This is a genomic window from Leptothoe sp. LEGE 181152 (assembly GCF_032906605.1).
In the GTDB taxonomy this organism is placed as follows: domain Bacteria; phylum Cyanobacteriota; class Cyanobacteriia; order Phormidesmidales; family Phormidesmidaceae; genus Leptothoe; species Leptothoe turfae.
This window is the reverse complement of sequence record NZ_JASATU010000027.1, coordinates 1-57,552: the sequence shown is the minus strand read 5'-3', so window position 1 is coordinate 57,552 and position 57,552 is coordinate 1. Positions and strand designations below refer to the sequence as shown.

Here is a 57,552-nt window from a genome sequence, read left to right as displayed (position 1 = left end):
AGCTGTCTCGCCTGGGCTTCTGCAGTTTTTAGCAGGGCTAAGATTTCTGTGCCATCAATGGCCAATGGCTGATTCTGTTGCCATTTCATTTGTTGCCATTTTAGTAAGCTCTCTGCCAGGTTTACATGGGCGTAGACCGTCTGTCTTCCGGGCCTAAGGATGCTGAGCTGCGTCTTAGCGGTGTCATAGGACGTTTGCAATGCTGTTGGCTCCAGCGCTGTTTGTAACTCGCGCTGCTGATCTGTGGATAACCCTTTAGCCTCAGACAACCAGTCATAAATATCAGCATTAACCTTGAAACTCAGCTGATTGAGAAGCGCTTGCAATGCTAATGGACGATTACTCGTCTCATTGATCACCTGGTCATAGATGAATAGGGTGTTTGAGAAATTTTTATACGCTTTCTGATGGTCAATGGTAGGTTGACTAATATCTTTAAAAAATTGGTGACGATAAAAATTGCCCAAGCTTAATGTCGCAGCGGCTGTAATATCTGTTCGATTTAACTCTCGACCAATGTTTAAACTCTCTTTAAGCAAAGATTGCACTGAGCGTGTTTGTTGTTCGTTAGAAGAGTCGCTCTTATGGAGAGAGATTTCTGAGGCACCTGTCATCGATAAAACATCGGCTAGCTGACGCAATGCGATCGCCTTCTCGCTCCCGTCTGAGGTTGGTTGCTCCCGCAAAGATTTTGCCACATCCACCAGGATCCTCTTGACCTGCTGAAATAGGCCCAGGGTTTGGAGCGAACGGGCCTGTTTAATCTGGCTTAGAGCTGCCCGGTTGGGTTGATCGAGCTGGGTATAGAGTTGGGCTGCTTGTTCCCAACTGGTGGCCGCTGCCGCAGCTTGGCCCCTAGCCAGTTGCAACTGTCCCTGCACGTCTAAAGCCTGGGCTTGAATAGCCGCTTGATGGTCAGCATTGGACACCTCGATACGCTCAAACGCCATTTTCAGGGCGTCAGTAGCCAGCTGCCAATTACCCAGCTGTTGATGGGTTAGAGAGAGGTTACTCAGGGCAATGGCTTGGTTGATCGAGTCGCCCTGTTGACTGACCGTTTCTAGAACAGTGGCCGCAGCGTTATAGCAGCCTGATTCGTAGAAGGTTTGAGCCTGGGACAGGGATAAATCACTGTCGGGAATAGTGCAGTTGATGACTCCCTGTTCGCTGTTCCCATTAACTGTTATTTGGGCGGCGGTGCGTCCTGTGCCTAGGGTTAGCCATAGGATCAAACAACCAATGAGTACGTATCGCAGATTTGCCATGGCCATCGCTTCTCAACTCATTACAACAGGTCTGAGGAACACGCTCTAATAGCCTCTATAAAAAAGAGTAGCTAATGGAAAAATAAACACCGCTTTCTTGCAAACTATCATTACCATCTGAAACTGAGATTAAAGGAATGCCCCAATCTAAACGGGCGCTCACGTTAGGCTGTTGCCAGAGAAAGCCTGTGCCGATACCCACCAGGGTATTGGGGTCGGGATTTTCTCCATCTACATTCCAGCCATGGCCAAAATCCACAAATGGAGTGATTTGTAAGACACCCTCTACTTTGGCGATGCGTAGAATGGGAAATCGGGCTTCGGCAGAGGCTTGGACGCCTCGATCCGTTAACAGTTCTTCTTGACGATAGCCGCGTACGGTCGCCTGTCCTCCTAAGCCAAACTCTTCTGATGACAGCAGATTATCATCGGTGAGCTGAACACTCCCCCGCAATAAAACAAGGGAATTCTCCCCCAGACGTCGTACCCATTGGCCTTGGCCTTGCCAGGAGAAAAAAGAATTGTCGGGAAGCTCTGGATCGCTATTGAGGGTGCCATCGAGAAAGTTACCGAGACCAAGGTTAAATTGCGATCGCAACGAAACCACCTGCTTGGTGTTCCGCTGGGTCCAGGTTTGGGCAAACCGTAGGGCCGAGGTTACCGTACGCCCCTCATCATCGGCACCGTCTGATAAGGGAAATGGGCCAATATCATCAATGCCTAGCTCAGTCTGGCTAAACTGCCGCCATAGGCTCAACTCCAAGTCAAATTGGTGCTCAGGGGTTTCAATAATGGGATGCCGCAGGGCGAGGCTATAGTTACTCGACTCTGAGCTAATCTCCAGCACTTCAAATGGAGATTCGACTACCTCATTAAAGGATGTCGTTGCGGCGGCGGTGAGGGTGGTGTTGTAAGGGCTGATGGGCAGGCTATAGCTACCATTTAATTCGTTGCTGCCATCCGTATTGGAATAGCCCAGAGCAAGGGCATCGCCTAACCCTAGCAGATTGGTTTCTTGAAAGCTGATTCCTCTCCGAAAGCTGCCCACACTCGGGGAGCGATTATTATTGAAGTTGACCGTGAACGAGGAGCTATCGGTTTCGGCGACTTCCACCACGAGCAAATTGGTGCCGGGGGTTGTCCCGGCCTGTAGATCGGCGCGAATGGTTTCAATCAGTGGGTTGAGCTGTAATAACTGTAGACCTGCCAATAGGTTGGCTACGTTTAGGGGCGGGCGGGCGGCGATGCCCAACCGGCTACTAATGTAGGCTGATTGAAGACGTTCATTACCAGTAACTCGAATATCTTCTAACCGGCCTTCAACGGCTTGAATGGTGACAATGCCATTGATAAACGGAGTATCTGCCGGAATGATGGCTCCAGAAGTAGCGTAGTCATTATCCAAATACAACTGAGTCACAGCTGAGCGGGCAAGTAATATCTGAGAAAAGGTGAGCTGTCGTCCGCCCTGGCAATCAACCGATGCGTCGATTGCTGGAATGGTTGCATCTTCTGCAAAGGCTACTTCAATGGCATCATTTAGCTCATCCTTTTCAAAAACGGTGCTGTCTCTTACCTGAAAACCTTTGACACAAAGTGTTTCAGTACTACCCGAGAACGTGTCATCTGGTGGAGATGTGTCAATTCTGGGCAATAGCTCCCCTGGTAGCGGCAGTGGGGCAGCAGGCTCTAGATCACGAAATGGTTCGGTGTCGCGAGGGATGACATCTTGATCTCGCAGGGTGGGTGGATTGGTGGGTGATGGATTTTGGGTCAGTACCTCGGGGTTTGAGAGTCGTGCGTTAGTAGGCGATATTTGGCCCCAAGCAGGGGTACCTATGCATGGCACTATGGCGAGGGCAATGAAGGCTAGTCGAAAACTGTTTAAATCTTTGTGTATTACAAACGTTCTATTTGTGCCGAGGGTACGTGTTTGATAGATGAGCATGGCACATATATTGTTCAGATATTGTTCAGAGAATATGGAGAATATAGGGAAGAGCTAAGCAAACAAGGGTTCTATGAATCAATGTCTGCTGCGCAGAGGCTGGCAGTCGGTATACCAGATGCGTAAGGTGATGGTTCTGTGGGTGGAGTGGTGACGAAGAAAATCTGACCATTGGCTTGGGTGATCCAGCCTTGAGCTTCGCGTAGAGGTGTGGGTGAGGATGACTCCATGGGAGCGGTGGAGATGGTTGATGATGGGAGATCTGTTTCTGGTGAAGTGACCCAGGGAACAGTATCGAGATGTGCGGACAGTGGATCGCTAGGGCTAGTCGGAAGACCCCCTCGACCTGTAACCACAAACTCACTTTGGTCTGTACTACTAGCATTAGCACGACAGTCTGCTGCAATTTGATCAGACGCATCGGAGAAGTTAAGCGGAAGCTCATTAATGCCTTCCGCAGGGTTAAATCCAGACGGATCTTGGGCAAAGCCGGTGGAGATAATGTCGTTTTCAGCGGTGAGTGAGTCTCGCACAAAAATGTTGTCTAGCGTTTGAGCAAACGTTGAGGTAATGGTGACGGCTCCCGTAACAATATCCTGGTTATTGGCTCCGGTCGCATCAATAATATCGGTGAAAATGTTGACGAATCCCAGGGGGGCATTAATCCCCCCTGAGCCTTCTAAAATGAGCGATCTGATCTGGGTCTGGCTTAACCCAGTATCGATATTGATGATACTGCCGGCTGGAGGGCTACCCAGCAGCTGAATGTTCGCTAAACTAATATTGCCGATTGCCGTTAATGAGATATTACGGGCCTCCACCACTACATCGCTCAGCGATAGGGGCTGAGCACCTGATGTAATTGCGACAGCCCCCTCAGGAGACTGTAATGTTAACGGGGAATCAAACGGATCGGTACCATTCACTGCCACATTGAGGATGCCCTCACCGGATGACCTGCCAATGGTGATGGTGTTGGGGGCAGTGGTATTGATCTGCTCAATTTCGGTTGGATCAATAGTGAATAGACCAGGGGGGGCATTTGACCCAATCGTAATTGCTTGATCTCTCTGGTAAGGCTGTAGTGATAAATTGCCATTTACAGAGAATCCAGGGCCGATGTTAATATCCCTGGCGATCATGGTGAGATCCCCTGGAACATTGGTTTCTCCTAAGCTGGCCGTACCATTTTCTTGAATAAGAACGTTATTGCCTGTGAGGTTGAGCAGGCCAAATCGATTGTTCTCACTGTCAAGGATAATATTGTTGTTGGCAATTAGGGTTGTGGTGTTTGCGATCGCAATATCCCCACTATCCGTAATCGAACCACTTGAAGTCACCTCTAGAGTCCCGCTGACAGTCGACGGACCCAGATCCGTATCTGAACTTTCTTGAATGGTGACGTTATTACCCGTGAGTTCTAGGGTGCCAAATTGATTATTAGGGCCATCAAGGATGATGTCATTTGCGCCAGCGTTGAGAGTAAGTGTATCTGTAATTGTACTTCCAGAAATCTGTAGTGTCCCTTCACTATAAATGCCAGCCCCCGCTGTTGTGGCTGCATTATTCTCCACACGACTGTTACCCAAAACCAACCGATTACCACGGCCAACCCGAAGTCCTCCGCCTAGATCAGCATTGCCATTGGTTATTCTAAGATTTTGAATCGTGGCTGTATTGCCGCTGCCCTGGATGTCAAATACCCGACTCTCATTGTTACCACTAACCTCAAGGTTAGGAGCACCTGCTCCATCAATGGTCAGATTACGATCCAGGGTTAACTGCCCAGAACCGAGGATGATTGTCCCATTACTTAAGGTAGATGTGAATTCAATTGTCCCGCCATCTTCGACAATCGTAATCGCTTCTCTTAAAGAAACATCGCCAACGGTAAAGTTGTTATCATTCTCGTCAGCCAAAATATCTACGGTTATATTGTTGAACAATGAATTCTTTAAATTAAACGTAGCCACATCGCTAGTATTCAGAATATTGCTGGTAACCGCATAATTCCCTGTAATTGCATTTGCTGAGGCCGTGACACTCGCTTGTCCAACGTTGTTCAGGATAGCCGTAGGGTTGCTAAGGATGGCCGTAGCTCCAGTTTCAGGTGCTGTAAATACAACAATGCCATTTTCAACAGGCTCACCAAAAGCACTGGTTACGGTTACAGTTAGAGGATTGGCAAATACCCGATCAATATTGGTGGTCTGTGGGGTGCTTGCAGTATTAGCGGTAATGGTAAACCCTTGGGATTCGAAGGCACCAATGTCGCGGGTATTATTAACAACGGCAATACCACGCTGATCAGTGCCCGTCCCACTGCCGCTATCAATGGCTACGCTACCGGGTAGCAAGGCATGGGTTTGGGTCGGACCACCATAATCTCCCAGGGGAGCTAAACGTACGCCGACGTCAATGAGGTTATTACCACCATTGGTAAAGGTGCCGTTAATGTTACCACCGTTGTTGCCAGTGACAATAGAATTGCGACCCGTTGCCTGACCCCCAAAAATATTGGAAATGCCGCTGCCTGAACTAGCGATATTTTCTGTGACGGTGCTCTGATTCAGGTTAAGGCTACTGTTCGAGCCGAGGGAAAAACCCCCACCGCCTCCCCCAGCACTATTATTACTAAAAGTACTGTTATTAACAGTTAGCTCAAAGCCACCCGGTGCAAAGTTGATATCCACTCCACCCCCATTGCCTGTGGCTGCATTATTGGCAATGGTGCTGTTTTCAAAACCAACATCCGCAGCTCCGACCAGGGAAATCCCCCCACCGACACCGGTAGCCGTGTTATTGGCAACCGTACTATTGGCCAGGGTAAAGTTACCATTGCCGCCAACTTGAATACCGCCACCGCTGCCTGCTTGGACACGACCATTAGTAATAGTAAGGTCAGAGACCCTAACCGTTCCACCATTAACTTGCAGGACTCTATGGACATTGGCACCATTCAACGTGGTGCTTCCTGCTCCAGCACCTGATAGTGTGACATTCCGATTGAGAGTCACTGGTTGCCCTTCTTGGTAATTACCCGCTGCCAGGTTAACGGTGCCATCTATTGCTGCAACATTTACCCCATTTTGCACAATGCCTGGGTTAGTGACATTAACGTTGACGGTGCTACCATCGCCTGTCAGGGTTTGGTTTGCACCCAAGAGAATGGGCGCATTGAGATTAATGGCTAAGCGACCATCTCCATTCTCATCATCTAAGGTGAGAGTATTGGCATTGGTTTGGTCATTACTGTTAACAACAGCATTGATGTTGATGGTGTCAGATGCGCTGATTGTCGCATTGCCGCCTGCTAGGGTCGATACAATGGTATTGGCTCCTTCAGCATTCACAGTGAACGTAGGCGGGTCAAACAGAGCATGGCCACCGCCAGCCGCATCTACAGTTACCCCAAGGGTGAGACTTTTATCAGCATAAACTGCCAAGTCTCCCCCTGTGACCGTGCCAGAAATATCAATCAAACCCGAGGATAAATCAACAGTATCAGCGGACAACAGTACCTGTCCCCCCTGTTGTCCAGATACGCCGATCGTGGCCTGATCTGCCAGACTCACGTGATTGCCGATCACTTCCACAGTGCCACTCGGAGTTGTTAAGGAGCCACTGTTGAGTACGTTATCTCCAAACAGGGTAAGGCGTTCACCGGCATCAACGGTTAAATCTCCCTGGTTATCAATATCTCCTTGGGGTTGATGATTAAACTGTACCCCCAATGGTGTGCTAAAGGTGAGCAGTTCATTATTTAAGGGTGTTGCCCTAAACTCTCCTCCATTGGCTAACGGCAGACTTGCTGCTGTACTCGCGGTGAATGAGCCATGGATATCCAACTCTGCCCCTGGACCAAAAACAATGCCATTGGGATTTAAGAAAAACAGATTTGCAGGACCGTCAACCCCCAGCAGTCCATCAATATTAGAAGTATTGGTCCCAGTGACTCGGCTGAGAATGTTGTCAATACTCTCGGGATTGGCAAAATATACCCGCTGCCCCGCATCAATATTAAACTCGCTGAAGCTATGGAATAGATTGCTGCCACGTTCTGCACCGCCATCAATGCGGTCTGCCACTGCTCCGTTGATGGTCACACCGGGAATCACCGTCGAGCTTTCCGCACCTAAACTGGTATCGGGTATGAGTTGGGCCTGCCCCCGAGGCATTTGTCCTAAGATCGCAACAGTAGATACCAAGGCACCCATGGCTATTCCAGCCCGCTGAGCTGCTGGAATCCAAGACGTTCTATTCAAATCACCCATGGGCTTATTGTCTGAATATTTTTCTCAGACACTCGTAAATTCAGGAGACTGGTTAGGAGGCTGGCTAGTCTAGAATATGACCAGCCTATGTATTTTCCCTGAAAACCTTTAGCAGATGGATACGTGATTTACAAATTGATAGAACCGGTAACCCCGTTTAGGTGTTTTCTCACATAAGGGTGCACTGTTTTCGGGACAGATAGGTTTTCGGGGCAGATAGGTGCGATCGCACTAGCGCTAACGTATCAAGTCACGATCATGGACCTGCGCAAAATCAATCCTGGGTCCAACGGGAACAATACCACTGGGATTTAGCTCAGGCAGACCTGCATAGTAGAGTTGTTTCCCATGCTCGATATTGCACCAGTCTCCCTCTAACTGATATAGCTCGCGGCAATAGATCCGCAAAACGTCAGAGGCAGCTAGAAGGTCTGACGTAACCGATTGAGTAACACCTTTAACAGCTCTAGCTCTGATGGATTAAAGGATACAAAGTGCTGTTTCATATCGGCAATGTGAGCCGGAAATACCTGGTCGAATAGGGCCTCGCCGTCAGGAGTGAGTTGGACGATAACACTACGCCGGTTCTCGGGAGGTGTCTTACGGGTGACGAGTCCTTTCTTGATCAGGCGATCAACCACACCTGTCAGAGTCCCTTTTGTAATCAGGGTTTTTTCACCGATAGCGCCCATACTCATGCCTTGGGCATGGCCTAAGGTGGCAATGACGTCGAACTGTGATGGGGTGAGGTTGTGTTTTCTGACAAAGCCCTCGGAGTAATTGGCAAAGGCTTGATATGCCCTAACTAACTCCCTAATGGTTCCAAGAAAGGGTTCTTTAGCGGCGACCTGGGGAGAGTAAGGAGTTGGCATAGGTGATGAGTCAGACAGTTTGAGTTAGTCTTATTTTAGCGAGATGGGGAGTAATCTTAGTAACTATTGTGTATTGTTGCAGCAGCAGTTAGCCTCAATGCTGTCAAATTATCTGCATAGGATAAATGCTGTTATTTCTAGAAAACAGAACAGCTTTACGAACTTAGGCGTTTACGCTTAAACAATCCACCCATCCACCGTCTCAACCAGGATCTTTATTTTTACGCAATCCCCTTAAACTAACTGTCTCAATCAAGGGACAAATATCCCCCGGAGCCGGTTGTGGCCGAGTCGATGCCCAGCGATCGCGATAGTCTTCCAACTCAGCTTTAAACTCTGTCATCTGTCGAATTTGAGTCTCCAACTGATCAATTTTATCCTGCAAAAGAGATTGCACTAAGCCACAAGGGGTATCCCCTCTCTCATGCAAATTCAATACCTCGCCAATCTCTTCTAGGGAGAAACCAATGGCCTGGGCTTTCTTGATAAACTGCACCTGATGCACAGCATCAGGAGAGTAATAGCGATAGCCGTTATCACCACGATCTGATGTCAATAAACCCAGGTTTTCGTAATAACGTAGTGCACCGACAGCAAGACCTGTCTGCTTTGCGACCTCACCGATTCTTAACCGGACAGCCATGGCCAATGTTCCTAACGAATTAATCCGATCATAAACCCTACAGTTAAATATAGAGTTCTCGATATGGAGTGTTGTGGGCTTGATCCGTTATCTGACTAGAGGCTTTATCCTAAAGTGAATAGTCCGATGTTGACCCTAGGAAAAACCAAACGAACTGCTAATGGCCCATGCTAGTTACACAATCACAACAGTTAGTACCTTAGCGATTGGTCTACCGAGGGTGCCGCCAGTCATGGCTCATAATGGTGTGATCCATGGTCAACCGCAAGAGACGACTCCAGCAGAGCCAGTCACCGCTGAGCCAGAGTCAGTGGGCTCTAGTGGTTCTGCTTCAGAAAGTCATGCCGAGGATATGACAGGGGAGCCAATTACAGAATCTGAAGAAGCTGATGCACCACAGTCCCTCTACACAACGTTCTCGCTGACTAGTTTGCCTATTGGTCCTGGCGAAGTTCTATTGGGTTTGATCTTGATTTTCCCCTGGTTACTCATCACACTCAGAAAGCAGCTACATCGTGCGACTCGTTCATGAAGGCCTACCAAATTCGTCAGCTCCATCGTGCTCTTGTGCCGTTTATGGTGCTGCCATTGCTGATTACTCTCACAACCGGCACTGCCTTTCAGTTTGCTGCTGTGGCTAACCGTGCTGAGGATTTTCTATGGCTGCTAGATTTGCATCGTGGCAAGTTTGGCACCATTAACCTGGAAGTTATCTACCCCATTCTGAATGCCGTAGGGTTACTCACCCTAATCATTACCGGGTTGTTTATGTGGATGAATACGCTCAGTCGACAGCGACCCCAGGCTTAGGCGGCTGGAGCTTCTAGCTGAAGGGCTTTAAATACATCTAAAAACGCATAAACCGCTGGCGATAATAGGGCATCTTTAGGCCATGACACGCCTAGGGGGCGAAAAACTTTGAAGGGTAGCTGCATGACCCGCACATTTTTAGGAATTGGGTGGGCTGATAGTTTGTGCAAAATACCAATGCCTAAGCCCTGGTTGACCATGCCCACAATCGTGCTGTCAGTGCGCACGCGATACTCTGCCTCAATGGGAGGTAACACCTGCTTTAGGACTCGATTGATGCGATGGGTGCAGCTGCCATGGACTGAGGTAATCAAAGGATATTTATTTAGATGATCCCAGGTGAGCTGAGGGGACTCAATGGAATAGCTCGATGGCACCAGACCGATGCAGGGATCATTGATCACTGGCAAGGTTTCAAAGTCATTCTCCGGCAGCAGTTCGGCTACGGAGATATCAGCTTTTCCTTCACTTAAAGCTTGCTGAAATTCCCTCAGCTCATCCATTTCAGTAATGGTGACCTGGATGTTGGGATAGGTGGTGTGGAGTTTTGCGATCGCACTCGGCAATACATTACTAGCCATGCTGCGAAAAGCCACAATCCGTACCTGGCCGCCTTCTACACCCCGTGCCTGGGAAGCCAGCTGGCCAATGTCGTCCAGACTTTGTAGCATCTGCTGGGCCTTGGCACAGATCGTTTCACCAACGGGCGTCAGGCTAGCTCCATGACGGCCACGATTGACCACAATGACGCCCAGCTCCGACTCCAGAGCGGCAATACTGTGACTGATGGTGGACTGGCTCAGGTTTAGCTCTAGGGCTGCTTCACTAAAGTTTTGGGTGGTTGCGAGCGCAACCAAAGCGCGCAACTGTGAGAGCTTGATTTTCCCTAGATTCATAGCAACTGATGACTGCTCTGAAAAGAGCAGTACGGATCTTACTGCCAAGGCTATCGTAACTGCCCCAGGAACAATCATCGATTTTTTGCATACATGCTATGGCTAATCTGAGTTGATTTAACTCAGGCACGTTATAAAAATCGATCCCAGGTGGTTTATCACCTGGGATGAAAGCCTTGTATTGAGTTGATGGAAGTCCTTTAGATTAGCCAGTCAAAGACCCAAGCTAGTAACACAAGCAGTCCTGTACCCATCGCCACCGTCTCTGTGAGCCAGATCAATCGACTTTTCAGGTTAATCATGCAAAAAGTTGCCTTTTCGATACATCATCCCCAGGTAGACTCAAACTCAGGGTCATAACGGGCCAAGTTGGTGAAATTTTCCCGAGATAGAGTTGGCTAAGTTAGCTGAAAGTACCTGTGGCTGGTTAGATGGCCTGCAAAACCGCACCCATTTGAGTTTGGAAAGGTCAGGTGTCAATACAAACAGCAGGCTAACATACTCGCATATTCGAGTGCCAAGCTGCACCCTGCACACATCAGTAATGCTAATCTACGTGTTCATATGCACTGGAATTATTATATTCATCGTCTAAAATACGGACGGCGTTTGCTCAATTCTTCAAGATGATTTTATAAAAAGCGCAGGTGCCCGTTGAAAAACGCTGACAATTTCCGATAGCGTAGGTCGCTCCGTGGATCGTAAAGACTGGCCATTGCCACCAGTTATTCATCTAACCACCGATACTGGTAGGGTTCTACTTCCGCGCCCCACACTTGTTCACCGTTAGCATCAAAACCCCGATCCCAGGTATCCATGCCATCTTGATGTAAAACAATGGTGTTGGTCAGGCGTACGGCTCCCCGCAGATTTACGGGACACCCTTCGGTAGGCGTGCTGCCCACGTAACCTAAGGTGGAGGGACGTAAGGACACCACACAGACCAACTCCCCCAGGGCATGGGTGTCAATCGATGGGGTGGCCTGCTGGCAAAGACCGGTCCATGTCTCTGGAATAGGCGGTTTGAAGGTGTGTGACTCAACCCGCGTGGCATCTTTGCTGAGGGTAATGTACAAAAAACGTTGCCTATAAGGACTTTCTATATGTGCCGTCAGCGCCTGCTCTTGATATAGGTAAATACCGTACTGCTCCGCTGACCCCGTGACCTGAATCGGGCAGGTGGTCATTTGGACACCGACAAAGCGAGAGTTTCGCTCTGCTTGTTCAGTGGTATCCATAGGACGGGTGAGGTGTTCTACCACGGCATCCACATGCTGGGGGGATATCGCGGGTGTTGGGGCATGGCTGGTGTGGCTGCTGCTTAACCACACCCCCAAAAGCACCGGGGTCAAGGACCATAAACGGGGCATGACTGTTTATAGAGGGGGGTTCTGATCAAATCCCCAGTATTTTCCAGCTTTATGGGTGCCCAAACCTGAGATCGACCAGGGGTTGTTACAGAAGTTTAAGCAGCTTCGATAGCAAGTTCCATCAGGTGAATGTCAGTGTGTCCTGGTCTAAGCCCCAGGTCTTGCCAGCCGTGACGTTTGTAGAAATTCATGGCTTTTTCGTTAGTCGGGCTGACGGATAGCTGGGCACGAATGACGCCCACTTCTTGAAATAGCTGCATCACATAGTCATGGAGCTGGTCGCTAAATCCTTGTCCGCGGCGGCTGGGAATTAGATAAAACAAATACACATAGCCAAGTTTTTCTTGGCCCCGCAGCTCTGTCTCAATTTGGCCGATGATTTCCTGCCCATCAAAGACATGAACACAGCTTTCGGGGCAGGCATTAATGCGCTTGCTTAGCCAATTGAGGTAATCCTGGGCATGTTCGCCACCTTCTAAGGCAAATCGTTGGTCACCATCTGCAAAACTGCAGGCAAATGCGTCACGCCGAAAATGAACACACAGTTCGGCATGGGCTTCAAGGTCAATAGAGCGAAAAACGAGATTCATCTGATGGATGTGAGCTCTAGGGACGAACATAGGAAACGTTAAGGATTGACGAAGTGCCAACAAAACCCTGATATCTAGATTAGTGCGACTACCCTCAAAGTTGCTATGACTCTGCATCCTAACTTCGTAGGAAGTTGCTTGACACTCCAAACTCTATGGAGCCAGGTGCCATCAGTATATAAGCGGGATCAATCAACTGTCGGGCTTCTACCGATATGTTTCGTTTCCCTAAAGCTTGCTGACTGTAGGTTAATTTTTTGTTTCAGACTCTAAACGAATGCCTGTGGCTGTAAAGCAGGTGGACCATAGTTTTAAGTCTGGATCAGGTAGGGCTGCTCGTACTTTATGCAAAATCTCATCGGCAGCGTCTTGGGTAGAGGTCAAGGTAAAGACGGTCGGCCCCGAGCCGGACATCATGGTGCCCAGCCCGCCGTAACTGGCCATGTAATCCCGTAACTGCTGGACTTTATCGTGGGCTGGGAGGACCACACGCTCCAGGTCATTGTGTAAATGTGAGCCGATGGCAGCACCATCTTTATGGGTGATGGCGGTAACCATGGGGCCTGCATGGACACGCTTTTGCCGTTCTTGTAGGGTGGCATTGTCGGAAATATCGGCATAGCGATCGCTAAAATTTGCTCGATAGGTTTTGTAGGCCCAGGGTGTAGATACGGAAAGACTTTCGTACTTTGCCAGGACAACGTATAGGTCCGTCAGGCTAGAAATGGGATCGAGGATTTCGCCACGACCGGTGGCAATGGCGGTGCCGCCGCGAATGCAGAAGGGGATATCTGAGCCTAGCTGGGCGGAGAGTTCTTCTAGTTCAATCTGGGTTAAACCCAGTTTCCACAAGAGATTCAAGCCCACTAACGTGGCAGCAGCGTTGCTAGAACCGCCGGCTAATCCTGCTCCGACTGGGATATTTTTTTCAATGGTGATGTCTACACCGCGATTTGCCAGTTCTGGAAATTTATCGGTCAGTAGATCAACGGCCTTAAGGGCGAGGTTAGAGTTATCGGTGGGTACCTGAGGATGATCGCACTGTAGCCGTCGAATGGCCGCGGGGAGACTGGTGAGGGTGATGCGATCGCATAAGTTCACACTTTGCATAACCATGGCCATTTCATGAAATCCGTCAGGCCGGTGCCCAATGATTTCTAGATATAGATTAATCTTGGCAGCCGACAGCAGTGTGTAACTTGTCATAGACCCCAGCAAGATCTCAAAACGTTGATGCCACAAGCAGATTAGCACCTCGTGGCCATTAAATCAGGCGGTTGGCTCTGCTGGATTTAAGGTACCAATCTGATTGCTTAAGTTAATCCATTTCTCCAGGCTGAGTTGTTCTGCCCGTACCTGGGGATCAATGGCCATTGTTTCCATAATTTTGGTAAGTTGCTCGCGGTCTACCAGGCTTTTCAGGTTGTTGCGCAGCATCTTACGTTTTTGAGAAAAGCCCTGCTTCACTAAGGTATCCAATAGTTTTGGATTATTGGCTTGCACTGGAAATGTGCGTGGTCGCAGGCGAACAACGGCGGAGTCTACTTTGGGTGCAGGTTTAAATGCCTTGGCGGGCACGGGGCAAATCAGCTCACACTCTGCTAAATACTGTATGCGCACCGATAGACCGTTAAAGGCTTTAGTGCCGGGCTCAGCGTACAGGCGTTCGGCTACCTCTTTTTGCACTAGCAGCACAATTGAGTCGTAGGGTTGGGGATTAGGCTGACGAATCTGGCCCAGCAGCTTTTCTAGAATAGGTCCCGTAATGTAGTACGGAATATTGGCAACGACTTTGTTGGGAGATTGAAAATTTGGGTGGTCAGCGAGGGCTGCTGCTAGGTCCACATCCAAAAAGTCCCCTTCAATTAAATGAAAGCGCTCCGATGCCTGAAACTGTTGCTGTAGCTGACGCACCAGATCTCGATCGACCTCGACGGCCACCACTGCCTGGGTAAAGGGCACCAGTCCTTTAGTTAGTACGCCCTGACCAGGGCCAATTTCCAATACTCGGTCGGTGTCGCATAGTTCTGCCGCCGCTAAAATCTGATTCAAAATCTGAGGATCACGTAGCCAGTGCTGGCCAAACCGTTTACGGGGGCGGGGCATAAAAACAAAGGGGAATGAGTGGATTGGTATTTTATATCAGTTTTTACATGGTGAGGAGGTCAGCGGGGCGGTGCTGGTTTGTGGGGAGATCTAAGTCGGTGGACGATGGGCAATGGGGCAGTAAGATAGGAATAGGATTTAGGTAAAGGCGATGGCTGAATCGTTAAAGAAATCGGGCGGTGACGATAAGGTGACGAAGAGTAGTAAGAAATCGACGTCGCCGCTGAGTTGCTTTAGTGGTTCTTTTTTGGCGGGTACTCTTAGTGTTCTGTGTTATCGCATGATGGTGGCTATTGTTACGGCTTTTGCTGCTAAGCCGGTGCTATCTGATAATACGATTGTTTTGAATATTTCGGTGGCGGTGCGGACTCTGGTGGCTGGTATTGTTGCTTTGGGTGCTGGTGTGTTTGGTTTGACTGCCGTTGGTTTGTTTTTGTTGGGTATTCAACTGATTGTTAGGAAAATGACTGGTCAGGATGCGACGGTGTAAGGGGGTTCGAATAGGGGGCTTTAGGGCTACGGTGTACACACATCTCGGCAGAGAGTTCAGAATTCTGCATTACTTTCCTTAATCGTCTTGGTAAGGCTGCGGTATATACATTTCGAAAGAGGGCTCAAAATTCTGCATTACCCCCCTTAATCCCCCCTTGGTAAGCTACCGTGTATACATAAGTCGGAGAGCTAGCTCTAGATTTCGAGCCCTCATCCCCCAACCCCTTACTCCCTGAGGGAGAAGGGGGGCCTAGCCTCAAACTCCTTCGCCCCCAGGGAGAAGGATTTAGGATGAGGGCCAATTCAAGGACAGGCCTACCTTTTGGGACATTATTTTTTAGATGTGTATACACCGTAGTTGGTAAGGGGGAAAACTCCAGTCCTCCCCCTTACCTTAGGCTTTAGCCCATGCCTGGAGGGCTTTAGGGGGAGTTAGAGGGGGTTAGGCAATCGAAACCGCTAGTTTCCAATACTTGTATGTACACCGTAGCTGTGAGGGGAAGTGGTTGGTTGTGACTACACCCGACTAGAAGAGAAACGCAAATCACTAGAGTTTCAATCCCCGTGAGGGGAAGTGGTTAGTTGTGACCTGCGCAATTCCCTTGTTGTTCCGATACTAATCATTTGTTTCAATCCCTGTGAGGGGAAGTGGTTAGTTGTGACGCGAAAAAACTAGAAGTCTACCTCAAAGACACGTCGTTTCAATCCCCGTGAGGGGAAGTGGTTAGTTGTGACGAGTAAACCTTAGATTTATTCTTGCCTTGATCCTGGTTTCAATCCCCGTGAGGGGAAGTGGTTGATTGTGACATTAAGCGCCCCTGCCCAGATAGAGACCGTAGGGAGTTTCAATCCCCGTGAGGGGAAGTGGTTGATTGTGACAACGGTCAAACCTATGTGCTCAATCAGAATCACAGGTGGTTTCAATCCCCGTGAGGGGAAGTGGTTGATTGTGACCTCAAGCGTCTAGCGGGTTATCTTTGAATGCTGAACAGTTTCAATCCCCGTGAGGGGAAGTGGTTGATTGTGACAGCCAGCCTCAACACAGGTCGAGGTAACCAACGGGTGCATAGTTTCAATCCCCGTGAGGGGAAGTGGTTGATTGTGACCAGAATTGATACAGAAATACACGATTAAATATGGTTTCAATCCCCGTGAGGGGAAGTGGTTGATTGTGACTCGTCCCACGCTTCTTGGAACTCCCGCATCTGATCGTTTCAATCCCCGTGAGGGGAAGTGGTTGATTGTGACGATCAGATACTCTCTGAACTAGCAACAAAGTCTAGTTTCAATCCCCGTGAGGGGAAGTGGTTGATTGTGACATGACAATGATACTGGCTATGAGCTTGGTACGGTGTTTCAATCCCCGTGAGGGGAAGTGGTTGATTGTGACGCTTTTCTATGGGCAAGGGGGGCAATGCCCTAAGGTTTCAATCCCCGTGAGGGGAAGTGGTTGATTGTGACTTGATAGAGCCCTCGGAGTGATGGATCAATTTCTGCACAGTTTCAATCCCCGTGAGGGGAAGTGGTTGATTGTGACCCCTAACGATGATCCGGATGTATCAGTCTCTACTGGTTTCAATCCCCGTGAGGGGAAGTGGTTGATTGTGACTCCTTGAATTCAAGGAAACGCTTGATCGCAAGATGTTTCAATCCCCGTGAGGGGAAGTGGTTGATTGTGACTTTGGAATACTCGTGTTGAGGCTAGATTCCCAGCGGTTTCAATCCCCGTGAGGGGAAGTGGTTGATTGTGACCTAAGCGCGGCGGCTAATCTTCGAATCATGCTAGATCCGGTTTCAATCCCCGTGAGGGGAAGTGGTTGATTGTGACACAGTCGTTCGGGGGTGGGGGTCGTGACAGCATCCGTTTCAATCCCCGTGAGGGGAAGTGGTTGATTGTGACTACCCAAAGTAACCTGATGTATGTCGTACTATAGGTTTCAATCCCCGTGAGGGGAAGTGGTTGATTGTGACTTTCCAATTGTGGTTTCCAGGGATCAGGTAACCCGTTTCAATCCCCGTGAGGGGAAGTGGTTGATTGTGACACGAGCTGAAATGTCATGATGAGAGTTTGCAAAATGTTTCAATCCCCGTGAGGGGAAGTGGTTGATTGTGACGTGGCTCAACTCTGACCCAAGCAGTGCAGAAGTGGTTTCAATCCCCGTGAGGGGAAGTGGTTGATTGTGACGGCAGCCCATTGAAACGTTGGCTGCATTTAGTTTTCAAGGTACATTTGCGCGAACCTAACCCATTATAGTTCTCAGCCCAATAAATGTGCACTTCTTCAAGTTACCTTAATCCTACAAAACATTGAATTAATAAGCCTTCCAGCCCTTGCGCGGATCCCAAAGACAAGCAAAAAGCCGCTAATTGGCTCTGACAAAGCTTTTCACCCCCCTTGATTCAGCCTGCCACAGCAAACACCTACACAGTCGCGCAACCCATGACAGCCCCAAACATTAAAAAAAAGGGAACCATCATTCTAACAGTCAGCCCCATAGTGTAGTTGACTCCCGACTCCCCACCTATCCAGAGTTTCCCAACTTAAACGGAGCCCCCAACAACCAATAACCAATAACTAACCACTCAAACCTCTTTAAAGCCTTAAGGTAAACTGCCGACTCAAGGCAAATCTCAACAGCCTCCCTGGATGTGTCGAACCACTCAGCACAGGACCTCGTAAATACTTATTAAGCAACAAACGCCCCAACCCTTTAACGCGTCCATAGGTGCGTTCTTGTAGCACGTTTCCATAACCCGGTTCAAAAGCTAAAGGACCATAGAGCACATCGGCACGATGGGTGGTGCTGAGATTGTTTTGCTGATGTTCAGGATTGGGGATGCCACCATGTTCGCCATAATTGCGCCAGGGAACATAATTGTGGAAGTTGCGATCGCGCAAATAATACTCAATGCCTGAATCCCAGGGAGTATAGGTTTCTGGACCAGGGTCTGCCTTAACCATTTCAGCTAACTCGATCAGCCTCCAAGCACTTTGCTTAGTAATGACATAGGCCACCATCGCAGTTGAATACCCCTGGGCATACCCTTGATCGGTAATGGTATAGATCTGCGATGCACAGGTATAGAGCCAGGCAATACCCAGATGTTTATCGTTAGGGTCAAACGGTGACGGCAGCTGGGCAAAGTTGGCAACCGGTACAAAATCCGCTTCGACAATCAGGGTGGGCTTTTCTGATAGCAGTGCTTGTTCCCAAGCTTTACGGTGATTGAGTAAACACAGATAGCTACGAGAGTAGTTTTTGTACTCTGAACGATGCATCTGCCGTAGCACCTCAACATGACAGCCTGTAGTGCCTAGAAAGGATGACAATTGCTCAGTGTCTTCTTGATAGGCTAGGATCAATATCTGACCTATCGTATCTATGAGACGACTATCTGTAGAACGACTATCTGTAGAACGAGTACCCATTGTCTTGGCCAAGAAGGGTTGAGAGAACGTTGGGTTAAGTTTTCACAGCATTGGGCTGAAGATTGAGTAGGGCCTTAGTGGTCACCCCTGCATAGACTGCCCCACCCACGGCTCCTAAAAGGGCTCCCCAAATTACTAAAAAATTCTCTGTGCCGGTGACGGCAAAAACGAACCAGCCCACTAGACTGGCGCTTACCCAGCCCAAGATTCTGCCCAGGAAATTGGCGATCCACCACTGTCGCACATTCTGTACCTGACTCGGTAGGCTGCAAAGTTGGGCAATACTGACGCACATGCCGATGACGGCACTGTAGATGGCAATGGTTAAGACTAAGGTGACAATATCGCCAGGATCGGGCAAATTGTTGAAAAATTGAAGCAACATCACAATCAGCCCAAATACCAATAGGCCAACCCAGGACCCTAAATAGCTACCAAAAATATTGGCGGTCACCCACCGCCACATTTTTAGCCTGGGTAAAAGCCGCTGCATGACGAGGGCCTGTAGAGGACCAACCACAGCACCAACAATCAAACCCGCGATGTAAAGCGCTTCAAAGTACTGAGCCGATACGTTCATCAAAAAGCTAAGGGGTGTGGCGATCGCAAATCCCAAGACGTTGGCCCCCAACCAAAGCCATACAGTCTTTTGATTGGCCCTTTGATTAGCCCTTAGTGGACCACGCCCACCCCGATTAATTTTTTCAGGTCCACTCACGTTTGATGGGTCAGAATTGTCAGTAGCCATAGACCACACAGGCAAGAGAACTGTTAACTATACATAGAACAGAGGCTTATTTCCTTAAACCTTGTGGAAATACTTGTAGCAATTGCATTGCGTATTCGTGACTACGGCAGTTCCACCGATGTGGGTTTAGCAATATGGGGCAGTCCCCAGCCTAACTTTTCCCGCAAAACCTTAAAGAACTCTGGATCCTTTAGACGGATAAACTTTGCTGGATACTTTGCTTCCCGTAGGCAAACGCGATCGCCAGGGGCGACATAGCAACCAGCATTGCCATCAACCACCATCACCAGAGGATCTGGGTTTGCCGAAGACACGATGACCTTTTCAGCACTGGGAAAGACCAGGCCACGTGCTGCCAACGAATGGGGGCAAATGGGAATCAACTGTAACACCGATACCCCTGGCGTGATCACCGGGCCACCGGCTGAAAGTGAATAGGCGGTAGACCCGGTTGGTGTGGAAATGATGATGCCATCAGCGGCAATATCAACCGGCGCATGGCGACCAATGGTGACCTCAAAATGGCACATGCTGGTGAGTGGCTCACGGTTGAGTACGACCTCATTGAGGCACAGGGCTTCCCAAGCAGGTTGGTTATGCCGTACTAACTGCACCGCTACCATCGTGCGATCTTCCACTTGGTAATTGCCCGCTAGCACCTGCTCCAGTACATGGGGTAACTGATTAAGATACGTTTCCGTTAAAAACCCCATATGTCCTGTATTCACCGCCAACAAGGGAATACCTGCTGGTGCCACCTGGCGAAACGCTGACAGTACTGTGCCGTCACCACCCAGCACAATGGCAAAGTCCATGGCGTCATCAAAGTCTTTAGGCACCAATGACTCGATGGGAATGAACTTAGCTGGTTTATTGGCATTGGCATAGCCAAGTAGTCCACCTAATCCTGTTGCTGTGGCTACTTGACAACCGTACGCTTCAAGTCTGACCTTTAACTCTTGAGTGACCTGACAGGCGACAGGTTTGACATCGTTATATATGATGCCAACCTTTTTGGTGCGTCTCTGTGGGGAAGTAAGGTTGTTAGAAACCGGGGTCACGTTCAGCATCCGAGCTAATCGATATCCTTTAGGCTACCGCCTTTAGCTCTGTCTTGAACAGTCTGCCATCCTCTCCGTATCTAATTTTTCTGCATGGGAGGGTAGCTCTAACGCAAAGAGGTAGCTATCTTAACTTTAAGGCCTCTTTTGCATAATTTTCTTGTGACTGCCCAACGTTTACCCGAAACCACTGCCCATGTGCGCATCACGTATCAATCCTGGCAACAAGGCAAACTCGAAGGCGAAGTCAATGCTAATGAATTTGCCTGGCAGTTTCAATGGAAATTTCGCGGTGGCCATCTGACCGTGGAACCGTCGTTAGGACGGGCCTTGATTCAGGAGCCGCTGGGACGATTTTTAGAACGGTTTGACTATCAACTAGAGCCTGGTGGGGATTATTCCTTTACAATTCGTGCTGAGCTGTAATGCCAAACCTTTAGTTTTATAGCTGTCAGAGCACTTGTCGGTAAAGTAGGGTAAGGTCTCCAATCAATAACTGTACCCTGGCTCTACCATGGCAACGCTCTCTCCAGCTTCATCTGTCGCCACTACCTTACGTCCAGACTACCGTCTATCCCTGTCAATTCTTTTAATGGGTCTGTGTGTAGCCCCTATTCAAGCTATAGGTGGGCTTGTGATCGCCCTATTGGGAATGTTCCTCATAGTACAAACGACGGTGATAAGGCTGACGTTTACGGACACGGAATTACAGGTATGTCGAGGGACAACTATTTTGCGGCGGTTTCCCTATGCTGACTGGCAAGCTTGGCAGGTCTTTTGGTCGGCGGTTCCAATTTTGTTCTACTTTCGCGAGGTGAAGAGTATTCACTTTTTACCTATGGTATTTAACGCTGGGGAACTCGTTGATCAGCTCCAACAGCATTGCGACCCTGTGGGGTTAAATCAGTAGTCAGAGAGCCACTGCGATTAACTAAAGATCGAAGAAGAAGTCCATTAACTACCATGCCGACTGAAGAGTTTTCTGAGTCACCCAAGCAACCTAAGGATAGTCCCCTAGCGCCTTTGCGCACGTCATCAAGTCGTAGTTCAGAGGCTGAGGTGGCTCGATTGGTACAGGCGGGATTACAGGATTTAGAGCAGCGCCGTCAGACACTACAGAAAGAGATTGAACAGCTAGAACGACGTCGCGATCGCATCCAGGCAGAAATGCGCACCTCCTTTGCTGGTGCATCCCAAGATTTAGCGGTGCGTCTCCAAGGGTTTAAGGATTATTTGGTGGGTAGCCTCCAAGATTTAGCCACATCTGCTGAACAATTAGAGCTGGCTCCAACGGCGCAGGCGGCTGAGCCGATGGCACGCCAGCCGCCTGCACAGCAGCGTCCAGCCCCTGAAGCGCCAGATATAACCACCACGGCGTTTTCTATTCAGCGATTTGAAGAGCAGCGAGAGCGGGTACGCAGCCTCATTGACCAATATCGCACCAGACCCGATTACTATGGCCCCCCCTGGCAGCTGCGCCGCACCTTTGAAACCATCCATGCGGACCGGGTGTCTAATTGGTTTTTTACCCAGGGAGGACGTGGGGCGGTCAAAAGTTTAGGCAGTCGTTTGCAAAATGTGGTGGTGGCATCGGCAGCCATATCGGCACTCTATGCCATTTATGGCGACCGCCTATGCACTATGGTGCTGGCCAATACCCCTGAACGTCTAGGAGAATGGCGACGCTGGCTCCAAGACTGCCTCGGCATATCACGAGCTGATTTTGGTTCTAATCGAGGGCTCATGCTGTTTGAGGTACCTGAGCCTATGGTGCAGCGTGCTGAGCGCTTGATGGATAATGGCTATTTACCGATGCTCATTATTGATGAATCGGAAAATAAATTGCCATTGGCAGCTTTGCAGTTTCCCCTATGGTTAGTGTTTGCCCCAGACCCGGCAAATCCTTCGCAGGACGATTATTACTATTAAGGCGACTGCCCCTACCGTAGCCACAAGGGTTCACCCGTTACAAAAGGATGATGGGGCGTGGTTTTCCAAACGTGCATAACCCCCTAAACTAAAATCGGGTTTGGTTTTTTAGGACTGGTTAACTCATGGTTTGGTGGATTGCAGTCGGTTTATTGGTACTGGCCTACTTGCTGGGATCGCTGCCTACGGGATATGTGGTCGCAAAGCTACTCAAAGGAATTGATATTCGTGAACATGGCTCAGGGAATACCGGAGCCACCAATGTGTTTCGAGTCGTGGGCAAACAAGCCGGTATCACTGTGCTTGTGATTGATTTGCTTAAAGGCCTAACTGCGGTTTTAATTGCTCGGTTTGTGATGGCTCAGTTTGGTGACAGCCTGACTCTGTCCACATGGATACAAACCCTGGCAGGATTACTGGCAATTTTGGGGCACAGTCGCTCCGTATGGTTGAACTTCACAGGGGGTAAATCGGCAGCGACGGGACTTGGGGTCATTCTTGCCTTAGCTTGGCCAGTTGGCCTAGGGACAGCAGCTGTTTTTGGCCTTGTTTTTGGCCTCTCGCGAACAGTGTCTCTAGGCTCTATTTCTGCTGCGACTGCGGCCCCAATACTTATGTTCTTAACCGGCCAACCACTGCCGTTTATATTGTTGGTCTTATTGGGGGGCATCTATGTCATCATCCGCCACCGCAGCAATATTTCTAGATTGTTAGCAGGGACAGAACCAAAATTAGGCAATAGTTAGGGGTTAATCAGGGCATTGATCCATGCCCCTACTGGTTGCCCAGTTCCCGTGACCGGCTACTGGCTGCCCTCACAGCTTCAATCAATGCTGAACGCAGACCTAGTTCTTCTAAACAGGCGATCCCAGAAATTGTGGTGCCGCCGGGGCTCGTCACCCTATCCTTCAAGACGGCTGGGTGCATGCCTGTTTTTTGTAATAACTGAGCGGTGCCCAGGACTGTTTGCAAAGCCAGCCTATTGGCAGTTGTGCGTGACAAACCAGAGGCTACACCTCCGTCCGCTAAGGCTTCAATTACGATGGCAACATAGGCCGGGCCTGAGCCAGATAGTCCGGTTACGCCATCTAAAAGTGGCTCGGCAACCTGAACAACCTCACCCACAGTGCTGAAAAGTTGTTGCGCGATTTCTACATGCTCGGCAATAGCACGACTGCCAATAGCAATGGCTGTCATCCCACAACCAACGGTGGCCGGTGTGTTGGGCATGGCTCGAATAACTGGCCATCCTGGAACAGCTTGCTCTAATCGAACAATTGAAACCCCGGCTAAAATAGAAATAACCAGAGGAGATTCACTAACAACAATTCCTGAAAAATCTCTGGCGACACTGTCAAAAACTTGTGGCTTGGTCGCTAAAACAATGACGTCGCTATGCTCAATGACCTCACGGTTACTATGGGTAGTGCGGATGTCATACTGTTCGATGAGCAACTGTCTCCGCTCATGGGATAAATCAGACACCAAAATGGCATCCGGTGTATACATCCTCTTAGAGAGCAGGCAAGACAGCAGTGCTTCTCCCATGACACCGCCACCAATAATGCCGAGTTTACCAGGCAATGATCCAAGGCCTCCGAACACGCTTATAGCATCCTAAGAATACCTTGAAATGGGCTGATAACCTTGAACAGCCAAGAGGTAACTAGGGCAATGCTTAGAATTGAAGGGGCATTAAGCATCGCCCTAAGTTCCAATTAGCATCATCTTTAGGCCATACGTGCCACCTGCTCAGTTGCCCAAGCGGGTGTGGGAGCAGCGGAAGGCATAGCAGGCTCTTCCATAGGCAATCCATCTTCGCTGTCAACGGGCATACTGACCTGTACACAGTTGGGGGTGAATAGGAAGATGCTTTCGCCAATGCGCTCTTGATGACCATCCATGGCATAGGTGCCACCAGCAACAAAGTCAACTGCACGCTGGGCTTGGTCAGGATCCATGATAGTTAGGTTTAAAACCACAGACTTCCGCTCACGGAGTGCTTGGATTGCCTGGGGCATTTCCTCAAAGGAGCGGGGCTCCATCACGATTACTTCAGACACACCGTTAATTGCACCAGGCATACCAATCACATTACTAACACTACTCATTGAATTATTCATGGAAACCATCCCAGAATCGGTTGACATTACGCGGTCACGGATGCGGCGACGGGGCGCGCGAGTCTCAACGGGCGCAGCTGTCGTTACCCCTGAAACAGGTTGAGGTTGAGGCTGGGGTTGAGGAGCCTGATTCTCTTGTTCATAGAGGTTCTGGTATTCCTCGCCGTCCATTTCGTCATATTCATACTCATAGTCGGCCGGGTCATTAAGGCCAACAAAGTCACGTAATTTAGTAAAAATGGTACTCACGGCTGAAACTCCGTCATGGCTAGTACTAACTTGGCTAGAAAATCTCTCAAGACCTGAATTAAAAGGAGTCGAGAGATGATTTGAGACTAAAGTGGGCCATTGATGGCTGGACGTATCAGCAACCTCAATTGAGATTTTCTGATAGCTCTAACCCCATTGCCTAAGATCAGGGATACTCTAACCCCCTTGTGCTCAAACGGCAATGGAAAAACAAACGTCATTCAATATGACAACGCTTGCAGCGCTCTATCAACCTAGAGAATTAAACCTCTTTAGTCGACATTTGAAAATACCCGCACACAATCATTCGGGCATAACTTTGAGCCACAGTATACACGAATCGATTAAAAAAAATCACCAATTCCCAAAATAGACTGAAGTATCTTGATCTTTTTTAGGAATAGAGATGATATAAATGGCCAAAGCCCTCAGGTACGGGAGCCAAACAGAGTAGTTCCTAATCGAATGATATTTGATCCAGCTGCGATCGCAAGTGGAAAATCCTGGGACATTCCCATGGAAAAGTGATGAATTGGTAAGGGCGTTTCTTGATGATTTGCCAGTGATTGCCCGAGGGCATAGGCTCGCTCAAAAAAAGATTGGGTTTGAGGCAACAATAGACCATAGGGAGGAATTGCCATGATCCCCTCTAATTTGAGATGAGATAACTGTGCTAAATCGGGCAAGGCTTGCCAAAGTTCAGACTCAGTCAAACCATGCTTATTGGCATCTGCCAACAGTTTTAACTGTAGACAACAGATGGGCGAACGGGAAAGTTCAGCCGCTATCTGATCCAGGCGTCGAGCTAATTTCAGACTATCTACAGAATGAATCCAGTCAAAGTGTTGTAGGGCCTTGCGCGCTTTGTTGGTTTGCAGATGACCAATAAAGTGCCAAGTAATATCTGGCAAATCCGTCAGATCTGCCTGTTTTGCAATGGCTTCCTGGATCTTATTTTCGCCAAAGTCCCGGAGGCCAGCTGCGTAGGCTGCCCGAATAGCAGCCGCAGGAAATGTTTTACTGACTGCCACTAAGCGCACATGGGCAGGCAACTCCAATTGCTCCACTCGTTGAGCAATTTGCTGACTGTGCCATTCAAGCGGCTGTGGAGAAGATCCTGGAGTAGTAGTCCCCGCAGCATTCATCATTGAAACGTTCGCTTGTAAACCTTATTTAAATGCTCAAATTCGCTGTATTGGCCAGACTGGCGCAATATTCGTAGACGTGTTTCTAACATCATACGGGCCTCTGTTCGACCAATGGGATCAAAGAGCAAACCAGCTGCCCGATCAACTTTTGCCAGAAAAAATAGCCGCTGGGCATAGAGCGTGGTAAATAGCTCTTTATCGCCATCCACCAGGCAAATCCGAAACAACAGCCCAAAGTCAGGGTGATTGAGATAAGTTTCAGTGCTCATTCAAGGGGTGCGATAAATGGGAGAACAAAGGACAGTTAATACAGAGTTTACTCAAGAAGACTTGTGATCCTAACGCTCATTGATAAATCTACCAAGCCCAATGGCTAGAGTGCCATATTGTCCAAAACAAGAGTTTAAAAAGGGTAGGACACCTTCCTGGACTGACCTCAGCTCAATACGAGCTAAGCTCTGAGTCTACCAGGGTGGCAGAAAAGACATTGATAGAGTTTACAGCGTTTCCCTGCACTATCTTCAAGAATTAAGCGGCAAGGTCTGCATTCTACCCCTATCTAGACGGAAATTCCCAAAGCGAGTAGTTGTGCCTGGGCCTTTTGTAAGGATTCCTGCCATTCTTGGTGGGCCTCACTATCGGCGACAATGCCTGCTCCCACTTGCCCCCAAACAACATGCTGGTTTGATCGATCGGGGGTCAGCAACAGCGTACGGATCAAAATATTCAGGTCTAGTTGACCGCGCACATCCAGGTAACCGCAGGAGCCATAAAACAAACTGCGACGCAGGGGTTCGAGGGTTTCAATGATTTCCATACAGCGCACTTTGGGGCAACCAGTAATGGTGCCGCCGGGGAATGTGGCTCGAATTAAATCAATGGCATTGAGGTCAGGGTGCAAGGTGCCGATGACGTTACTCACCAGATGCATGACATGGCTATAGCGTTCGATCACCATGAGTTCGTCCACATGGACTGATCCCCAAGTACAAACTCGACCTAGATCATTGCGCTCTAGATCTACGAGCATTATGTGTTCTGCCCGTTCTTTGCGATTTGTTTCCAGGGTTTGAGCAAACTCTCGATCTGCTGCCGGTGTCTTCCCACGGGGACGTGTCCCGGCAATTGGACGGGTTTGGGCCGTTTGATCCCATAGCTGTACGAGACGTTCGGGAGAACAACTAATAACATGTCCCCACGGTGTACGCCAATAGCTGGCAAAGGGAGAGGGATTAATCTGGTGAAGCTGTCGGTATAGCTGCCAGGGAGAACTACTGGTGTGGGTTTGAAACCGCAAGGAAAGATTTACCTGAAAAACATCTCCTGCTTGAATATGGTCTTTGGCCGTTTGTACGGCTGTTTCAAATTGGGTCTGGCTAGAGCAGAACGTCAGTTTTTCTGAAAGATTCGGTACTACGAGGGACGGGGTTTGGTGGGGCAGGTGTTCCAGACGGTGCACCATGGTTTCTATATCGGCTGGAGAGGCAGCAGCTAACCATAAATCCTGTTGGTGATGATCGAGAATGGCAAACTGTTCTGGCTCATACCAGTAGGCAACTGGGAAGGGCAGTGAATCCTCTTTGCGATAGGGAAGTTTTTCAATCTCCCAAGCCGTGTCATAGCCTAGCCAACCTAACCAGCCGCCGACAAAAGGCAGATCATCTGGGGGGGTTACTGAGGATGGGTACGCTACCCATGCGCTGGGGACTTGCCCCCTGAGTAACTGGCTAAGGGTGGGCAAAATCTCCCCAAGGGACGGGGTAAACAGTTGAGGCTGGTTCGCCATCTGTCGAGGTCCGCCAGCACATAGGGAATAACGAATTAAATTGTCGGGGGCACCATCAACTCGATCTGGGCTCTCTAACAGGGTAGCGATGGCAGACCCATGAAACAGCGCTGCGAAGACATCAGCGCCACTGCGCTGCGCAAGGTCAAGCCGGTGCCAAAATCTGGGCAGTATATCTTGCTTAGCAAGCGATGGGGGGGAAGAAAGGGACAATTGAGGATGTGGGAGGTAGGGTGGGCCAGACCCACCAAAAAGGATTATTGGGTGAGGCACGAATCAAATGGGATTGCCTAAGGCAAAACGACCCCACCAAAAGAAAACCAGGCTCACAAGGAAAACCCAGTCCCACCAGCGTAGCTGTAGCTGATGCCATTGGACCTGGTGATGGTCTGGACTGGTAAAGCCTCGAACTTTCATGGCAGCGGCAATTTGCTGGGCTCGCAACAGTAAGTTGTCGAGCAAACGCTCTGCCACCATCAGCCAAATTTGACTGGCATGACGCCAGCCTAATTTACGCCAGTTGATGGCGCGGGTACGTACAGAACGCACAAGATTTTGGACCTCTTCAAGGACGAGGGGAATAAATCGTAGCGATAGGGTCAAGGTCAAAGCAATTTCCGTGACTGGCAGTTTAAACCATCGCAACGGAGACATTAGCTCTTCGATAGCCGCTGTGATCTCCTCAGGGGCCGTGGTTAATAAAAATAGGTTGGTGCTGTAAATCAGTGTGAATAACAGCGTGCCGACCTTAATGGCAAGCTTTAAAGACTTTTGGGTGATCTGCACCCAATGGAAATCAGCAATGATATAGCGATAGTTGGTTTCTGGTAGGGAACCAATGGTTTCAAAGGGGGTATCTAGGGTGGCGATCGCATCGGGTGTGGGCCAGCGAGGCTGATTAATCACAGCAATGCCATCGGGCATCACCATAATTAGCAGCGACGCCAGCGTAAACAAAATGAGTAGCCCGCCCATCTGCTGTCGCCATACCCGCCATGGCACCCTGGCGGTCAGGGTGAGCAACATCAAAATCACCACCAGAGCAATACGCCAGGCCGTATTGGCTAAAACGGGCGTCAGCAAAAAGCTCAGCAGCCAGGCTAGCTTTACCCGTGCATCAATCCGATGCAGCCAGGTGACCGGCTGTTCCAGGTATAAACCGATCGGTAGTGAGCGGAGTAGATCCATGGGGAATAGTGTTGAATTCTAAACCTTAGTTGCCCTATTCGCGCTTTCTCGGTCAAGATCGCGCATCTTCTTACCTCGCCAAATTAGACGAATGGGCGTACCTTCATACCCTAGGTTTTCACGAAATTGACGTTCAATGTAACGACGGTAATTGTCGGTAAATAGTTTGCCAGCATTCACAAATAGCGTAAACGTTGGCGGGCGGGCGCTAACTTGGGTACCGTAGTAAATTCGCCCTTGTTTACCCTGACGTGTGGTCGGTGGGGAATGCCAGTTGATGGCATCTTCGAGCACTTCATTGACGACGGCAGTACTGACGCGACGACGATGCTGCTCTACCGCCTCATCCACCGCATCTAAAATCTTGGGCACCCGTTGACCGGTGAGGGCACTGACATATAACCGTGTGGCCCAGTCTAAAAAGTAGATTTTGCCACCCAATTTTTTGTCGTATTCATAAATAGTGTGACTGTCCTTTTCGATGGCGTCCCACTTATTGACCACAATGATGCAGGCGCGGCCTTCATCTTCGATGCGCCCTGCCAGTTTTTGATCCTGCTCAGTCATGCCATCAAGGGCATCAATAACCAGTAGCACAACATCAGAACGGCGAATGGCCTTAAAGGCACGGTTGATGCTAAAAAACTCAGGGCCGTAATTGACGTTCTTCTTTTTACGAATACCGGCGGTGTCAATCAGACGATATACCGTCTCTTTACGGCGCACCACCATGTCAATGGTGTCGCGGGTCGTGCCTGATACGTTGCTGACAATGGCGCGATTTTCACCGACAAAGGCATTGAGCAAACTGGATTTACCTACATTGGGTCGACCAACGATGGCGACCTTAATCTCATCGTCTTCTTCGATTTCATCCGTTGGGGGGAGGTGGGTGACTAGTTCATCTAACAGCTCCCCGGTACCATTACCGTGGATGCCTGAGACAGCATAGGGTTCACCCAAACCCAGCGCCCAAAACTCAGTGGCTTGGATAATGCCCTGATCCTCGGATTCACATTTGTTGACGGCGAGTAGCACGGGTACAGATTGCTGCCGTAGCCAGGAGGCAATTTCGCGATCGCTTTCATTCAGGCCTTCCTGACCATCCACCACAAACACAGCGGCCTTGGCCTCAGCCAGTGCTAGCATGGCCTGCTCACGAATGTGGGGTAAAAACTCACTGTCATCTGCAAAGACGAGACCGCCAGTATCAACCACCATAAAATCGCGATCTTGCCAAAAGGCAGGTTGGTAGGTGCGATCGCGAGTTACTCCAGGTTGATCATAGACAATGGCCTCCCGGGCCCCAGCCAGTCGATTGACGAGGGTGGACTTGCCTACATTAGGACGACCAATAATTGCGACTACGGGCAAAGCCATGGGAAACCGGCGGATACAAAGCAGACGACCATTGTAACAATTTGTGCCAGGCAGGTCTTTTTATTTTCAAAGGAATACTCAGGGACAGTATCAGGCAATTATGAACTTCGGCATATTGTTAGCAAACATCAATCCACCTCACAGGATGGCCTGCATGTCAGCTTTGGCTTCACGACGGAGTTGTTTAGAAATACGAAACAATTCTTGCCCGGTGTGGAGATAGCTGTCGTCATAGGTAAAGGTAAACCGCTCAATTTCTTCAATGCCGTCTTCGAGCTGGTTGAGACAATAATATAGATTCGCGGCCACCTTGGCTGCCTGGGATGGGTTGGGCATGGATTTGAATTTCTGCTTCGCTTTTTCTAGGGACTCACGACAGTTTTCCAAATAGTCTTGAAACGATTCCATTAACTCATCATCAAACGGGTCTGCCGATAGGTTACGAACTTCTGACTTCAGGGGATTAATGATTTTGCCTATTAGGCGGTCAATCGGCTTATAAATACTGCGAATCCATTGGGCGAGGGCATCCTCAGCTTTTTGATACGCTTTGCGCCGCTGCTGATACTCAGCGCTAATATCGCTGGCCCGTTGAACCCTATACCCATTCCGCTGGGCATCGTAATGTTTACGAGACTTGGGGTCTCCTAGCACTTCATAGGCGGCATTAATTTTAGCGATATGGTCGTGATCGCCATGGCCGTTGGCCCGGCTATCGGGGTGGTGTTGTTTGGCTAAGCGATGGTATGCCCGTTTAATGTCAGCTTGGCTGGCCGATTCGTGCAGTTCTAGGGTTTTGTAGTGATTAGACGTCGCCATGGCCAGTTTGAAGTGCAGTCTTTATTTTATGGCTAAAAACTCAACCTTTAGCGGGTTGGCAAACCGGACAGTAATAAAAACGTCGACTGCTGGCAAAGTCTTTGACAATAGGTGTTTTGCACACACGGCACGGTCGATTGGCACGGCTAAACACCCAATGACGGTACTGGGATCGCTTTTGCCCCTCAGCTTTGAGCTGGTTGGCTAAGTCTAGATCATTGGTGATGCCACTGTAACGATAGGACTGATAGGGAATAGCAATGCTGGCTTCGGCTAGGGCTTCTAGTTGCTCGTCATTACAATCTATGGGGCGTAGCCGGGGATGAATGCGAGCAACATAGAGAATTTCACTGCGCAGATAATTGCCAATGCCCGCTAGGAAGTGCTGGTCCAGATATAAAGTGGTGAATTGACGGCGTTGATGCAGTTTTGAGGTGAGCAGTTCCAGTACATGGGCTGGCCGTAACTTAGGGCTGAGCACGTCTGGCCCCAGTTTGCTTAGAAACGGATGGGTGGGAATTTGTTCTGGGGTGAGCACCTCAATATCAGAGGCACTGTAGAGCAAGGCCGACTTTTTGGGGTTGTGAATGGCGAGTCGCAGCTGTCGTTTAGTAGTTGGATAGTTATAGGCATTACGAATCATCCAGACACCGTAAAGCTGGTTGTGGCTGTAGATGCTGAGGGCGTTATCAAAGTGAATCAGGAGGGCCTTACCACGGGTTTCAACCTGGCATACTTTTTGCCCGGTTAGTTCACTTTCATAGGGTTTGAGGTGTTCAAAAGCAAAGAATACCTCGCGGGTAGCTTTGGCTTTAACAGCCCGTTCAATTTTATCGGCGGCTTTTCGAATTTCGGGGCCTTCAGGCATTGGCGATATTTATTCTTTGTGCCAGAGTTTAATGGTTTTATCAGAGCTGGCGCTGGCCATAAATCGACCACTGGGGTGAATTGCGATCGCAGTCACCGAATTTCCATGGTCTAAAAACGTCTCCACCAGTTCTCCGGTTTTAGCATCCCAAACCTTGATGCTGCTATCTCCGCCAGCACTGACGACGGTCCGTTGATTGGGTGCGATCGCCACCGCATTGACCTCACGGGTATGGCCCTTCAGCGTGTGGATCAAATTGCCAGACCGCAAACTCCACAGCTTGATGCAACGATCCTTGCTTGCACTCGCAATCAAACGCCCATCGGCACTGATGACAACATCATTCACAGAATTCAAGTGACCAGAAAGAACCCGAAAAACCTCACCAGTCCCCAGCTGCCAAAGACGAATTTTGTTATCAAAACCACCACTGACCACCAGTTCTTCATCGGGGGATATATCAACACAGCGAATCATCCCTGCATTGCCCGACAACACCTTGGCAAGCTTACCTTGCTCTAAATTCCACACCCCAACAGTACGGTCTTCGCTGCCACTAATCAATATGGAGCTTCGCCGACCAATAGCCACTGAGGTCACATCGTGGCGGTGGCCCTTGAGAATGTGCAATAAGCTGCCTGTGCCCGCATTCCACAGACGAATGGTGTCATCATCGCTACAGCTGGCCAGGATCTGTCCACGAGGACTAAAAGCCAGCCCATTAATCCCCCGCACATGGCCAGTTAAAGACGTGATTAAGGTGCCCGTCTGTAGATCCCAAATATTAACGGTGTCATCCAATCCCCCACTGGCAAGCACCATAAATTTGGGGTTGAAGGCCACCGTTGAAACCCATGAATTGTGTCCTTCCAGGGTATGGGTGCAAACCCAATGCGACGGACCACTCCGCGGGCCAGACGTCTGCGATTTAGTCGGTATTCCAGAAGAGATGCGGCTCTTAGACGATCCCAAAGAACCGGTAGAAGGCCGACCCAGGCTCATGGGGCCTGAGGGAATACCTGAAACCGGGCCAGATTGGCCCTTAGACACAGGCCTAGATTGTCCTTTAGAGACCGGACCCGAACGTCTACCTGACACCGGCCTGGATTGTCCTCGAGAAACAGGCCCAGATTTTTGTCCTGACATGGGACGAGACTGTCCCATCGAAACTGGCCCAGAACGCCGTCTGCCCGGTACTGCACCTGATCTAGGCTGGCCCGATTTAGGCTGGCCCGATTTAGGCTGAGAAGTCGATCTCGATTGCGATATCGGCCCAGATTGTGCCTTAGAGATCGGTCTATTGCCAGACTGTCTAGGGGGCGGAGCGGTGGGGGGATGCTCTGCTCTAAACTCTGGGCTGAGTTCTTGGTTAATTAGCTGTTCGTTAAGATTGCGGCTGACATCTTGGCCAGTGCTAATGGCATCCGACAGCAGGCTACCCGTATCGGCGGGTCGTTGCCGAGTCCAACCTGGCACTGACCGGTGATAGGCTGGCAACGCCTCCAACTCTTGTAAAACTTCTGCAGCAGATCGGTAACGCTCATTAATAAAATCCTTGAGCATCCGATCGAGAATGGCTGCCAGTTCAGGGGTAACAGACCGACCTGATCCTATTAAATGTTCTTGCCACAGCCAGCGGCCTTCGAGGGGGCTATAGAGCTTTTCAGGCTTACGCCCAGTCATTAGGCAAATGCAGGTTGCTCCCAGACTATAGAGATCGCTAGATGGATAGGCCTCACCACTGCGTAGTTGCTCAATGGGGGAATAGCCCTCAGTGCCGATGCGAGTCCCCGTATGATCTTTATCATTGGAGAGTGAAACTTCTAGCTGCTTAGCAATACCAAAATCAATCAGAACTGGTTTGTTATCTTTCTGACGGGAAATAATGTTGGTCGGATTAATATCCCGATGCACAACATTACGATCATGGATAAACTGCAGCACTGGTAGCAGGTAGTTCAATAACCTACGAACCTTGGCCTCATCAAACGGTCCTTCCTTTTTTACCTCTTGCAGTAAGGTATTCCCTTCAATGATCTGCTGTACCAGGTAAAAATTTCCCTGCTGTTCAAAATAGGCAAGCAGGGACGGGATCTGTGGATGCTCCCCCAATTCGTTCAAACGGACAGCTTCCTGATTAAACAAAGTGAGAGCTTTGTCAAAGGTTTTATTACTGGATTGACGTGCGAACTGCTTAATGACACAGCGCGTATTCAGGCGATCAATGTCTTCCGCCAAATAAGTTTTCCCAAACCCCCCTTGTCCCAAGGGTTTTATCGGTCGATAGCGATTACGAAGTAACTCTGTGAGAGGGCTGCCACAAGACTGACACACAGTGACCCCATCAGGGTTTACTGGCACCAAGCAATCAGGATTTAAACAGCAGATCATCTCAACAGGCAGGACGGCTAATGGTGACGCAAGCGGGAACGCTACTCTACTTTACCTATCAACCCATCTTTAGGGTGGCTGATTTTAGCAATGGCGTAGGTAATTTCCGAGGAGTAAGGAAATTATCCTTATCAGTCGTATCATTTCTTCATAAAAGCACTGCTTTGGGCACAAAAAGTCAGCCTTTGCCAATAATCAAAATTACAGTGACCCAGAATGCTATGCAGGCTGCTGATGAGTTATGACAGCTGAACCCTAATCCGTTAAAGGGTATCATTGGGACGTCTCAGATATAGCCTTTATAACAACGTCTATTGCATATGACTGACTCCAGTACTTCAGGGATACAACGTATTTTGGTGTTGGGTGGCACAGGAAGCATTGGACGTGCCGCAGTCGCTGCATTGGTAAAGCGCGGTCACGAAGTCGTCTGTATTGCTAGAGCAAAAGCTGGTAGCGGTGGTCGATTAACACAAGAGAAAACCACTCGCCTTTTGCAAGGTGCCGAGGTCCTCTTCGGTGACGTTACAAATACTACGTTTCTGGCTGAACACGTTTTCCGAGAACAACAGTTTGATGCAGTGCTGTCATGCTTGGCATCGCGGACGGGAGAGCCGAAAGATGCCTGGGCTATTGACTATCAGGCCCATGCAGACGTTCTATCCTTGGCGAAAGAATCCGGAGTGACGCAGATGATACTATTATCTGCAATTTGTGTGCAAAAGCCACGGCTTGTATTTCAGCATGCCAAGCTTAAGTTTGAACAAGAGTTAATAGAATCGGGGTTGACCTATTCTATTGTTCGACCGACTGCATACTTTAAATCACTGGTCGGACAGGTAGATCGGGTAAAAAAGGGAAAGTCTTTTTTGCTGTTTGGTGACGGCAAACTAACCGCTTGCAAGCCGATCAGCGATGCTGACTTAGCTGAGTATATGGCAGATTGTTTGGAAGACGTTTCACTACAGAACAAAGTGCTGCCTATCGGCGGACCGGGACCCGCAATTACGCTGTTGGATCAAGGGGAATATCTTTTCAAGATATTGGACCGCAAACCCAGCTTTAGGAGCGTACCAGCTTCGTTATTGAGCGGGGTGGCGGCGGTTTTGGAGGGTCTAGGTAAGGTTGTACCGCCGTTGGCTGCAAAGGCTGAGTTAGCACGGATCGGACATTACTATGCGACAGAATCGATGTTAGTGCTCAATCCTGAGACGGGGCTCTACGATGCTGATGCCACACCTGAGACAGGGAGCGATACGCTATTTGAGTATTTGCAGCGCCTTATTGACGGCAGCGAAACTGCTGATCGCGTCGATTACGACTTGTTTTAAGGCTCATTAGTTATTCGTTTTCAAGACCTTGTGTCAATTTAATGACAATAAGATTGAGATTGAGATTCAATTTAGGTTAGAGATTGTAGGAAAAGAAAGATTAGTTACCTACATCCTGTGTATATGGAAATCTTGCTAGTCGATGATGAGATAGAACTCACCGAACCGCTCGGTAGAGTACTGCGGCGTGAGGGATATAAGGTGCAAGTTGCCCATGATGGTGAAACTGGTTATGAGTTAGCAGCTAATAGCCAGTTTGACTTATTGATTCTGGATTGGATGATGCCAGGGTTGAGTGGGTTGGATATGTGTCGGCAGTTGAGAGAGCAACACTTGACCACCCCAGTTCTTTTTCTCACTGCAAAAGACACTCTAGATGATCGTGTAGACGGTCTTGATGCCGGGGCAGACGACTATTTAGTGAAACCTTTTGAACTGCGGGAGTTGTTGGCCAGGGTGCGGGCGTTGTTGCGTCGTCCCCCCATCCGCGAAGAGACTCAAATAACAACTTTACAGTATCAAGATTTAATTCTAGATAGTGCGAATCAAATTGCTAGACGGGGGGGGGGGATTCTGCCGGAACGTATCATTGAGCTATCCGAAAAAGAAGCTCAGATTCTGGGCTATCTAATGCAGTACCCTGATCAGCTACTGACCCATCAGCAGATTTACGATGCTGTCTGGGGCACCAGCGGTCAACCTAGCAGTAATGCCCTTGCGGCTCAGATGCGTTTGTTGCGCCGCAAGGTAGAACATTATGGTGAAGTGACCTTAATTCATACAGTCTATGGCAAAGGGTATCGATTTGGCTCTCCATCGGAGCCTGTATAACAGTATGCGATATTCGTTATCACGTTTGCTATGAAGCATATAACCAGTTCGCTTGTCGACTACGCAAGAGCGAATTGGCTAATGGCCTGGTCGAAGATAGATTTTGTTACTCCTAGTAAACGGGATAAATCACTCACAGTATAGCTATCGATTTGTTTTGTCAGCGTATTGTGCGAAAACTGGGCAAACTCCCACAGTTTTCCGTCTGTCACTATGCCGTAAACGGGTGTATCTGCACCGTTAATATGAGCTACCGCAATTAGTTGTGCCAGACATTGGCCCCAGCCTTGTTCAAAATCGTTTTTCTTCGCCTCTACAACTATGATAATTGGAGTTTCCAGCATGGTTTTACCCAATGGGGAGCGCTTGGAAACTAAATAGTCGGGAGTGCCGTTGAGTTTACCATCATAGGCAATTGATTTTTGTACCCAGAGGGAAGTGCGCTGATAGTAGTGCTTATAGACCTCTCGCAAAATTGGAAAGATAATGGCTTCACATCTTGCTGCTTCTGAAGCAAAAATATCAATATTTTTTTGATTGAAGTCAAATTCGTCTAAAAAAACTTGAGAAGGACTGTAATCAGCAGGTTCAATAAAATTAAGTTCTTCGTACCTTGTTTGATATTCAGTTTGTACTTGAGTGATGCTTTTGTAATCGCTAAAAGCCATGGCTAGATAAAGACATCAAGTCGTTAAACCGTCGCTGTATGCCCTTATTCTAGCTAAGTGCTTAAATCCCATTATCAGTGTTGCAGCAGCTGCATGTCGTTGTAACGTAAGCGTCCCATAGCTTATTCAGCTGCGGGCATGCCTTCGCCATGATTCATGTCACCGTGATCCATGCCACTGTGGTCCATGCCACTGTGGTCCATCATCAATTCCATGCTGGTGGGACCAGATGCTTTGAGCCCCATGGATACTAGACCAGATGTTAGTAGCCCCATGGTGACAAGGCCGGTCGACAGTACCCCCATGGAGATGATGCCGATGGAAATAATACCGTGGGAAATGACGCCAATAGAGATAACGCCATGGGCAGAAATTCCGACTGCAACGATGCCATGAGCACCGATCCCCATGGAGAAAAGCTTTCTTTTCTTGCGCGGGGTTACAGGTTCTGTAGTGGGGGTGCTGTCTATCACAGGTCGATGCATAGAGTTAACCCAGCGATATTAGTGCCCTAGACAAGAATATGTCAAAAGACAGCCTGTCATAGAAGCGCAGCTTACCCCTTCAGTATCAACCTTTAACGCCGCTGCTAGCCTCGCTAGGGACAATGTAACGCTGCATAATCACAAAAAAGAGCAGGATTGGGGCAGTGGCAATGACGGAACCAGCCGCAATTAAGCGCCAATCTAGGGAGAAGCTGCCGGCTAATCGGGCAACTCCCAAGGGGAGGGTGTAATATTCAGGTCGATTGAGCACGAGTAGCGGCCACAGGAAATCGCCCCAGGAGCCAATAAAGACGAAAATGGCTAAGGTTACCAGGGCGGGACGCACAGACGGAATCATAATGTGCCACCAGATGCCAAGCTCTGAGCACCCATCAATGCGGGAGGCTTCTTCAAGTTCTTTGGGCACGTTCTGAAACGCCTGACGCATCAGGAAAATGCCAAATGCAGAGGCAATGGCTGGAAAAATCACGCCCAGATAGCTATTGGTGAGGCCCAGCTGTACGGTGAGAATGTACAGCGGAATCATCACAATTTGGAACGGGATGAGAATAGTGGCAACTATCAGTGAGAATATCAGCTCTCGCCCGCGAAAGTTTAGCCTGGCTAAGGGATAGGCTGCTAGGGAACAGAACAGTAAGTTCAAAACCACTGTAATGGTCGCAATCAGAGTGCTGTTAAAGAAGTAGCGGCCAAAGGGATTGGTCTGCCATACGTTGACAAAATTTCTAAAGGTCGGCTCTTGGGGGATAAACCGAGGTGGGAATTCGAAAATGTTTTCGGTACCTGATTTGAAAGCGGTGCTGATCAGCCAGAGGAGGGGCAGCAGCATTGCGATCGCAATTCCCCCCAAAAGCGCATAAATCAAGACAACTTCCCACCAACGCTTTTGCTTTAGCACGGTCTATCCCCTTAGCCAAACGAGCGTTTTTGCATGAGCCAAAACCCAGCAAAAGACTCCGAGTCAGGATTATCTTGCACCGCCACAAAATGCACCTGATTCGCCTCCTCCTTAGCAGCCATGAACCTCTCAGCTTCCTGCTTCAGTTCAGGCCGATTCAGACTGGCCATAATCCAAGTGTCATTGCTGCCAGTTTCTAGCAACAGCTGGGATATCTGACCGATTTGCACATCCAAATAAGCCATCTCCAACCCTGACATCCAGCCCGCTAATGGCAGGGCTCGTTCTGAAAAAATCAGGATGCCAGGCACCATGGTATCAGGACCAATCCCAGCCAGTTCCAGGGGAAACGCCTCACCAAAGCCAATCTCCCACTCTGGCATATCGGCAAATTCCTTCGCTGGCAGGCTGACCATGGCCCAGCGCTGCCCTATTAAGGCATCAGGTAAAGGTCGAGCAACTTCCACAGGTTGCACTGTCGCAGGTGATTTCCCCTCCTGGTAGCCAGGTTGCTGGGGATAAAAATTTTCCTGCCGGTCTTCAAGCCAGGTCTGTAGAGTCAAGGTACGACGACTGAGACGAGCCGAAACACCCAGTTCATCACAGGCACGCTTGATCATATTCTGCATCTGATAGCGAAAGAAGCGAATCTGTGTGGGAGATTCTCCTGATTTTTCAATGGCTTCCTCTATCGCCTGTTGTAACTCAATGGAGTTAACCTGCTTGTTCGAAAGGAATTTACTGTAGCGAATCCTAGAGCTATCAGCAACGGATTGTGCCCCATCACAGAGAAGCACTTCCCATCGTTTTTTTTGATTGTCATCTAAGACCGGGCGCGAGTAAAAATCCAGTTCCCATACGCTACCCATTAACCGTCTTGCTCCGCCAGTAGTTTGCCTGGATCTGCAGCTCGTTCAGGAGCTTCAGCCATTAGTTTATCAGCCTCTTTAAGAATCTCGCCAGGATACTTTTCTAACACCTTGGTGGAAAGGCTGATACGACCTCTCTCTTCATCCAGGTTCAGTACCACCGCCTTAACCGGCTGTCCTACTTCAAAGACATCGCCAATGGAGGGCACAAAACTCTTGCTGATTTGTTTAACATGGAGCAGACCTCGCACACCATCAAAATCAACAAACACACCAAAGGGTTTAATGGAACCGACTTTGCCATCGATCAGCTGACCTGGATTGAGTTGACCTAAAGCAGTGGTGCGAGCCGCATTACGGCCTGAGAGCACCAGCTTATTATTTTCTTCGTTAACTTCTAGAAATGCGACAGAAATTGTGTGCCCTACCAATGTGGTCAGATCCTCAGGAGGGTTCACCAGATGAGAGCGAGGGACAAAACCACGCAATCCTTCCACATCTGCGATCACGCCCCCCTTATTCGTGCCGGTAACAGTGACATCAAGGATGTCTTTATTAGCTTCACGTTCTACCAGGTGGGCCCAAACTTCCTTAATTTCTAATTTACGAATGGACAGAATTACCTGACCGTTGGCATCCTGATCACGCACAATCAAAAACTGCCGTTCACTGCCAATGGGCACTGCTTCTTCGAGAGTGACGCTAGAGCTAACGGAGGCTTCACGGGCGGGAAGGAAGGCTGCTGCTTTACCACCAATGTCTATATAAGCACCATCGTCAGTATGGCTATCCACTTTGCCCGTAACAACTGCTCCCTTTTGGAAGTTAAAGTCATGTTGATCAAGGGCCTTGAGAAAATCGTCAGCAGAAAAGGTCAACGGTCTATGGCCTGTCAGGACAGGCTCCCATAAAAAAAGTCAGTTTTCCAAGTGTAAGCTAATTTTCGCGTACCGAAATCTTAATTTTTAGGTGTGGTAAGACGTAGGCTGGGTACAGCCATTTGGTTTGCCCTTTAAGCAACTATAGAAAACGTTAAAACCCAACAAACCCAACTCTTAATAAAAGAACACCGTAATCAACCCATCGTCTCGGCAAATAATGCCTTTACCTTTTCCCAAGCATCGGCGGCAGCATCGGGATTGTAGCTACCGCGCCGATCGCAGAAAAATCCGTGGGCGGCACCTTCGTATTCAAAAATTTCATGGTCGATATTGGCCGCTTGTAGAGCTGAACGTATTTGCTCAACTGCTTCAGTCGGAATAGAGCCATCTTCGCTGCCAAAGAAGCAGTAAAGGGTGCCGGTAATGTGTGGGGTGCGATCTAAAGCAACAGGGCCAGGGCCAAAGGCCGTGTCGGGAATACCCGCACCATAGAAGGATGCGATCGCATCCGTATCCCTTAGAGTGGCTGCCAAATAGGCCACATGGCCACCAAAGCAAAAGCCAATACAGCCAACACCACCATCTTTTACCTGGGGCAGGGTCTTGGAGTAGTTGATAGTGGCTTGGATATCGCTAAGTAGTTCATCAGCTTTGGTTTGCACCTTATACTGACGGCCCACCTGAATATCTTCAGACGTATAACCAGTTTCAAAGCCAGGGGCCTGTCGATGGTACAGCGCGGGGGCGAGGGCGACATACCCTTCTCTGGCGATCCGTTCGGTCACATCGCGAATGTGGCTATTGACTCCAAAAATTTCCTGTAGGACAACGACTGCGCCAAAAGGACCATCACCGTCGGGCATGGCGACATAGACCGGGAGAGTCATATCATCGCTTTTGACCTCAATGGTTCGAGTCTCAATCGTTGGAGTGGTCATGGTTCCATTGCTCTAGTTTATCGCTCCTATTCTGCCGCCCCATGGCCTCTTTGTCCCTTGCACATCTGTAAACGGTATCTGAGGGGATGGCAGTGAAGCATGCCATCAATATTCGGGTTCCTAACCACAAGTCAGACCAAAGATCATTTATTAAGCAGCGCCTCGACTGTGAACTTTTGTTTCCTATGACAGTTAAATGACAATTGTCACATCTCAAAACCCGGTTTCGCGAGTAACCTCTATGTAATGTTGGGTAGCCTGGTTGTGGTTGGAGCTATTTCTAGGTACCAAACCGCATAAATTTTCTTACTAGACGGCAACTGAGCGCGATCTATGGTGCAATTTCACATTCAGACTGATAGCGAAATTCCAGCTTCTACCCAGCTCTACGATCAGATTTGGTTTGCGATCGCATCCCGCCAATATCCACCTGGATATCGGTTGCCCAGTACTCGTCAGTTGGCCATGCAGACAGGGCTACACCGCAATACCATCAGTAAGGTATATCGCCAGCTGGAGGAAGCCGGAGTCGTTGAAGCCCAGCCCGGCTCTGGTATCTATGTGCGCACCCAGGGCAGCGTAGAAATTGACAAGCCCCGGTCACCGCTACTGGCCCAGTTCCCGAAGGCCCAGGAACTGGTAGAAAGCAGTTTGGATGAATTACTGCGTCAGGGTTGCTCTTTGCATCAGGCCCGCGAGCTATTCTTGGGAGAAATTGACTGGCGGCTACGCTGTAGTGCCCGAGTGTTGGTCACCACACCCCGTCAGGATATTGGTGCAGGTGAGCTCATGGTGCGCGAACTGGAGCAGGCACTACGAATTCCCGTACAGCTAGTGCCCCTGGAAGAACTGGAGGATGTGCTGTCCCAAACACGTTCCGGGACCGTTGTGACCAGCCGCTACTTCATTAATGAAGCAGAAGCGATCGCAGCACCGAAGTCTGTGCGGGTGATCCCCATCGATATTTACGACTATGCCGAAGAGCTAGGCCAGCTGAAGGATCTCCCGAAAGACACTTGTCTGGGACTAGTCAGTCTCAGTTCAGGGATTCTCCGAGCCGCTGAGGTACTCTCCTACAGTTTGCGTGGCGATGAGATTCTGGTAATGACAGCACAAACCGAAGATGAACAAAAACTCTCGGCGGTTGTGCGCAGTGCCCAAACCATCGCTGCCCTAGACAAAGCCAGCTTCCCAGCCATTAAAGAAGCCTTGCAAGCAGCTCGAGAAGACATCATCCGCCCACCAAAAGTGTTCTGCTGTGAAAACTATATCGGTGAGAAATCCATCGAAGTGTTAAAGCGAGAATTGGGCCTGGATTAATTAGACGTCCCAGTCAAGTTGGCAGCGTCTACAGCATCAGATGTCTGTAGCTGAAGTAAAGCCACTTGCTCTTCTTGGGGTTGAGCATTTAGAAATAAAGACTCAATAATGCCTGCCTGTTTCTTAAATATTGCCCGTTCATGAGGTAGGAGCTGTTCTAGGATTGTTTTGATAATTGTTTGTACCCCAAAGTTAACCAGCTTCCATTGAACATCAGTTAATGAGAACACCTGTAGGCATAGCGGCAAGAGTTGTTTCTCGATCACCGATGAACTATCCTCCAAAACACATAGCCAAATGTAGGCCTGAAACATATTTAGATCACGTAGGCTAGAGGCTTGAACAGCCGCAGATTGAATTCTGCCTTGACTACTAATGTGTTTAGGGAAAGTTTGTAGCGCCTGCTGATAGGTATATGCCGAGATTGAGCTTATCTGCGGCATCATTTTTCTTGCTACAGCGAGTGACTGCGTCATATTGGATGTGGATGGAACGATTGAACAGATGCGTTGCCATGGCATACACATCAACTCGTCTAAGACATGTAGATAGGGAACCAACCAAGTGCAATCATAGGGAGTGAGATGACTTAAAATTCGTTTTCGGGTCAGATGTAGTTGGGTTGTCATAAACCCAACTAGATGATGATTGACAGATGAAAAATAGACAGCTTTGAGTTCGCGTAATAGAGGACCCACCGTCAGCATCAAGCTTGCAAAGTGGGGAATGACTAGGTCTACGGCCTCTAACCGCCTCTCCTCTGAGTCAATCACATGTATATAGTCAACAATAGGTGAAAAGATAAAAGATTTTTCGTAGGAATCAATTAATACTGCATAAATTTGCTTAATTTTAATGCTGAGTTCCTGTAATTCCCAACTATCAGGAGAAGGCGAAAGTTTTTTTGATAGAAGTTGTTGTGTGTCTACAGCTGCTAGAGCACAGTCCGATTCTAAATGATGATTAATATTAAAAGAGGTAGCTTGGCGTGCTTCATCGGTGATTGATGACCGCAGACGCTGCTCAACATGATTTCTAACGTGATGAGAAATCTTATCGAACTCTGGTAGGTACCGGGCAATCCATATCTTCAGTAGTTCATTGTTGATGTCAGCTCCTGCAGCTTGAACGCGCTTGAACTCATACATGCTGAAGAAAATTTAATGTGCTAATTATGATCTACGCTGTGATATATTGCTTTTCTAAAATGTTTAGCACCTATCCTCTCAGCGTAGATCTAAGGTTTTATAAAGTTGCTGGCGCAACTAAACTACATCCGTAAATTCTTTTCAATCTGGCGTAGTTTAATCCGAGCTAGACCTAAATTAGCCTTCTCTCGATCCAGCACGAGGTAAAAGAAGACACCTTCAGCTAAATCGCATATACGCAGCAAATGATATTGGTTTGCAAGAGTAATTAGGATGTCTTCAATGGGTGATGTAATCCCTAGCCCTTCACGAGCTCTATTTTTAGCCTTAATCACTTCGGCGTTAAGAGCAACGGCTTGTTCTAACTTAACAGAAGAGAAAGTTTGTTCATTCCGACTAGCTTGTCCCAGTGAAAAACCTGTACTCCAATCTCCAATAGCGGCTCCGATAGTGCCGTCGATATTTAGAGCACTTTGAATAGATTCTTTAATATTGTCCATATACGGTAAATAACCTCAATAATGATTGTTCAAGTTACAGGTGGGATATACGTGAGTTCTAATAAATTAAATTACTGCAACAACTTTCGAGAGGCCACAGTTATTCTGATTGTTAGAACAAAGAGATTTAGATTTTGCACAGTAAATGCACCGATTGCTGCCATTTCTCGATAAATATCATTCTCTCGCCGTATATTCAATGACATAATCTAGCTTATACATTGAGAATCATCTATCTTTTATTAGCTTGTCAGTTTGCTAGAAAGCAAGCAATATTCTAAGAGTCATCTTATTTATGTCTTAACATATGGACATCATGATTTAAAGTTTAAGCTAGTTACATGATAAAAAACCTGTTTTTAAGGCCCAAAACCCTTTTCATGAGATAAGTTTCAGGATTAAATTAAATCTCTCTCATGAATCTTATGAACAATAAAGTTTTTGCCGCAGTTAATTTCTTAATTACTTTGTTTGGCAAAAACCTAGTAAGAGGCTGAGAGAGCACAATACTATTCGAAATAATTTGGCATTTTTACCTGGCTTTCTGACTGGGTAAAGGTTGATGCTAATCGACAGATTGATAAGGAATAACGCTGGGATGTCTAATCGCAGGGAACGATTTAACTAACGATGCAGAACAAGCTAATGCTAAGGGCAGGAACCTTTCCCTGATAGCCAAATCTAACAGAACTCTGTGAGCTCAACGATTGTAGTTCATGCGTGCTTTGCTAACGATGGCTGTACTGTATGCATGTTTAACCAGTTGGGCTCTCCTAATGCTCTATGCTCGGTGGAGGCAGTCACGAGTCGTGATTCGATGCCTGCCCAAATTTGAGGCGATACTCTGACAGCCATTTGCTTGCACCGTACCATCAGCTCACAGATGTAAAAGTAATCAGCCAGTGCTTGGGCATCCGTCGGTGATAAATGCCAATCATCGGGAGAAATACCTAGGCTACTAAACCATAGCTTGAGAACTCTGGCTTGAAATATCTGTTTTTGATACTCAGACGTTTCTTGGGTAGGAATGCTGGATTTAAGTGTTTGCAACCCTTTAAGTAGGTCTAAGCAATTGACAGAGGTGAAGATATTAAGGCGAGCAAAGCGTTTAGCGAGGGTAATACCCCGTGAGATCGCACGGGTAATATCTAGATCAGACTTATGAACACGGGTAAGGGCATGGTTAAGGGTTAGCGTCCGTGCCAGATTCATCTCAATTATGCGAGCATGGTCTGGATCAAGGACCAAGGCTAAGGCGCGAGCCCGCTCAAGGATATGGGTGCGAGCCAGGTCACGATTGAGTTCGCGATTCAGGGCCAGAGCCAGGTAAATAGCGGCTACTCGTTTAGCCACAGGACGAAAGCTACCCAGGGAGTTATTGGTTGATGCAGCTGCCCACTGCCCCAGACGTTGCAGCTTGATAGAGTTAAGGCATTGGTTCGCCTTGTGTTCGAGAGCTTCTAACAAATGGTTTGCCCCTTGTTTACCGGTCAATAACCCTGGCGTTAACAACAACACTTCACGCCAGCGTCTATCGGTGGCATGGGCCGCAATCACACTATCCCAGTGGTGATTATCTGCCAAACATTGAGCCGTGAGATATTCTTGCAAAGTCAGATGAGAGAACGAATAAGCATCTTCAGCACGCTCTACTAAAATACCTTGCTGCACCTCAATGGCTTGTAAGACAGCTTCCCCATCTAGAATTTTGGGTACATTTAGATTGCTAGCCAAAAAGTCTTTAATTTGAGCTGTTAGCTCTCGCCGCGAGAAAAATAAACGATTGGACTCAAAGCCAGCAAAGGCAATTTCAGATAACAGTCCTTCTTCCAGCTCAATACTCAGACCTTCATAGATTTCATCGCGATTGATCCGCTTTTCTGCGGCCCATTCCTCTAAAAGGATACGTAATGCCCGTTGATACAGGCTGCTACGATTAGCAGGAAATCGCTGTGAGCGGTCGTAGACAAGGCATAGAAAGGTTAACAGTAGGGGAGTGTGGGCTAACTCTTTGGCAGCTCTATTTTTCTCTTCTTGTAATGTCTCCCAGCATCTTTGGCTGGTGCCACGTTCTGCATCTTGTGCACTACTAAACCAATTTTTAATAAATTGCTCGATTTGTTCATTGTCAAAATCGGCCATACCCACATCACTAAACCGAGTAAAACCACCGTGGTAGGCTGCGGTTCGGCACGACCCTATAAATCGGTTTTGATCATAGCGATCAACAAAATTCTGGATAGTGCAGATAACATTATCGAGATTTGCAGTGGGCACCTCATCCAGACCGTCCAATAAAATCAGCAATTTCCCCTGTCTTAGGGCCTGTTGAACAAATTCATTAGGGGCAGGAAAACCACAGTGACGAAACTCCTCGGAGATCAGCATTTCAATGTCAATGTTATCGGTCTCAAAGCGTTTCAGTTCCAGTAACACAGGAATCTTTCGATGGTGATATGCGACGTGTCCGTGATGAAATGTTCGTAATGCTTCCAGACCTAACTTACGCAGGAATGTTGATTTGCCTGCTCCGGGTGCACCTAAAACCATCAGATATTGCTTTTCGTTAGCCACATCAATACCCGAACGTTTTTCATTACTGTTACGTCGGCCAATGGAGCTACGAAATCGAGTTTTTCGATACTGTTGTTCTAATGCCTGAGGAGATTCAAACCCTAGAACATCATCTTCATCAAGAAATTTTACGCCTGTGTAAACCTTTGCAAGGTCTACGGGTTCGCGCATTCCTAACACTTTTAGCTGGCAGTGACGCTGCCTGTAGGTATGAACATATTTCCTTGATGCATTAAAGAATAGGTTGCGTATTTCAGCAACAGCCTGACTGCCGACTTTCGGCAAAAGATTAAATGCAAAGCTGGCAATGCCGTCCGCGACTGGTTCCGCCAGCAGTTCTAAACCGGTCATATTCGTTGATTGTTACGCCATGAACCATTGTGCCAATGTTCTGCATTCTCGGGGAGAGGGGGAAGTGACCTGGTTATCTACGCTCAGGGGGTAAGACACTTGGTGTTAAGTCGATAGTGTAGGGCTCGTAGACAAGATAGAAGATCCTCGCATACTCAGAAAGTATAGATTGCATTATTCTTCGCTTACTTTGTACGTAGGTGATTCTAATTAGTTACAGATGTCAAGACCCCTTCCGTCCCCATTTTTTGGGAAGACTAGCTCCGAAGCCCTCCAAGATTGGGAGTTTTGAGAGTAACTTCTAGAGGTTAAACAGCTTGTATATATTTTAAAAGAATTGAACTGAGCTCCTTAATTGGAAAATAAAACCTCTGATAATTTTGTTTTTAGGATTGATGATTTTATTGTTATGAATATTGAGTGTAAGGCTATCAACAATCTCATTGGGTAAATGGTAACAACTGGATAGTGTTGCAATTTAAGATCACCTTGCGGAAAAATCCCATCTCACCGGGGATCACTAGACAAGTAAATTCTGAAAATCGTATGCAACGACTAGCAAAAATCGGGCAGCGACTGCTGCCATGGTTACTGACTGCGCTCATTCTGATGACCGTAGGCGGTTTACCCGCGTTGGCTCAAGGGGCCTCTACACCACCACGCATCATAACCGTAACCGGTCATGGCCATCACACAGCACCGACTACCCTAGCAGAAATCACCTTAGGAATATCTGATAAAGGCGATAGTGCAAAAGCGACCTACACGCAGCTAGCAAAGCGCACGTCTGCGATCGCAAAAACCTTGAAAGCCCGCAAAGTCGACAATATTAAGACATCTAATGTTCATCTTGACTTCAAATATGGTCGTGATGGCAAACCGCAAAAAGATGAGTATGAGGCCTATAGAAACATAGAATTTCAGGTACCTGCCGACGAAATTGGGGTGTTGGATAATGCGATCGCACTCAACATAGACCGTATTCAAAACATTCGCTATCTAGCCACCGAAAAAGACCTCCTAGCCGCCCGCGATCAAGCCCTAGAAAAAGCAATTACCGATGCCCAAGCCCAAGCTAAAGTAGCCCTCGACCAGCTGGGCTTTAGCCTTGAAGATGTAGTCGATATCCAGGTGAACGATGCCATCACCCAAGCACCGGGAGTTGATGCTGTTCCTAAAGGTGATGGCTATGCCAGCGGTAGTTGGTCTACTGCCAGCAGCCTGGCCGTAGAAGATGGGGCGCAGGCTGTGGATGTGCAAGTGACATTGAAGGTGCAGTATTAGAGACTGCTGGGCACTCCCCATTTCCCACGCCCTAAATTACTAGGGACCTCACTGCTGCTGTTGCTGTTTCCAGGTGTCAGTTAGTAAGCCAGAATAGCCCCAGTCTTCTTCTTTAATTTCCTGGATGACGATGTGAATGTGCTCGGGCTTTTTCCCTAGCACACGTACTAAAGAATCAGTCACATCCTTGACTAGCGCTTCTTTCTGAGCTCGCGTTGCCCCAGCTGTAATCTGAATATTGACATATGGCATAGCGATAGTTGAGGAGTAATATAGTGGCGAAGGGTGCTGTGTCTATTGTATGTTTTCCCACTGGATTGATGACCGGCTACAGTTGCGATCGCTCCAGCTAACCGATGCTAATGAGCTTTTTGCACTCACCGATGCAAACCGCGACTATCTGCGTCGGTGGTTGCCATGGCTAGATAGAACAACGACATCAGCTGATACCAGAAACTTTATTCGCAATGCGATAGAACAGTTTGGCGATACGGAAGGAGTTGTTGCAGCCATCTGTTACAACAATTGTATCGCAGGCATCATTGGTTACAATCACATTGATTGGGACAACCGCATTGGCCATATGGGCTACTGGCTAGCATCTTCTCATCAAGGCAAAGGGATAATGACCCGGTCCTGCCAGTATATGGTTGACTACTCATTTGCCACCCTCTATCTCAATCGCATTGTGATTTGTTGTGCCACTGGTAACAGACGCAGTCGAGCCATTCCTGAGAGATTGGGCTTTACCCATGAAGGCACTGCCTGCGAAGCAGAGTGGCTATATAATCGCTTTATTGATCATGAAGTTTATGCCATGTTGCGCAGCCACTGGCAACGTCACGAAGAGTTTTTATAGGCAATTACCAACAGAGAACAAAGAATTGTTGATGCTGTTGTTGCTTAACGATTGTTAGTCACTGGATAAAGCTCTAAACCATAGCGATAAAGAGCAACGGGGCGATCCATTGCCTTAAAGTAATCCGGATCTTGGGGTGATAAATATATGGCCGTCATCTGGTCGGCCACAATATGATCTTCTTGGTAATGATAGGCCGTTGTGTTTTCCACTTCGTTTAAGTAGACCGTTGGTCGGCCACCCCGAAAAAACTGTTGAAAGACTTCAGTGGTGATAAACGTATGGTTGTCAGGCTGTTCTACTGCTCGTCCGGTCACTGTAGACACCAGCTGCTGATTGTCCTTTAAGAAGGTAATTTGACGATTGGGATCTTCAGGATCAACGTTAACAGCTTTAACCCAATCATCTCCTAAATATGCTTTGGCCAGACTCATGCCATTAAAAGCACGATCTGACACCACACCTTCTGTCGTTTTTAATGGCCGATTGAGAAATTTACCCTGGGCAACCCGTGTCTTTTGAAAGTGAATATCCGCTTCAATGGGCATATCCAAAAACTGACGATTCCCTTCAAATCCTGGTGTAATCACCTCTGGGGCGACTGGTGCTGCCATGGTCAAAAGCGTTGAGGTCATCCGCCATGAACCGTCCATCCAAGCTGGGTAGACCAGGTCCTCTGCTGATGGCTGTACAGGTGGTTTGGTGGACCAATGGGGAAACGCCGAGACTCGCTCAGCCAGGGGGGTGGCCATGGCTTCACCGCTACACAGCAGCCATACTAAAAATAGCAGTGTGAACCAGACGAGTTTGCGCCGTAGCCGCAGTCGTTGTCGCTGTCGCAGCAGCTTCAGAAAAAAACGATGCATGATTGGGTTGATGACCATAGCACCAGTTTAGTCCTATTAATAGCTGGGAAGGCTGAAAGAATCAGCTGATGCAGTCATCAGATGACTGCATCAGGAGTAATTCTAAATTATCGACAGTGATTGGAAAAAGCCGCTGTAGCCTTTAGATACGGGCCTTGATGATGAGCCATGGTTAACTGATGGATAATCAAATTTTGCTCAAAGAAGCGCTAACGGATGAGCTGGGTGTGCTCTACACAAATATTACTCAGCTGACTGATGTAAAGTCCTTGCCAGAGGACGATTTACAACTGCTACGTGGGCTAGTCTCGGTATTGCAGTTTGCAACTCAGCAAATGACGCAGCAGCAGGCCTCGGGTGGCAAGCTAACGGCAGATGTCACTGCGCTAAGGGATAAAGTAGCCCAGCTACAGCAGGAAAATGCTGCCTATCAGAAACAACTGCGGTGGATTCAGGATCAGCTGGCGCTATCACGGACGGCCACTGGTAAAATGCGGCTAAAAGCCACCCTGAAACAAACGCTGGATATTGCGGTGGTGATTTCTGAGGCCAGTAGTGGCAGTATTTTCTTGTTGGATGACGCCAAGGTGGTGACAGAATGTATTCTGACTCGCTCGGGCACCACAGAAAAGGAACGCCATAATCTGGTGGGGCAAGTTTTGGAGAAAGGCTTGGCCGGTTGGGTTGTGGAACATCGTAAATTGGAGACGATTGCCGATACCCGTCTAGATAGTCGTTGGATTAGCTTGCCCGATCAGCCTTACAAAGTATGTTCAGCGATGTGTGCACCGGTAGTTAGTGGCAATCGCATTTTAGGGATTATGACCCTAACCCATTCTGAGCCCAGGCATTTCCAACCACCGATTCCAAATCTGATCGGAGCCATGACCGATCAGATTGCTTTAGTGTTAGAAAATGCCAAATTACACAGCATCAATCGTAAGCTCAATGGTCGCCTGAGTCACTTTAAAGACTTTTGCCATCAGCTTTTAACCACTGAGGTTGTGGGGGCCATGTTAGTACAAAACAAAAAGATTGTTCAAATTAATCAGCAAGCGGCCAATCTGTTAGGGCAAAGGCCAGATGCTCTCATCCACCTACCGTCTATCACTAGCTTGATTGCCTATGAAGATCTAGCCCGAGTCTGTGACGCACTGCGTCAGTGTTATACCCACCGAAATCAGCCGATGCCCCTTGATTTTGGTATTACCCATAAAAATGGCCAGGTAATTGCGATCGCAGCCCAAGCCATAGCCTTTGAGTTTGAGGAGCAACCAGCTGTACTATTGCTGCTAAATCAGGCAGATTGAGTCATCGACTCTTCACTCCCCCTTTTATCTACAATATACTCAGCTTTTTCCCATACTCTTGTGCCCACTCCCCCCAGCCGTCCAACCACCATTAAATTCCTCAAAAGCCCCACGTCCCAGGCATGGATTGAGCAAGCTTTAGCCAATTTAGATGAGGTGATGCTGGACCATTCCCACTGCGAGCGTAAAGCTGCCGGAATTGCCATCAAGCTGATGTTTTTGTACCCCGGCGATGGGGCATTGGTGGCGGCGCTAACGGATATTGCCCAGGAGGAGCTCAGCCATTTCAAACAGGTCAACCAGTGGCTAGAGCGTCGAGGTGTGTCCCTACGGCCTCTAGCAGCAGGCCCTTACGGTTCTAAGCTGCGCAAGCATGTGCGCCCCAATGATCCTGAACGCAAGCTGGACCTGTTACTGGTTTCAGCCTTAATCGAAGCCCGCAGCCATGAACGCCTGGGTCTGTTGGGAGAACATTGCCCCGATCCAGACCTGGCCAAGTTCTACCGCAGCCTGATGGCATCCGAAGCCCGACACTACGGTGCTTACTGGGTACTAGCCACCAATGAATTTGGCTCTGATGTGGTCACACCCCGATTAGAAGAATTAGCGGTCGCCGAGAGCGAGATTTTGGCAACGCTGCATCCAGCCCCTAGGGTTCATAGTTGATAGGGAAATAGAAACTATGCCCATGCCCCTATAACTATCCCTCCCATCCCTATGCACACCACCTTCAAATCCTTTCTCATCCGCGACTGGCAACCGGCTGACCGAGCAGCCGCAACTGACCTGGTTGGCCAAGTTTTAACTGACTACGGTCTTCAGTGGGAACCGGAGGGCGCGGATATCGATGTGGTGCAGGTGGAAACACACTACCAGCATGGTGAATTTTGGGTAGTAGAGCAGGCGGGGGAAGTGGTCGGTACCGCAGCTTACCTGCCGATTGAGCGGGGTGAGCAGGCGGTAGAGATTCGTAAAATGTATTTGCTGCCGATGGCCCGTGGTCAGGGATTAGGGCGATTTTTACTAGGTCAGCTAGAAGCGACCATTGCAGCCCGTGGTTTCAAAGAAATCTGGCTAGAAACAGCCACGGTTCTCAAAGAGGCTGTTCGTATGTACGACAGTTCAGGATATCTGCCGGAAACGGGTGTGGAAACAACCCGCTGTGACAAGGTTTATAAAAAACGTATCGTGCCGTAGGGGCTGCCCTCGTGGGTGCCCTTCAATATGCATTGCAATCAGTCAGAGTTTCCTATAAATCGATATAATCAGTCGGGCCAAATTTCATTGCCCATGTTTGGTCAGGGTCACGATCTTGCCCCCATTTTTGGGGTAGGTACAAGACCGTGACCCTATGTACATATATCCTAATTATCTACCTGCTTGTGATTGCAGTTTATCCCGGTAGCTTTGATCCAGTTACCTTGGGTCATCTCGATATCATTACCCGTAGCAGTGGTCTATATGATCATGTGATTGTGGTAGTGTCACGTAATCCGATGAAAAACCCGATGTTTTCTATCGAGGAAAGGCTGGGTCAGATTCGGCAGGCAACAGCGCATCTCACTAATGTAGAAATTGATAGTTTTGATGGTCTGACGGTAAATTACGCCCACAAACGTAATGCTAAAGTCTTGATTCGGGGTTTGCGTGTACTATCAGACTTTGAGAAAGAACTGCAAATGGCTCATACTAATAAGACCCTTGCAGATGATCTTGAAACTGTCTTTTTAGCGACGTCTACTGAATACGGCTTTTTAAGCAGTAGTCTAGTAAAAGAGATTGCAAGGTTTGGCGGAGCTATCGGTCATCTTGTTCCTGATCATGTTGCCCACGATATTCAGAAATGGTACGGCAAGAACCTCCCCTAAACGACCCCAGGCTGGTGAATGACCCCAGGCTGGTGAATGATCCTAGGTTAAATGGCCAAGCTGCCCAGGTTGATGATGTCCTGGCTCAGCAGCAGATTGGCAAGGCCGGGCCTGCGCCTATAGCAGGGTTTGATATTCAAGATGCCCTCAATCAAATTGAGGAGTCTGTACTGGATAGCCCTCGCCTCCCAGTCATGGGGCGCACCATGATCAATGAAGATGATCTGCTCGATCAGCTAGATGCTGTGCGGTTAAATCTGCCCAGCGCGTTTCAGGAAGCTCAGCAATTAGTAGAGCAGCGTGATGACATCCTCAGCGAGGCTGAGCGATACGCTCAGAGTATTGTGACGACTGCTGAAAAGCAGGCGGCCACGATTCTGAATGAAACGTCAATTTTGCGACAGGCTGAACAGCAGGCCCAGCAGTTGCGATTACAGGTGGAGCAGGAATGTGCGGCGTTGCGATCGCAAACCATGCTCGAAATAGAGCAACTGCAAACCCAAACAAAGCAAGAATGTGAAGATCTGCGCCAAAATGCGATCGCTGAATGCCATGCTATCCAGACAGATGCTGATACCTATGCCGATCAGGTATTACAGCGCATGGAAACCCAATTTAGTGAGATGCTTGGCGTGATCAGTAACGGTCGGCAGCAGCTCTACGAACGGCAGCAGCGAGCTCGACAGACAGCACCACCATCAATGCCAGCAGCGAGCGATGTTTCTCCCCCTAATCCCTTGAGTCGTCGTCCGGTCACCCAGCGACCGTCTTCTACTCAGCAATCCTATATCCAACCCCCTCAACAGCCGCCACCGCCGCGCTCCCCCCAGCAGCAGCCACCGACGCGCCCCCCCCAGCAGCCACCGCGTCCCCAGCAGCGCCCGCCCCGTAAGTTCTAACCCCCCATGATTGGCTATCTCAAAGGGAACTTGGCCGATATCCAACGGCTGACCAATGGTCGTGTGATTATTACCGTGGATGTCAATGGCATTGGCTATGAATTACAGGTCACGGCTCGAGTGATGGGTAATCTCCCCCCCATGGGCGACCCGGTGCAGATTTTTGCCCACTTACAAAATCGAGATGACCAGCCAGTACTATTTGGTTTTGGCTCGCGGGCCGAGCGAGATGTTTTTCGTTTGGCCATCAGCGTTAGTGGCATTGGCCCCCAAATGGGCATGGCCTTGCTCGATACCCTGAGCTTAAATGACTTAGTTCAAGCCGTTGTGGCTGGGAATGCCCGCATTTTGTCCCAAACCCCCGGTGTCGGCAAGAAAACGGCTGAGCGCATAATTTTAGAACTGAAAACTAAGTTAGCCGAGTGGCGGCAGCAGGCTGGGCTCATTACCGCTCCTACAGGAGGTCCAGTGTCCGTCGTCCAAGAGGATGTAGAAATGACGCTACTGGCTCTAGGCTACTCTAATAGTGAAATTACTAAAGCGTTGCAAGCCGTAGGGCAAAGTAAAACCCTCAGTAAAAACGCTGACACTGAAGCCTGGATTCGTGAAGCGATCACCTGGCTCAGTCAATAAAAACCTGTCAAAGGTTGTAACGAAAATATGAGACCTGTAATGATACCTGATAGCGTTATTAAACACACTTTTTGTATCAAATAACACCGTTATCTGTCCTTGATAGCAGAGCACCCTGTAGATACACAAGCAGGATAAGCAGGTTTAAAGTCATCAGCGCCAGGAGTTTATGAAACAAGTTATTGCAGTTATTCGGTCCTCCCAGCTAGATAAGGTCAAAGAGGCCCTTGTCAATTCAGGAATTGTGGGTATGACTGTTGCTAATGCCCGTGGTTTTGGTCGTCAGAAGGGGCAGACCCAAAAATATCGTGGCCAAACCTACAAAGTCGATTTTCTTCCTAAAATCCGGTTAGAAATTGCCGTTGCCGATGACCAAGTAGACTTAGTGATAGACACCATCACTGAAGCTGCCCGCACAGGCGACATCGGCGATGGCAAGATCTTTGTGCTGCCCATTGAGGCCGCGTACCGTATCCGCACAGGTGAACGCGATGATGTAGCGTTGTCTAGTTCTGAAGCCTAAAACTCCCTATTCCACTCCCACATTCTTCAGTGCTGCCTGGGCGGCTTTCTTTTCCGCATCTTGTTTGCGTTTTCCCTTGCCTCGGCCATACAGTAATCCTTTCACACGCACTTCAGCGGTGAATTGTTTGGCATGGTCTGGCCCACTGGCGGCAATAATCTGGTAGGTAGGAACTTCACCAAGCTGCTCCAATGACCAGATTTGAAAACGGCTCTTGTAGTTAACATGAATCGCAGTCTCACTGACGGTATCAGCAACACTGTCAAACATAGGGACTACATAGGACCGTATGGTTTCAATGTTTTGGCCGCTATCCAGAAAGTAGGCTCCAATCAGAGCTTCAAAGGTGCTGCATAGCACTCGCTTGCTATTGCGACTATCGCTATTTTCAGCGCCGCGACTCAGGCACAGGTACTTTTGCAATTGCAGCTGGCTGGCAAAGTAACTAAGCTGGTTTTCGTCCACTAAGGCAGCACGTAGCGGGGTCAGTTCGCCTTCGGGTCGGTCAGGGTAACGCTGGTAAAGGTACTCGCCACTGAGAAACGTGAGGATAGCGTCACCCAAAAATTCTAGCCGTTCATTGTCCTCGCAGTCATTTTCTTTAGCGTAGGACTTGTGGGTGATGGCTAGCTGCCAAAGATTTTTATCAGCGAAGGTAGGTAAATCAAACGTACTCATGCTTTCACAATAGCGTGGCTAGCTACTTTCTGAGGTGCAAATCACGATTGTTTTTAACACAAAAACAGCGATCGCAGACCTCTACGACCGCTGATTCAGGTCAAGACTTAACAGCAAAGATGACTGATTGTTTCAGTCTTATTCACCCGTGCTTTCAGTCTTGTTCACACATGCATTTATGCAAACGTGAAGTTGTTGCTAGTCAGCGAATTTACATCCACACCCGCTAGCAGTACAGAGTTATCGTTGCCTAAATCAAGCAAGGTGTCATTACCCACTTGGCTAGCAGCGCCTAACACGTCATGGAAGCCATCAAAAATGGCTTCTACATCTAGAATGTCATCCGTCACCGAAAAGTCGGTAACAACATCATTGCCCGAATTGCTCTCAAATCTGAAGGTGTCGCTACCCAGTCCCCCCGTTAGCAGGTCATCATCACTACCACCATTGAGGCTGTCATTACCAGTGCCACCAGTAATTTCATCATTACCGAGACCACCAGAGACAACAACATCGCCTGTAGATATCTGAACAAAACGGTCATCACCTACACCTAGACGGACTTCCCCGTTGAGGGTGCCTGCGTTGAGAATATCTACACTCCCCAGGGCACCATCAGCATCAATCGCCAATCCATTACCACCACTGATGGTGCCAAAGTTTGTAATTTGCCCATCAAAAATAACCCCCGATTCAATTAAGATGCCTGCTTGTTCTTCCGATGCGATAACGCCATTTAGTTCGTTGGTAATATCGCCGCTAAAGGTTGCTTCAGTCAGCCCCGAACCAACAAATAAGCGAATACCTGCAGGAACGCTGCTGTCGCCTCTACCCTGAATGAGACCACTGTTAGAAATATCGGCTGATAATTCCAGGTCATCAATGCCGTCACCTAGACCACTGGCTGCACCCACCTGTACCGAGATACCACTACCAGCGACACCTGCATCAATGGTACCAAGCTGGTTATTGATGCTGATATTGTCAGCAGTACCATCAAGATAGACCGTGCCATTGCGCTGGGTGCCAGTCCCCAAAATGCTACCTTGGTTCACCAGAGTAACGTTGTCGCCATCCAGGTTGACAGCTCTACTACCGGATTCAATTTGTCCAGAGTTAACAATGGAGAGATCGTGGTCAGCATCGCCAATATAGAGACCATTGCGAGGACCAGAAATCGAACCACTGTTGTTGATCTGGCCATCAAAGGCGACACCATCTTCAACCACCAGACCGCCTAAAAAGCCCACATTCACTTCAGACGTAATGGTGCCACGGTTCACAACAGAGCCAGTGACTGTCGCTTCAGCTTCACCTGAGCCATTGAAGAACCGCAGGCCGCTGGAGCCATTAGAGGCCACCCGACCACCATTGGCAAAGACATCAGGGCCATCACCACGACCTTGTAGGAGACCACTATTCACAATGTTG

At 48.6% G+C, this 57,552-nt stretch carries 55 protein-coding genes and 1 CRISPR repeat array (1 of these 56 only partly in view); of the genes, 19 read left to right on the top strand and 36 right to left on the bottom strand.

Annotation, left to right across the window (positions count from 1 at the left end):
- The 5 genes from QGP82_RS15555 to QGP82_RS15535 all read right to left on the bottom strand — a co-directional run.
- On the bottom strand, positions 1-1,265 hold the start of the coding sequence (locus QGP82_RS15555) for a CHAT domain-containing protein (protein ID WP_499060115.1). The gene continues 1,633 nt to the left of window position 1, outside the view; only the first 1,265 of its 2,898 coding nucleotides appear in the window; its start codon is at positions 1,263-1,265; the stop codon falls past the left edge of the window.
- A 55-nt stretch (positions 1,266-1,320) separates the two neighbouring features.
- Positions 1,321-3,213, bottom strand: a complete 1,893-nt coding sequence (locus QGP82_RS15550; RefSeq protein WP_499060114.1) for a ShlB/FhaC/HecB family hemolysin secretion/activation protein — start codon at positions 3,211-3,213, stop codon at positions 1,321-1,323.
- 71 nt (positions 3,214-3,284) lie between these two features.
- Entirely contained in the window at positions 3,285-7,487 is a 4,203-nt protein-coding gene (locus tag QGP82_RS15545) for a two-partner secretion domain-containing protein (protein WP_499060112.1), read from the bottom strand.
- Between the two features lie 422 nt (positions 7,488-7,909).
- Positions 7,910-8,359 carry a MarR family winged helix-turn-helix transcriptional regulator gene (locus QGP82_RS15540; protein ID WP_163702098.1) on the bottom strand — a complete coding sequence of 150 codons (450 nt, stop codon included), beginning with the start codon at positions 8,357-8,359 and terminating at the stop codon, positions 7,910-7,912.
- A gap of 202 nt (positions 8,360-8,561) precedes the next feature.
- The gene (locus tag QGP82_RS15535) at positions 8,562-9,002 is read right to left on the bottom strand and encodes a heavy metal-responsive transcriptional regulator (protein ID WP_163668467.1); all 441 of its coding nucleotides are present in this window, start codon (positions 9,000-9,002) and stop codon (positions 8,562-8,564) included.
- Positions 9,003-9,162: 160 nt separating this feature from the next.
- Between QGP82_RS15535 and QGP82_RS15530 the strand changes: the two genes are divergently transcribed.
- Both QGP82_RS15530 and QGP82_RS15525 read left to right on the top strand, forming a co-directional pair.
- A complete protein-coding gene (locus QGP82_RS15530) occupies positions 9,163-9,534 on the top strand; it encodes a hypothetical protein (RefSeq protein WP_499060110.1) in 372 nt (123 codons plus the stop codon).
- The gene (locus tag QGP82_RS15525; RefSeq protein ID WP_499060109.1) at positions 9,531-9,812 is read left to right on the top strand and encodes a PepSY domain-containing protein; all 282 of its coding nucleotides are present in this window, start codon (positions 9,531-9,533) and stop codon (positions 9,810-9,812) included. Before QGP82_RS15530 ends, QGP82_RS15525 begins: the two co-directional genes overlap by 4 nt.
- On the opposite strand, the gene QGP82_RS15520 is transcribed toward QGP82_RS15525, so the two are convergent.
- The 5 genes from QGP82_RS15520 to rsmA form a co-directional block, all read right to left on the bottom strand.
- Positions 9,809-10,708: a LysR family transcriptional regulator gene (locus QGP82_RS15520; protein WP_499060107.1), complete on the bottom strand. Its 900-nt coding sequence runs from the start codon at positions 10,706-10,708 to the stop codon at positions 9,809-9,811. The genes QGP82_RS15525 and QGP82_RS15520 overlap by 4 nt on opposite strands.
- 725 nt (positions 10,709-11,433) lie before the next feature.
- Complete coding sequence (locus QGP82_RS15515) at positions 11,434-12,078, bottom strand: chromophore lyase CpcT/CpeT (RefSeq protein ID WP_163702102.1); 645 nt, start codon at positions 12,076-12,078, stop codon at positions 11,434-11,436.
- A 95-nt stretch (positions 12,079-12,173) separates the two neighbouring features.
- Positions 12,174-12,668, bottom strand: a complete 495-nt coding sequence (locus QGP82_RS15510; protein ID WP_163668477.1) for a GNAT family N-acetyltransferase — start codon at positions 12,666-12,668, stop codon at positions 12,174-12,176.
- Positions 12,669-12,917: 249 nt separating this feature from the next.
- Positions 12,918-13,874 carry a 4-(cytidine 5'-diphospho)-2-C-methyl-D-erythritol kinase gene (gene ispE, locus QGP82_RS15505; protein WP_499060104.1) on the bottom strand — a complete coding sequence of 319 codons (957 nt, stop codon included), beginning with the start codon at positions 13,872-13,874 and terminating at the stop codon, positions 12,918-12,920.
- A gap of 63 nt (positions 13,875-13,937) precedes the next feature.
- Positions 13,938-14,774 carry a 16S rRNA (adenine(1518)-N(6)/adenine(1519)-N(6))-dimethyltransferase RsmA gene (gene rsmA, locus QGP82_RS15500; protein WP_499060102.1) on the bottom strand — a complete coding sequence of 279 codons (837 nt, stop codon included), beginning with the start codon at positions 14,772-14,774 and terminating at the stop codon, positions 13,938-13,940.
- A gap of 151 nt (positions 14,775-14,925) precedes the next feature.
- Here rsmA and QGP82_RS15495 point away from each other — a divergent pair, with 151 nt between their 5' ends.
- Complete coding sequence (locus QGP82_RS15495) at positions 14,926-15,264, top strand: DUF3082 domain-containing protein (protein ID WP_499060100.1); 339 nt, start codon at positions 14,926-14,928, stop codon at positions 15,262-15,264.
- Between the two features lie 554 nt (positions 15,265-15,818).
- A CRISPR array of direct repeats spans positions 15,819-17,451; the repeat unit is 37 nt; unit sequence GTTTCAATCCCCGTGAGGGGAAGTGGTTGATTGTGAC.
- A gap of 408 nt (positions 17,452-17,859) precedes the next feature.
- On the opposite strand, the gene QGP82_RS15490 is transcribed toward QGP82_RS15495, so the two are convergent.
- The 3 genes from QGP82_RS15490 to QGP82_RS15480 all read right to left on the bottom strand — a co-directional run bounded on the left by QGP82_RS15490 (position 17,860) and on the right by QGP82_RS15480 (position 20,514).
- Entirely contained in the window at positions 17,860-18,696 is an 837-nt protein-coding gene (locus QGP82_RS15490) for an LPS biosynthesis glycosyltransferase (protein WP_499060098.1), read from the bottom strand.
- A 34-nt stretch (positions 18,697-18,730) separates the two neighbouring features.
- Positions 18,731-19,444 (bottom strand): hypothetical protein, encoded by a 714-nt coding sequence (locus QGP82_RS15485; RefSeq protein WP_499060097.1) that lies wholly within the window; start codon positions 19,442-19,444, stop codon positions 18,731-18,733.
- A 101-nt stretch (positions 19,445-19,545) separates the two neighbouring features.
- Entirely contained in the window at positions 19,546-20,514 is a 969-nt protein-coding gene (locus QGP82_RS15480) for an NAD(+) kinase (protein WP_163702110.1), read from the bottom strand.
- Between the two features lie 153 nt (positions 20,515-20,667).
- Between QGP82_RS15480 and QGP82_RS15475 the strand changes: the two genes are divergently transcribed.
- The 4 genes from QGP82_RS15475 to plsY all read left to right on the top strand — a co-directional run bounded on the left by QGP82_RS15475 (position 20,668) and on the right by plsY (position 23,180).
- On the top strand, positions 20,668-20,931 hold the full coding sequence (locus QGP82_RS15475; protein WP_006517471.1) for a DUF3146 family protein: 264 nt from the start codon (positions 20,668-20,670) through the stop codon (positions 20,929-20,931).
- Between the two features lie 88 nt (positions 20,932-21,019).
- Positions 21,020-21,415: a DUF3119 family protein gene (locus tag QGP82_RS15470; RefSeq protein ID WP_163666275.1), complete on the top strand. Its 396-nt coding sequence runs from the start codon at positions 21,020-21,022 to the stop codon at positions 21,413-21,415.
- A gap of 53 nt (positions 21,416-21,468) precedes the next feature.
- Complete coding sequence (locus QGP82_RS15465; RefSeq protein ID WP_163666277.1) at positions 21,469-22,434, top strand: DUF3086 domain-containing protein; 966 nt, start codon at positions 21,469-21,471, stop codon at positions 22,432-22,434.
- Between the two features lie 125 nt (positions 22,435-22,559).
- Positions 22,560-23,180, top strand: a complete 621-nt coding sequence (gene plsY, locus QGP82_RS15460; RefSeq protein WP_163666279.1) for a glycerol-3-phosphate 1-O-acyltransferase PlsY — start codon at positions 22,560-22,562, stop codon at positions 23,178-23,180.
- A 28-nt stretch (positions 23,181-23,208) separates the two neighbouring features.
- Here the strand turns inward: plsY and proC are convergent, their stop codons facing one another.
- From proC to QGP82_RS15410, 10 genes are all read right to left on the bottom strand, one after another.
- Positions 23,209-24,018 (bottom strand): pyrroline-5-carboxylate reductase, encoded by an 810-nt coding sequence (proC, locus tag QGP82_RS15455; RefSeq protein ID WP_163666281.1) that lies wholly within the window; start codon positions 24,016-24,018, stop codon positions 23,209-23,211.
- A 146-nt stretch (positions 24,019-24,164) separates the two neighbouring features.
- Positions 24,165-24,806, bottom strand: coding sequence for a cell division protein SepF (locus QGP82_RS15450; RefSeq protein ID WP_163666283.1), 642 nt, complete (start codon positions 24,804-24,806; stop codon positions 24,165-24,167).
- 428 nt (positions 24,807-25,234) lie between these two features.
- A complete protein-coding gene (locus QGP82_RS15445; protein WP_499060093.1) occupies positions 25,235-25,954 on the bottom strand; it encodes a YggS family pyridoxal phosphate-dependent enzyme in 720 nt (239 codons plus the stop codon).
- Positions 25,951-26,223, bottom strand: coding sequence for a transcriptional coactivator PipX (gene pipX, locus QGP82_RS15440; protein WP_163666285.1), 273 nt, complete (start codon positions 26,221-26,223; stop codon positions 25,951-25,953). The genes QGP82_RS15445 and pipX overlap by 4 nt, the downstream gene beginning before the upstream one ends.
- Positions 26,224-26,513: 290 nt before the next feature.
- On the bottom strand, positions 26,514-27,953 hold the full coding sequence (locus QGP82_RS15435; RefSeq protein WP_499060091.1) for an anthranilate synthase component I: 1,440 nt from the start codon (positions 27,951-27,953) through the stop codon (positions 26,514-26,516).
- A gap of 63 nt (positions 27,954-28,016) precedes the next feature.
- Positions 28,017-28,928, bottom strand: a complete 912-nt coding sequence (locus QGP82_RS15430; RefSeq protein ID WP_490794448.1) for an energy-coupling factor transporter transmembrane component T family protein — start codon at positions 28,926-28,928, stop codon at positions 28,017-28,019.
- Positions 28,929-28,946: 18 nt separating this feature from the next.
- Entirely contained in the window at positions 28,947-30,308 is a 1,362-nt protein-coding gene (gene der / locus QGP82_RS15425; protein ID WP_499060088.1) for a ribosome biogenesis GTPase Der, read from the bottom strand.
- A gap of 138 nt (positions 30,309-30,446) precedes the next feature.
- Positions 30,447-31,127, bottom strand: coding sequence for a J domain-containing protein (locus QGP82_RS15420; protein WP_499060087.1), 681 nt, complete (start codon positions 31,125-31,127; stop codon positions 30,447-30,449).
- 40 nt (positions 31,128-31,167) lie between these two features.
- Positions 31,168-31,995, bottom strand: a complete 828-nt coding sequence (gene nei, locus QGP82_RS15415) for an endonuclease VIII (protein WP_499060085.1) — start codon at positions 31,993-31,995, stop codon at positions 31,168-31,170.
- A gap of 9 nt (positions 31,996-32,004) precedes the next feature.
- Entirely contained in the window at positions 32,005-34,386 is a 2,382-nt protein-coding gene (locus tag QGP82_RS15410) for a protein kinase domain-containing protein (protein ID WP_499060084.1), read from the bottom strand.
- A gap of 320 nt (positions 34,387-34,706) precedes the next feature.
- Between QGP82_RS15410 and QGP82_RS15405 the strand changes: the two genes are divergently transcribed.
- On the top strand, positions 34,707-35,717 hold the full coding sequence (locus QGP82_RS15405; RefSeq protein ID WP_163666297.1) for an NAD(P)H-binding protein: 1,011 nt from the start codon (positions 34,707-34,709) through the stop codon (positions 35,715-35,717).
- A gap of 123 nt (positions 35,718-35,840) precedes the next feature.
- Positions 35,841-36,548 carry a two-component system response regulator RppA gene (rppA, locus tag QGP82_RS15400; RefSeq protein WP_163666300.1) on the top strand — a complete coding sequence of 236 codons (708 nt, stop codon included), beginning with the start codon at positions 35,841-35,843 and terminating at the stop codon, positions 36,546-36,548.
- A 59-nt stretch (positions 36,549-36,607) separates the two neighbouring features.
- Here rppA and QGP82_RS15395 read toward each other — a convergent pair whose 3' ends face one another.
- The 6 genes from QGP82_RS15395 to QGP82_RS15370 all read right to left on the bottom strand — a co-directional run bounded on the left by QGP82_RS15395 (position 36,608) and on the right by QGP82_RS15370 (position 41,308).
- A complete protein-coding gene (locus QGP82_RS15395) occupies positions 36,608-37,216 on the bottom strand; it encodes a hypothetical protein (RefSeq protein WP_163666302.1) in 609 nt (202 codons plus the stop codon).
- A gap of 122 nt (positions 37,217-37,338) precedes the next feature.
- Positions 37,339-37,626 carry a copper resistance protein gene (locus tag QGP82_RS15390; RefSeq protein WP_348918061.1) on the bottom strand — a complete coding sequence of 96 codons (288 nt, stop codon included), beginning with the start codon at positions 37,624-37,626 and terminating at the stop codon, positions 37,339-37,341.
- Positions 37,627-37,786: 160 nt separating this feature from the next.
- Positions 37,787-38,551, bottom strand: a complete 765-nt coding sequence (locus tag QGP82_RS15385) for a carbohydrate ABC transporter permease (protein WP_250565374.1) — start codon at positions 38,549-38,551, stop codon at positions 37,787-37,789.
- Between the two features lie 80 nt (positions 38,552-38,631).
- Complete coding sequence (locus tag QGP82_RS15380; protein ID WP_163702121.1) at positions 38,632-39,489, bottom strand: Tab2/Atab2 family RNA-binding protein; 858 nt, start codon at positions 39,487-39,489, stop codon at positions 38,632-38,634.
- A complete protein-coding gene (locus QGP82_RS15375) occupies positions 39,489-40,367 on the bottom strand; it encodes a S1 RNA-binding domain-containing protein (RefSeq protein WP_499060080.1) in 879 nt (292 codons plus the stop codon). Before QGP82_RS15375 ends, QGP82_RS15380 begins: the two co-directional genes overlap by 1 nt.
- A 197-nt stretch (positions 40,368-40,564) precedes the next feature.
- Complete coding sequence (locus QGP82_RS15370; protein WP_499060078.1) at positions 40,565-41,308, bottom strand: dienelactone hydrolase family protein; 744 nt, start codon at positions 41,306-41,308, stop codon at positions 40,565-40,567.
- A 333-nt stretch (positions 41,309-41,641) separates the two neighbouring features.
- Between QGP82_RS15370 and QGP82_RS15365 the strand changes: the two genes are divergently transcribed.
- The gene (locus QGP82_RS15365) at positions 41,642-42,628 is read left to right on the top strand and encodes a GntR family transcriptional regulator (RefSeq protein WP_023075400.1); all 987 of its coding nucleotides are present in this window, start codon (positions 41,642-41,644) and stop codon (positions 42,626-42,628) included.
- On the opposite strand, the gene QGP82_RS15360 is transcribed toward QGP82_RS15365, so the two are convergent.
- The 3 genes from QGP82_RS15360 to QGP82_RS15350 form a co-directional block, all read right to left on the bottom strand.
- Positions 42,625-43,776, bottom strand: coding sequence for a bilin-binding protein (locus QGP82_RS15360; RefSeq protein ID WP_163666314.1), 1,152 nt, complete (start codon positions 43,774-43,776; stop codon positions 42,625-42,627). The two genes, QGP82_RS15365 and QGP82_RS15360, sit on opposite strands and share 4 nt — an antisense overlap.
- A gap of 122 nt (positions 43,777-43,898) precedes the next feature.
- Complete coding sequence (locus QGP82_RS15355) at positions 43,899-44,276, bottom strand: hypothetical protein (protein WP_163666316.1); 378 nt, start codon at positions 44,274-44,276, stop codon at positions 43,899-43,901.
- Positions 44,277-44,990: 714 nt separating this feature from the next.
- Positions 44,991-47,201 (bottom strand): NACHT domain-containing protein, encoded by a 2,211-nt coding sequence (locus tag QGP82_RS15350; RefSeq protein ID WP_163666318.1) that lies wholly within the window; start codon positions 47,199-47,201, stop codon positions 44,991-44,993.
- Between the two features lie 546 nt (positions 47,202-47,747).
- Between QGP82_RS15350 and QGP82_RS15345 the strand changes: the two genes are divergently transcribed.
- Positions 47,748-48,485 (top strand): SIMPL domain-containing protein, encoded by a 738-nt coding sequence (locus QGP82_RS15345; protein ID WP_163666320.1) that lies wholly within the window; start codon positions 47,748-47,750, stop codon positions 48,483-48,485.
- Between the two features lie 48 nt (positions 48,486-48,533).
- Here QGP82_RS15345 and QGP82_RS15340 read toward each other — a convergent pair whose 3' ends face one another.
- Positions 48,534-48,737 carry a tautomerase family protein gene (locus tag QGP82_RS15340; protein ID WP_163666322.1) on the bottom strand — a complete coding sequence of 68 codons (204 nt, stop codon included), beginning with the start codon at positions 48,735-48,737 and terminating at the stop codon, positions 48,534-48,536.
- A gap of 49 nt (positions 48,738-48,786) precedes the next feature.
- Between QGP82_RS15340 and QGP82_RS15335 the strand changes: the two genes are divergently transcribed.
- On the top strand, positions 48,787-49,344 hold the full coding sequence (locus QGP82_RS15335) for a GNAT family N-acetyltransferase (protein WP_163666324.1): 558 nt from the start codon (positions 48,787-48,789) through the stop codon (positions 49,342-49,344).
- A 44-nt stretch (positions 49,345-49,388) separates the two neighbouring features.
- On the opposite strand, the gene QGP82_RS15330 is transcribed toward QGP82_RS15335, so the two are convergent.
- Positions 49,389-50,228 carry a DUF6816 family protein gene (locus QGP82_RS15330; protein WP_163666326.1) on the bottom strand — a complete coding sequence of 280 codons (840 nt, stop codon included), beginning with the start codon at positions 50,226-50,228 and terminating at the stop codon, positions 49,389-49,391.
- A 161-nt stretch (positions 50,229-50,389) separates the two neighbouring features.
- On the opposite strand from QGP82_RS15330, the gene QGP82_RS15325 reads away from it, so the two are divergent.
- The 7 genes from QGP82_RS15325 (at position 50,390) to QGP82_RS15295 (ending at position 55,443) form a co-directional block, all read left to right on the top strand.
- Positions 50,390-51,520, top strand: a complete 1,131-nt coding sequence (locus QGP82_RS15325; protein WP_163666328.1) for a GAF domain-containing protein — start codon at positions 50,390-50,392, stop codon at positions 51,518-51,520.
- A 60-nt stretch (positions 51,521-51,580) separates the two neighbouring features.
- On the top strand, positions 51,581-52,186 hold the full coding sequence (locus tag QGP82_RS15320) for a tRNA isopentenyl-2-thiomethyl-A-37 hydroxylase MiaE (RefSeq protein WP_163666330.1): 606 nt from the start codon (positions 51,581-51,583) through the stop codon (positions 52,184-52,186).
- 51 nt (positions 52,187-52,237) lie between these two features.
- Positions 52,238-52,717: a GNAT family N-acetyltransferase gene (locus QGP82_RS15315; protein ID WP_499060074.1), complete on the top strand. Its 480-nt coding sequence runs from the start codon at positions 52,238-52,240 to the stop codon at positions 52,715-52,717.
- Between the two features lie 146 nt (positions 52,718-52,863).
- Entirely contained in the window at positions 52,864-53,388 is a 525-nt protein-coding gene (gene coaD / locus QGP82_RS15310; RefSeq protein ID WP_499060072.1) for a pantetheine-phosphate adenylyltransferase, read from the top strand.
- Entirely contained in the window at positions 53,364-54,287 is a 924-nt protein-coding gene (locus QGP82_RS15305; RefSeq protein ID WP_250565938.1) for a F0F1 ATP synthase subunit B, read from the top strand. Before coaD ends, QGP82_RS15305 begins: the two co-directional genes overlap by 25 nt.
- Positions 54,288-54,293: 6 nt before the next feature.
- The gene (gene ruvA, locus QGP82_RS15300; RefSeq protein ID WP_163666240.1) at positions 54,294-54,920 is read left to right on the top strand and encodes a Holliday junction branch migration protein RuvA; all 627 of its coding nucleotides are present in this window, start codon (positions 54,294-54,296) and stop codon (positions 54,918-54,920) included.
- Positions 54,921-55,089: 169 nt separating this feature from the next.
- Positions 55,090-55,443 carry a P-II family nitrogen regulator gene (locus QGP82_RS15295; RefSeq protein WP_163666238.1) on the top strand — a complete coding sequence of 118 codons (354 nt, stop codon included), beginning with the start codon at positions 55,090-55,092 and terminating at the stop codon, positions 55,441-55,443.
- A gap of 6 nt (positions 55,444-55,449) precedes the next feature.
- Here the strand turns inward: QGP82_RS15295 and rnc are convergent, their stop codons facing one another.
- Positions 55,450-56,121 (bottom strand): ribonuclease III, encoded by a 672-nt coding sequence (gene rnc, locus QGP82_RS15290; protein WP_163666236.1) that lies wholly within the window; start codon positions 56,119-56,121, stop codon positions 55,450-55,452.
- Between the two features lie 176 nt (positions 56,122-56,297).
- On the bottom strand, positions 56,298-57,552 hold a 1,255-nt coding region (locus QGP82_RS15285; RefSeq protein WP_499060068.1), incomplete at its 5' end, for a calcium-binding protein.

What these genes read in the sequence shown, in the direction of transcription:
- QGP82_RS15550 (WP_499060114.1), bottom strand. Translation starts at nt 3,213, where the DNA reads ATGCTCATCTATCAAACACGTACCCTCGGCACAAATAGAACGTTTGTA.
- QGP82_RS15545 (WP_499060112.1), bottom strand. Translation starts at nt 7,487, where the DNA reads ATGGGTGATTTGAATAGAACGTCTTGGATTCCAGCAGCTCAGCGGGCT.
- QGP82_RS15540 (WP_163702098.1), bottom strand. Translation starts at nt 8,359, where the DNA reads ATGCCAACTCCTTACTCTCCCCAGGTCGCCGCTAAAGAACCCTTTCTT.
- QGP82_RS15535 (WP_163668467.1), bottom strand. Translation starts at nt 9,002, where the DNA reads ATGGCTGTCCGGTTAAGAATCGGTGAGGTCGCAAAGCAGACAGGTCTT.
- QGP82_RS15530 (WP_499060110.1), top strand. Translation starts at nt 9,163, where the DNA reads ATGGCCCATGCTAGTTACACAATCACAACAGTTAGTACCTTAGCGATT.
- QGP82_RS15525 (WP_499060109.1), top strand. Translation starts at nt 9,531, where the DNA reads ATGAAGGCCTACCAAATTCGTCAGCTCCATCGTGCTCTTGTGCCGTTT.
- QGP82_RS15520 (WP_499060107.1), bottom strand. Translation starts at nt 10,708, where the DNA reads ATGAATCTAGGGAAAATCAAGCTCTCACAGTTGCGCGCTTTGGTTGCG.
- QGP82_RS15515 (WP_163702102.1), bottom strand. Translation starts at nt 12,078, where the DNA reads ATGCCCCGTTTATGGTCCTTGACCCCGGTGCTTTTGGGGGTGTGGTTA.
- QGP82_RS15510 (WP_163668477.1), bottom strand. Translation starts at nt 12,668, where the DNA reads ATGAATCTCGTTTTTCGCTCTATTGACCTTGAAGCCCATGCCGAACTG.
- ispE (WP_499060104.1), bottom strand. Translation starts at nt 13,874, where the DNA reads ATGACAAGTTACACACTGCTGTCGGCTGCCAAGATTAATCTATATCTA.
- rsmA (WP_499060102.1), bottom strand. Translation starts at nt 14,774, where the DNA reads ATGCCCCGCCCCCGTAAACGGTTTGGCCAGCACTGGCTACGTGATCCT.
- QGP82_RS15495 (WP_499060100.1), top strand. Translation starts at nt 14,926, where the DNA reads ATGGCTGAATCGTTAAAGAAATCGGGCGGTGACGATAAGGTGACGAAG.
- QGP82_RS15490 (WP_499060098.1), bottom strand. Translation starts at nt 18,696, where the DNA reads ATGGGTACTCGTTCTACAGATAGTCGTTCTACAGATAGTCGTCTCATA.
- QGP82_RS15485 (WP_499060097.1), bottom strand. Translation starts at nt 19,444, where the DNA reads ATGGCTACTGACAATTCTGACCCATCAAACGTGAGTGGACCTGAAAAA.
- QGP82_RS15480 (WP_163702110.1), bottom strand. Translation starts at nt 20,514, where the DNA reads ATGCTGAACGTGACCCCGGTTTCTAACAACCTTACTTCCCCACAGAGA.
- QGP82_RS15470 (WP_163666275.1), top strand. Translation starts at nt 21,020, where the DNA reads ATGGCAACGCTCTCTCCAGCTTCATCTGTCGCCACTACCTTACGTCCA.
- QGP82_RS15465 (WP_163666277.1), top strand. Translation starts at nt 21,469, where the DNA reads ATGCCGACTGAAGAGTTTTCTGAGTCACCCAAGCAACCTAAGGATAGT.
- plsY (WP_163666279.1), top strand. Translation starts at nt 22,560, where the DNA reads ATGGTTTGGTGGATTGCAGTCGGTTTATTGGTACTGGCCTACTTGCTG.
- QGP82_RS15445 (WP_499060093.1), bottom strand. Translation starts at nt 25,954, where the DNA reads ATGATGAATGCTGCGGGGACTACTACTCCAGGATCTTCTCCACAGCCG.
- pipX (WP_163666285.1), bottom strand. Translation starts at nt 26,223, where the DNA reads ATGAGCACTGAAACTTATCTCAATCACCCTGACTTTGGGCTGTTGTTT.
- QGP82_RS15430 (WP_490794448.1), bottom strand. Translation starts at nt 28,928, where the DNA reads ATGGATCTACTCCGCTCACTACCGATCGGTTTATACCTGGAACAGCCG.
- der (WP_499060088.1), bottom strand. Translation starts at nt 30,308, where the DNA reads ATGGCTTTGCCCGTAGTCGCAATTATTGGTCGTCCTAATGTAGGCAAG.
- QGP82_RS15420 (WP_499060087.1), bottom strand. Translation starts at nt 31,127, where the DNA reads ATGGCGACGTCTAATCACTACAAAACCCTAGAACTGCACGAATCGGCC.
- nei (WP_499060085.1), bottom strand. Translation starts at nt 31,995, where the DNA reads ATGCCTGAAGGCCCCGAAATTCGAAAAGCCGCCGATAAAATTGAACGG.
- QGP82_RS15410 (WP_499060084.1), bottom strand. Translation starts at nt 34,386, where the DNA reads ATGATCTGCTGTTTAAATCCTGATTGCTTGGTGCCAGTAAACCCTGAT.
- QGP82_RS15405 (WP_163666297.1), top strand. Translation starts at nt 34,707, where the DNA reads ATGACTGACTCCAGTACTTCAGGGATACAACGTATTTTGGTGTTGGGT.
- rppA (WP_163666300.1), top strand. Translation starts at nt 35,841, where the DNA reads ATGGAAATCTTGCTAGTCGATGATGAGATAGAACTCACCGAACCGCTC.
- QGP82_RS15395 (WP_163666302.1), bottom strand. Translation starts at nt 37,216, where the DNA reads ATGGCTTTTAGCGATTACAAAAGCATCACTCAAGTACAAACTGAATAT.
- QGP82_RS15390 (WP_348918061.1), bottom strand. Translation starts at nt 37,626, where the DNA reads ATGGGGATCGGTGCTCATGGCATCGTTGCAGTCGGAATTTCTGCCCAT.
- QGP82_RS15385 (WP_250565374.1), bottom strand. Translation starts at nt 38,551, where the DNA reads ATGCTGCTGCCCCTCCTCTGGCTGATCAGCACCGCTTTCAAATCAGGT.
- QGP82_RS15380 (WP_163702121.1), bottom strand. Translation starts at nt 39,489, where the DNA reads ATGGGTAGCGTATGGGAACTGGATTTTTACTCGCGCCCGGTCTTAGAT.
- QGP82_RS15370 (WP_499060078.1), bottom strand. Translation starts at nt 41,308, where the DNA reads ATGACCACTCCAACGATTGAGACTCGAACCATTGAGGTCAAAAGCGAT.
- QGP82_RS15365 (WP_023075400.1), top strand. Translation starts at nt 41,642, where the DNA reads ATGGTGCAATTTCACATTCAGACTGATAGCGAAATTCCAGCTTCTACC.
- QGP82_RS15360 (WP_163666314.1), bottom strand. Translation starts at nt 43,776, where the DNA reads ATGTATGAGTTCAAGCGCGTTCAAGCTGCAGGAGCTGACATCAACAAT.
- QGP82_RS15355 (WP_163666316.1), bottom strand. Translation starts at nt 44,276, where the DNA reads ATGGACAATATTAAAGAATCTATTCAAAGTGCTCTAAATATCGACGGC.
- QGP82_RS15350 (WP_163666318.1), bottom strand. Translation starts at nt 47,201, where the DNA reads ATGACCGGTTTAGAACTGCTGGCGGAACCAGTCGCGGACGGCATTGCC.
- QGP82_RS15345 (WP_163666320.1), top strand. Translation starts at nt 47,748, where the DNA reads ATGCAACGACTAGCAAAAATCGGGCAGCGACTGCTGCCATGGTTACTG.
- QGP82_RS15340 (WP_163666322.1), bottom strand. Translation starts at nt 48,737, where the DNA reads ATGCCATATGTCAATATTCAGATTACAGCTGGGGCAACGCGAGCTCAG.
- QGP82_RS15335 (WP_163666324.1), top strand. Translation starts at nt 48,787, where the DNA reads ATGTTTTCCCACTGGATTGATGACCGGCTACAGTTGCGATCGCTCCAG.
- QGP82_RS15330 (WP_163666326.1), bottom strand. Translation starts at nt 50,228, where the DNA reads ATGGTCATCAACCCAATCATGCATCGTTTTTTTCTGAAGCTGCTGCGA.
- QGP82_RS15325 (WP_163666328.1), top strand. Translation starts at nt 50,390, where the DNA reads ATGGATAATCAAATTTTGCTCAAAGAAGCGCTAACGGATGAGCTGGGT.
- QGP82_RS15315 (WP_499060074.1), top strand. Translation starts at nt 52,238, where the DNA reads ATGCACACCACCTTCAAATCCTTTCTCATCCGCGACTGGCAACCGGCT.
- QGP82_RS15305 (WP_250565938.1), top strand. Translation starts at nt 53,364, where the DNA reads ATGGTACGGCAAGAACCTCCCCTAAACGACCCCAGGCTGGTGAATGAC.
- ruvA (WP_163666240.1), top strand. Translation starts at nt 54,294, where the DNA reads ATGATTGGCTATCTCAAAGGGAACTTGGCCGATATCCAACGGCTGACC.
- QGP82_RS15295 (WP_163666238.1), top strand. Translation starts at nt 55,090, where the DNA reads ATGAAACAAGTTATTGCAGTTATTCGGTCCTCCCAGCTAGATAAGGTC.
- rnc (WP_163666236.1), bottom strand. Translation starts at nt 56,121, where the DNA reads ATGAGTACGTTTGATTTACCTACCTTCGCTGATAAAAATCTTTGGCAG.